A 57,224-nucleotide genomic window follows, 5' to 3' on the forward strand; every position below is an offset into this window, starting at 1 on the left:
ACTTTGACCACTTTGAGGAGTGGAAACGAACCCCAGCAATGGATCATGAAGTCCAGATGATTTTAAAAGAGAACCATATTGGTTAAATCAATTGGCTAATCTTTTTGTGAATTAAATCATTAATATTTGTTATCACCAACCACCAAATATGGCATAATGAGTATGAATAATATTTGGAGGTGTTGATGATGACTGAAAAATTTTTAATTGGAACTTATACCCAAAAAACTAGTAAGGGCGTTTATCAAATTGAATTAAACAAAGACAAAAAACAGCTGGAAAATGCTCAGCTAATTGCGCAAATTAGCTGTCCAACTTACGTTGTGGAATCTAGTGATCATAAAATCTATGCGATTGATCGTAATCAAGATGAAGCGGAAACACGTGGTGGGATTGCTGTTTTCGATAGCAGCACCATGCCAGCTAAATTAATGCAAGAAGACATTGAAGTGGGTCCTTCACCAGCCTACATTACTGTAGACGAAGAACGCCAGATGGTCTATACAGCAAATTATCATACTGGTAATGTCATTGCGTATCACATTGAAAGTGACGGGACTGTCAAAGAATCACAGCGAATCCATGACGATGGAATGACCGGTCCACTACCAGAACAACAAAGTGGTCCTCATCCACACTATGCCGATCTAACTCCTGATGATCGCTTAGTGATTTGTGACCTGGGATTGGATCGAGTTTATTTGTATGATGTTTCTGACGCGGGTGAGATTACTCCTGTTAGTGAGATTCAGTTGTCACCTGGATTTGGTCCAAGACACATTGCTTTTGCTGAATCGACGGGAAAGGCTTACTTAATTGGTGAACTAAGTAGTAAGATTGCAGTTCTTGATTATAATGAAGAAGCTGGCATCTTTACCGTCCAACAGGTTGTTAAAACTATTCCCAATGACTACAAAGATGCCAATGGTGGAGCTGCAATTCGAATAACTAACGATGAGAAGTTTGTGTATGTTTCTAATCGTGGCAATGATTCGATTGCTGTTTTTAAGGTCCTAGATGATGGTGACTTAGAGCGAATTCAAGTAATTTCAACTGAAGGGGAATTCCCGCGTGATTTTAACTTTAATTCAGATCAATCCTTCCTAATTGCTGTAAATCAAAACACTAATAACGCAACCTTGTACGAGCGAAATCATGAGAATGGTAAGTTGTCTGTCATTCAAAAGGATTTTGCGGTACCAGAGGGAACCTGTGTTGCTCCTCGAAAATAGTTAATTTAATTAAAAGTTAATGCTTTTATAGCGTTAACTTTTTTCATTCCCTTAACAAATTGATATAATTAATTTAGACAGGTGGGGTGGAGATTTTGATTAAATTAATTGTGACAGATATGAACAAAACCTTTTTAAATGAAGCTAATCGATATGATGAGATTAAGTTTTTAAAAACGTTTCAAAAAATGAAACACCAAAACGTTAATTTTGCCGTCGCTAGTGGCGGACCGAATGATAAATTACAAAGCCTGTTTATTGATTATCGGGACCAAATGGATTTTATTTCTCAAAATGGTTCAGTAATTTATCGTGGAAATGATTTAGTCCATGCCGAATCGCTGAATGATGATCAGATTAAACAGACTTTAAAGATGCTTTATGATGATTTTGGTCCTGACATTGTCGGGGTTAACGTATCTGGGCTTAAGCATACTTATGTAGATAAAAGGCTACCCGAAAAAATGTATCAGCTGATGAAACAATACTACAGTAATACGGTCCGTTTGAATGATTTGGCTAACATCACAAGTGAGAACACTGATGATCAGTTGGTAAAAGTTGGTGTGACGTTTAAGCAAGGTGCAAACGTGATGCGAAAAGTTCATGAAATGCGACAGATGCTTCCAGATAATCTTGAGAGTTTAAACTCTGGCTTTAATACCGACCTAATTGGTGTAAAGGGGGTCGACAAAGCAACTGGCGTGCGCTATTTGATGAAAAAATATGATGCCAATCCTGAAGAGGTTGTCACATTTGGGGATAATGAGAATGATTTAGGAATGTTAGATTTAACCCCGAATAGTTATGCTATGAAGAATGGCATTCGGGAGGCAAAGGACGCCGCTGGTCACGTTACCGAGTTTGATAATAACGATGATGGGGTTCTAAGGACAATTGATACCATTTTAGATAATCAGTAGTTTCATTTAGTAAGGTAATGACAGTACAAATATACGTGAGGCGATTAAAAATGAATAACGAAGAATTAAATAACATTGTTGAAGGACGTTTGGATAAGTACTTTGAAAAATATCCAAGTACTCCTGATGTTGAGATGTATAAGATTGAGTTGAAACGTTCAATCGTAAAAGATGCCTTAGCTAAGATTTCAGATGAAGTTACGATTAACGATGCAATTAACCAGGCTTTTTCTGACTTTGGTGACATTGATCACGCTATTAATCAGATTGTTTTTAAAAGTCATGGAATCAAGGATTAAAATGAATTAGCCGTTGTGGCTTTTTTTATTAGGATACACATGATAATATATTCATATGAAATAAATTACATATATATAAGGAGAAAATCATGGATTCTAAGATTAATCCCAAAAAATTAGAAGAAGCTCATGAGTTATTTAAAATCTTGAGTAATCCGGTTCGGATTCATATGTTAGTGTTGTTAGAAAATCACTTACTCAACGTTGGTGAGATTAGTGAGGAACTTGGACTTGAACAATCAGCTACCTCTCATCAATTGGCAATGCTTAAAAAGCATCAATTGGTAAGTAGCGAACGGAAGGGCAAGTCAAATTATTATCGCCTGGATGATCCTCATATTATGGACATTGTAAATGAAGGACTAGCTCATTCGGATCATGTGGTAAGGGGTGTCAAACATGGAAACTAAAAACGTGGTTGGATATGGAATCATAGTTGAGTTGGTTGCGATTGCTTGGATGATAGTAGAATTTTCGGTTGGCTTAAAGGCCGGGATCGATGCCCACTCAATTGTATTAATTGCGTTTGGTCTTGATAGTTTGATGGAGATTATTGCTGGATTTGTTTTACTATTTCGTTTGGAAATTGAGTTTAAAGGGAGTTCAAAAATTGACATTAATCGAGTGGATAAGGTTGCCACGAAGATCGTTAGCATCATTTTGCTCCTTCTGTGTGTCTATATTCTAGTTACTTCTGGATATAATTTGTTTCAGCATGAAGGTGCTGATGGCAGTCTGATGGGGATCATCATTTCTATTTTGTCTCTTATTATCATGCCAATGATCGCCTATGCTAAGTATTGGATTGGGAAAGTAATTGGTTCTAACGCTTTAATTCAGGATGCCATGTGTAGTGTTACTTGTGCTTATCTTGCTGGGACGGTGCTTATCGGAGTTTTGCTTAATTATTTTTTCCATATTTGGTGGATCGATTCAGCAGCAGCAATTCTAATTGTTTTCCTTATTGGTAAGGAGGCATTAGAATGTCTTGTGGAGAGCTAATCTTGACAAGTGCAATTATAGAACTATAATAATAATTGTATAAAGTTTAGTTGTACAAAACTAAAAGGTGAGGTGTTAAGTATGAGTGAAAACAATTATCAATTTGATGTATTGTATTTAGGAAGTGGACATGGTGCTTTTAACGGTGCTATTCCATTGGCCCTAAAGGGTAAAAAAGCTGGCATTATTGAAGTTGGCAAGATTGGTGGAACTTGTCCTAACCGTGGATGTAACGCTAAGATTGCTTTAGATTTCCCAGTTAAGATGAAAAAAGACGTTGATAACTTCCAAGGACACGGATTAGATGGAACTACTAAGATCAATTGGGCCGATAACGTTAAGCATGAAAAAGAAGTTATCAGTCAATTACCTGGTGGAATCGAACAAGGTCTAAAGAGTGTTGGCATCGATGTGATCCATGGGTATGGAAAGATCGTTGATGCGCACACCATCGACGTTGACGGTACCAGGTACACCGCTGATAAACTTGTTGTAGCAACTGGGGCTCATTATCACAAGATTGATATTCCCGGTGCTGAGTTGGCATACGATGGAACTGATTTCTTGAACTTAGAAAAACAACCAGAACACATGACCGTTATCGGTGGTGGATACATTGCCATTGAATTTGCTACAATCGCAGCAAATGCTGGAACTAAGGTTACCATCCTATTGCACCATGACAAGGCTTTAAGAAAGTTTTATCAACCATTTGTTGAGTCATTACTTAAAGATCTTGAATCTCAAGGAGTTCAAATCATTCGAAACGTTGATCCTGAATCAATCGAAAAATCAGGTGATGGTTTTGTAGTTAAGACTAACAAAGACGACATTGACTCTGATTGGGTTCTTGACGCAACTGGCCGTGATCCGAACGTTGAAGGATTCGGTCTTAAAGAAGTTGGCGTTGATTACGATAAGAACGGAATCAAAGTTGATGATCATCTTCAAACTTCAGTTGACAGCATTTACGCTGCTGGCGATGTTCTTGACAAACAAGTTGGTAAGTTAACTCCAACCGCTATTTTTGAGTCAATGTACCTTACCAAGTTATTTACTGGTGCTACTACTGATCCAATTAAGTATCCAGCTGTTCCAAGTGCAGTTTTCTCATCACCACGAATTGCTGAGATCGGTGTTAGTGTTGACGAAGCTAAGGCCAACCCTGATAAGTATGATGTTAAAGAATCAGACCTTGCCACTGATTGGTTCAGATTTGCAATGCAAGAGAACAAAGGTAAGACCATTTCAATCACCGACAAACAAGGTTACCTAGTAGGTGCTACTGAAATCAGTTCTGAAGCTGATAACGTTATTAGTACTTTGGCACCATTTGTTGAGTATCACATCTCACCAGAAAAGATGAGCGAATTGATCCCATTGTTCCCAACACTTGGTTCTGAGACTTTGAATCATCTATAAAATTAAAAATCTATAAAATAAAAAGTTCGCCATTTGGCGAACTTTTTTTGTATCTAATTCTATTTAAGAAATTCCGGTTTTCTGAAATCAGGATCTGGATAAGTGTAAAAACCCTTACCAGATTCAAGACCAATGTTACCTTGGTCAATCATATCCTTGAATTTTTCGGAAGCTTTTTTAACTTCTGGGTTAGTTGACATCTTAGTGATATCATACATGGTTTTCATCCCAATAATGTCCATAATAGCGAAAGGACCAAGTGGTGCACCAGTTCCAATCATCCATGCCTTATCGATCGTTTCAGGATCAGAAACGCCATTGTTCCAGAGGACTAAAGCATCTGATAGAAATGGTACTAACAGTGAGTTCAATAGGTAACCCGGTTGTTCCTTGTTAACTAGGATTGGAACCATTCCGATTTCGCGTGAAAACTGTTCCATCTCTTTTGGAAGATCCTTATTAGTTTTAGATTGTGACATGATTTCAGCGGTATTGTTTTTCCAAATTGAGTTAGCGAAGTGGTAACCCAAATACTTGTCAGGGCGACCAGTAGTATCAGCAAACTGTGATGGTAGTAAAGTCGAAGTGTTAGTGACGATAACAGTATCTGGATCAGCTAAATCGTTGAACTTTTTGTAAAAGTCATTTTTAACATCTGGATCCTCAGAAAGAGCCTCGATAACTAAGTCAGCACCCTTAAGAGCGGCCTTTAAATCAGTGGTGTAATGGAGATGTTCCTCTGCGTTCTTGACCTGTTCATCGGTAGCTCCAATGTCTTTTTTTACTGCTTTTTCCCAACGAGCTACTCGCGCCTTAGCACGATCGAGTGAGCCGTCTGAACGGCCCCAAATAGTAGTGTTTTTTCCGTGAAAAGCCGACATGAAAGCAATTTGTGAGCCTAAGGTGCCTCCACCGACAATGACAACGTTATTGAATGTCATGGTGATTTCCTCCTATATATTTACTTATTATCCACTTCTATTTTATGCTAGTGAAAGCGCTTAAGCAACCTTCTTTATCTGTTATAAATGACAATGGTTGCAAGCCAGAGTAAATTAGTTAAAATATTAACTAAATTGTTAATGGAGGTTCAAAATGATGAGTGAGATTAGAAGGGTAACGATTGATGATATTAGTGCTTTACGAGCCATTAGTCTGGAAACGTTTGCCGAGACGTTTGGAACCGAAAATAAACCTGAAAATTTAAATCAATACTTGGATAATGCTTACGATCCGGAAAAATTAAAGAATGAAATTTCTGATCCTAATTCTCAATTTTATTTTGCCTACGTTGATGGAAAGTTAGCTGGTTATCTAAAGTTAAACGTTGATGATGCTCAATCTGAAGAAATGGGTCCGCATCTCTTAGAAGTAGAACGAATTTATTTGAAAAAAGAATTTAAACGTCACGGTCTAGGAACCGAATTGATTGATTTGGCTGTTAATGAGGCGCAGAAAAAAGGGAAAGGAAAGGTTTGGCTTGGTGTGTGGGAACATAATAATGCTGGACTGAAGTTTTATCAAAAAATGGGATTTAAGCCAGTAGGGGATCATGTATTTCAACTTGGCGAGAGTGCTCAGCGTGATTTGATAATGGAGAAGCCAATTAGTGGTAACATTAAGTAAGTAGTTAATAATCTTAATTGGGAAAGTTGGTTCTTTTGTTGTTATTTAATGGCATTTTTCTTTTAATTGCTAGCATCATTGCCGGAACGTTGAGTAGTGTCGTTGGCATGGCAAGTGTGATTCTTTATCCGGCACTTTTGTTTGTTGGATTACCACCAATTATGGCAAACGTCACGATTACGGTGGGAATTATTTTTAGCGGAACAAGTGCCGTCTTGTCATCAAGACGAGAGCTCAAAGGACAGGGTTCGGTCACTCTTCACGTTATGCTATTTGCGGTCATTGGTGCGGTTATTGGATCAATTATCCTGTTACATAGTTCCAATAAGAGCTTTCAAGATGTTGCTCCCTTTGTCATCCTACTGTCCGGAGTTTTAATGTTAATTCCAAAACGACAGTCAACGTTTGCTTCTGAAAGCATTTCAAAAACAGCGAGTGCAATTGCCGCGATTGCCATTGTGATTGTTGGGATTTACGTTGGCTACTTCGGTGCAGGCGGCGGAGTGCTAATGGCTGCCATCCTGATTCGAATTATCGATGCACCATACGCTATTTGTAATGCGGTCCGAAACGTGACGACTTTAACCATGAACGCAGTATCGGCTGCCATCTTTATTTTTACGACACCGATTAGTTGGAGTGCTTTAGTGGTGCTTGCCATTGGGCTGTTTATTGGTGGGTACATTGGTCCCATTATTGTCAGAGTGATTCCATCAGCTGTAATGAAATACACGGTTGCGATCGGTGCGATTATCCTGGCTGCTTTCTTAGCATATCAGGCATATTTTTAAAAAAGATGAATGTAGGGAAAATATTATGTGGAATTTAATTTTTTTAGTAGTGGCAGGAGTTGTTAGCGGGGTGCTTGAAAGTACGGTTGGACTGGCCAGTTTGGTTGCTTATCCAGCGATGCTTCTGGCAGGATTTGCACCGATCGTTGCAAACGTCACCAACACGGTTGGCTTTGCCTTTAGTGATTCAAGTGCCATTTTAGCGTCCCAAAAAGAACTTAAGGGACAAAGCAAAGTCATCTTTAAGGTTACCATCTGTGCTGGAATTGGGACCATTATTGGTTCTTTAATTTTACTTAACAGTTCGAATAAAAGTTTTGAAAACGTTGCCCCAATCATCATTATGATTTCGGGAGTTTTGATGTTGCTGCCAAAGAGTCAAAAACAATTATCTGAGACGCATATGACCGTGTGGGGGAAAATAATTACCGCCATTGCACTTCTTTTTGTTGGGATGTATTTAGGTTACTTTGGTGCTGGCGGAGGAGTCATGTTGATTGCGATTTTACTTCGAGCCGTTAATCAACCCTATGCTGTTTGTAATGCAATCCGAAATTTTGTTTCTTTAATTTTGAACTGGATTTCGGCCATCATATTTATGTTTACAATGCCAATCAATTGGGTGGCTTTGATTGCCATCACAGTTGGGTTACTAGTAGGTGGATACATTGGGCCGTCAGTCGTACGTCATATTCCATCCAATGTTATGAAGTATGGAGTTGGGATCGGTGCCATTGTATTAGCGATTTGTTTGGGAATTAAGACTTATTAATAAAACAAGGAGAAAGTGGAAGTTTGATTTTAAAGTATTTCTTATTGATTTTTGCTGGGATTTTAAGCGGAATTATGGGAACCGCTGTGGGACTTGCTAGCGTTATTTCATATCCAGCAATGTTGGCTTCCGGACTATCACCAATCGTTTCCAGTGTGACTAACATCGTTGGTTTTGCGTTTAGTAACATGAGCGCAGTGGCTTCATCTCAAAGAGAATTAAAGGGTCAAGGTAAGACCATTTTAAAAGTGGTTATTTTTGCTGGAATTGGGTCTGCACTCGGTTCCCTGATTCTTCTTCGTAGTTCCAACAAAAGTTTTGCAGATATTGCACCAGTTGTCATCATGTTGTCTGGGATTTTGATCATGCTACCGAAGAGTCAAAAGCAGTTAATGAAAACCCATTTGGGATTATGGGGTAAGACCATTACCGCCATTGCACTGACGTTGGTTGGAATGTACTTAGGTTATTTTGGTGCTGGTGGTGGAATTTTGATCATGGCGATTTTAATGCGAGCCTTAAATGAGTCATATGCCGTGGATAATGCCATTCGAAATGTGATGTCACTAGTGATGAATTGGATCTCGGCTTTGATCTTTATTTTTACAATTCAGATTAACTGGCCAGTTCTGATTACGCTAACGATTGGATTGGTTATTGGCGGATACATTGGACCAGCCATCGTACGTCTCATCCCATCCAATATCATGAAGTACGGGGTCGGAATCTTGGCAATTTTATTGGCCATTTATTTAGGAATTAAAACTTACTAATCCTGTTGCAACCAGCCTATGATTATGGTATTTTTAAATCAAATAAGATATGACAATAAAGAGGACGAGTACCATTAATTTCTTTTATAGCGAGTCGAAGTTGGTGAGAGTTCGATAAAGAGTTAATGGGAAAAACACCTTGAGTTTTAAAGCTTGAACGAAGTAGGGCTTAACGGTGGCAATCCCTTATCATTGTGTGAGTTGGTTTATGTTACATAAACAATATGGGTGGTACCGCGATGACCTCGTCCCTTTTTGAGATGAGGTCTTTTTTATTGTCTAAAAAGGAGTTGTTAAGTATGAAAGAACAAAACGTTTTAGCAAAAGATTTGTACACTAAGAAACACGATTTTGGTAATGAATCAGTAGTTCTAGAAGGATGGATTCGAACCATTCGTAATTCTAAAAAAATTGCCTTTATCGAAATCAACGACGGTTCATACATTAAGAATGTTCAGGTAATTGTCAAGAGTGATCTAGATAACTTTGATGACATCATCAAACTGCCGATTAGTTCAACTCTGAAGGTGATTGGCAAACTCGTGGACACTCCGGATGCCCCGCAGCCATTTGAAATTCATGCGGAGCAAGTTAAGATTGAGGGTGTTTCTGATCTAGACTATCCACTGCAAAAGAAGAAGCAATCACTCGAGTACCTTCGTTCTATTGCACATTTACGTCCTCGAACCAATACTTTTTACGCTGTTTTCAAGATTCGTTCGATGGCAGCCTTTGCGATTCATGAATACATGCAAAAACACGGCTTTGTCTATGTAAACACTCCGATTGTTACTAGTAGTGACACTGAGGGTGCTGGTGAGATGTTTCAGATCACTAGTTTAGATCAAAATGACCTGCCAAAGGATGAGAATGGTAAAGTCGATTACTCAAAGGATTTCTTTGGTCAAGAGACGAACTTAACCGTTAGTGGACAATTACCAGTCGAGGCCTTTGCTTTGGCATTTAGAAACGTATATACCTTTGGCCCAACTTTTAGAGCCGAAAATTCGCATACTAAACGCCACGCTGCCGAATTTTGGATGATTGAACCAGAGATGGCCTTTGCTGATTTGGATGATATTATTAAAACTTCTGAGGACATGTTAAAGTATGTTATTAATTATTTACTTGAAAATGCTGCAGAGGACCTCCAGTTCTTAAATGATAACGTCGACGGCAACTTACTTAAGTTGCTTCAAACTACTGTGAACGAGAAGTTTGCGCGGATCACGTATACTGAAGCCATTGACTTGCTTGAAAAAGCCGACGTTGAGTTTAAATATCCGGTTAAGTGGGGGATTGATTTAAAGGCGGAACACGAACGTTATCTATCCGAAAAAGTGTTTAGCAAACCCGTGTTTGTCACCGATTATCCACGCAATATCAAAGCCTTCTATATGCGTGATAACGATGATGGCAAGACCGTTGCTGCTTCCGACCTTCTGGTTCCAAGAATTGGTGAACTAGTTGGAGGAAGCCAACGAGAAGAGCGTGAGCAAGAACTGGCTGACAAAATGGATGAATTTCATTTATCAAAGGATGAGTACGAGTGGTACCTCGAATTACGTAAATACGGTGGCACTAAGCACTCTGGCTTTGGAATTGGCTTCGAACGATTACTGATGTATGTCACTGGGATGGATAATATTCGTGATGTTATCCCTTATCCAAGAACCCAAGGTAGTATTAAATTTTAGACTAAAATGAGCCCATGAGAAATCATGAGCTTTTTGTTATCTTTTGTAACAATTCAAATGAAAAAATGATAGTCTATAAATAGCTATTAAATTAGTACAAATCGAAAAGGAGCGCTTTATATGGCAAAAAGTAATGGACTTAGTAGATTAGAAAGATTTTGGTTTATTACCATCATGTTAATCGGTACTTTCACCATGTCGATTAGTCAGTCATCACTATCGACGGCTTATCCCACATTGATGAAGTACTTTGATATTTCAGCATCAACCGTTCAATGGTTAACGACTGGTTTTATGATCATCATGTGTATCATGATGCCGATCAGTCCTTGGTTGTTGAACAACATGAGTTTTAAGAAACTCTTTATGGGAGTTTTACTGATGTTTGATCTAGGGACGTTAATCATTTTAATCAGCAATAGTTTTATGTGGGTGCTGATTGGGAGAGCCTTAGAGGCAATTGCCGTTGGAATTTTGTTTCCATCGTATCAAACGGTATTACTAAATATCACACCGGAAGATGATCGAGGAACGATCATGGGAGTTGCTGGACTAGTCATGGGTTCAGCTCTGGCGTGTGGACCAATCATTTCCGGAATCGTTTTGAAGTTTACCACTTGGCGTGGCTTGTTTGATGTCTTCATTGTGATTATCACTGCTGTATTCCTGATTTCATTCTTTGTGATGAAAGACGTTATGCCACGAATTAAATCAAAGTTAGATTGGCTTTCAATTATCTATTCATTTGGTTTGATTGGAATCTTGTACGTAATTAGTGAAATTGCTAAACCAAACAATAACTATGGAATGCTTTTACTCATCTTAGTTATTAGTATCGTTTTGATTGCGTTGTTTGTTTTCCGTCAGTTTAGGATCAGCAATCCACTATTGAACTTAAACGTGTTAAAGACCTTTAACTATGATTTAGCAGTGCTTTTGACCGGTTTCTCTTACATTTCATTGATTGTAGTTACGATCATTTTCCCACTGTACTATCAACAGGTACTGGGAGTATCACCATTCATTTCCGGGATGGCACTAGTTCCTGGAGCTGTTTTCTTAAGTATCTTGAACCCAATCACGGGTACGATTGTTGATAAAATTGGATTTAAGCCAGTTATGTTAACAGGAATGTTGATGATTGTGCTGGGCTGGGCCATTTTAGCCTTTTTCCCAATTTACAATATTTGGGGCATGATGGTTCTGGCAATGTTAATTGAGGGTGGAAATGCCTTTGTCATGATGCCTGCGGTTACGCTTGGGGCCGATTCACTGCCAGAAGATTTGATTTCTTATGGAACGGCTTTAATTACGACGGTCAGACAGGTACTTGGGTCAACCGGAGTTGCGGTTGCTACGATTGTATTAGTGAGAGCAACTGGATTCTTCAAACTCAGTATGCCGGCAATGCCAGCTCAGGTTAATGGATTCCACATGGTTTACTGGGTCTTCTTGGTAATTGCGGTTATCGGACTATTGTTTGCAGTTATGATTAGAACGCCGAAAAAAGATCAAAAATAAATTAAAAACGTATTTTAGGTGGAAATCGAATGATTTCCATCTTTTTTGTTCAAAAGTAAATTAATTTCACAAAGTATTGCTTTAATTACTGAAATTAATGGATTTGCAATCGTGATGTAATCATTTGGTATTAATCCTAACCTATCATAGAAAGTGTAGGATGATTGTAAAATAATACACAATAAATTAATAAAGGAGCTGGTAAGATGTTCAAAGGATTAATCAGAGGTGTAACAGTAGCGATTGCGTCGTTAGGTTTATTTGGTGTCGTAAACATCGCCACTAACCAAAATCAAGTATCCGCAAGTAAAGCCCATTTTTCAAACGTTAAGCGGGTTGCGACTAGTGAGCTTGGTAAATCATATTCGTACGGTGCAGTCGGACCTAACAGTTTTGATTGCTCTGGCTTTACTCAATATGTCATGAAAAATGGTGCTAATCGTAATATTGTAAGAACAGCACAGGCTCAATATGATACCTATAAGCATGTTAGAAAGAGTAAAATCAAAAAAGGTGACTTAGTCTTCTTTGGTTCAAGTAAAAGTGACATTTACCACGTTGGGATAGCTTTAAACAAACATCAAATGATTGATGCACAAAATCGCGGAGTGGTGGTTGAGCCAATTCACGCCCCGTGGTGGCATTTAGTGGGTGTTTCGCGTCCAGTTTCATTTACTAAGAAAACAGTTCAAAGTCCCGTTAGGTTTTAATGAGCCTGACGGCTTTTTTTGACTTCTCCAACTTTGCTGATTACTATGTAGGCAAATGTTGAAGGGAGTGCATTTCAAGTGCTAAGAAAAGACGAGCCATTTTTACCAATTACATCAAGAAAGGAACTTCGGGACTGGTTTGCTGAAAATTGCAAGAAAGAAGATTGTCTGTGGGTTCCAGTCAGCATGAGTAAAACCAGTGAAGAAAAGATGTTTTATTTGGATATCGTCGAAGAGGCACTGTGTTTTGGCTGGGTCGATGGTTTGCATAAAAGTTCGGATGAAACGGGACTAGCACAACGATTGACTCCTCGAAAGGAAGACAGTAACTGGACTGAGCTCAACAAGGAGCGGGCTCGAAGACTAATTAAACTAGGTTTAATGACTGAAGAAGGCAAACGAGTGTTACCAGATTTGTCGCCTAAATCGTTTAAGATTATTCAGCCCGTTAAACGTGCCTTAAAACGTGATCCGAAAGTATGGGATAACTTTAACCATTTTCCCGATTTGTACCAACGAGTTCGCGTTGATGGTGTTCAGTCCCGCTTGAAATTTAGTAAACCCCAATCATATAAACATCGGTTACGTAAGCTAGTAAAGAAGACGAGAGTCAATGAGATGTATGGTGGTTGGTGTGATGATGGAAGATTGTTGCATTATTAATTTCTTAATTATTAATAATAAATGAATCTTTCCATACTTTTGAATATTGCTGATTAATTTGTTTTGCTGTAAGAATATTGTTATCAAAGGTAGAAAATGAATTATCCGGAACAGTTATCTTAAATCCCAAATGAAATCCTACTTTGATGGTAGTATCAACACAATACTCAGTTTGTGCACCACATGTTTCAATGGTATCCACTGATTGACTGTTTAAAAATGATTCTAAACCAGTTTCATAAAATGAATCAGGAACATACTTATTAAAGTATCTGTCCTGAGGTAGGTTATTAATATTGTGATTAAGCTGCCATTCTTCACTGTTAATGTGCATTGATTCACTGATATGTTGCATAAAAATGATTGGTGAATTATGTTTTCGGTAGTAGTTTATTCTTTTGTTTATATTGTTTATAATTGAGTCCACATTATATATATTTTTTAGACCTTCTTGCATATCAATTATTAATAGTGCTTTCATAATTTCATCTCTCAAACAAATAATTTACATCATTGTACAACGATTATTTGAAATAGGTATATTGTAGAATTCTTTTTGTTTGTGTAATATATAAATATGTAAGTAGATATTAAAACAAGATGATAAAGGAATTCAAATGCCTAAAAAATATTTCACCAGTGGGACACGTACCAGTCATACGTATCAGTTTTATAAGGAACGCAGAAATGATCCAAGTTGGCGGGAAGATTACTTAGAGGTTAAATCAAAACGAAGACGTAATTTTCTGATGAAATTAGTTTCAGGGGTTGTGATTGTATTGATTGGGTTCTTTCTGTTTAACCATTATGCTGGTGCTTTAATAAGTAGAATACAAAATGAGTTTAGACGGAATCCTTCATCAATAATTTCAAATCGAACTTCCAATCAACATAATTCAGCACAAATAACTCCTAATTCTTCTCAAGCAGAAACAGGAGCAACTCCAGCAAATAGTAACAATAATAAGGCTGAAAATGATGTTAAGCAAACAAGCACTTTGACAGAACCAATTGCTAAACAAATATTAGAGAAAGAAACACCTTATTTCCAAAATACGACTACTAATAAAATTAGTTATTGGAATTATGGTGGTAAACTATCTGGAGATCAGACGGGATATTGGTTTATAACTCAAAACGCTACTAGTGATATTGGATTAGAGGGGACCGTTAAAGATAATGGGGACGGAACTGCTCACATATCAGAAAACGTTGTTTCAAAAGCAACCGGTCCACATTCTTCAAATTTAGAAAAAGATGTGACAATTCCACGTTAAGCTTATAAAACACAAAAAAGCGAACTAATCAATTTAATGACTGGTTCGCTTTTAATTATGGAGGCGGCGGGATTTGAACCCGCGTCCGAGCATATTGCCTCCTGAACGTCTACATTCGTAGGCTAATCATTTGAAGTTCACTGTACAATCCGCAATTAGTCAATGCTAGCATGCACAGCTAATCTGATTAATCTCTTCATACTACTTCAGATGGGAGCAGTAAGCGTATCCTATTAAAGGTAGGACCTAGGACTGATCCATAGGAAAAATCAGCTAGATCTACGTCAAGCGCTTATTAGGCAGCTACGGCGTAAGAATTGTTATTATTTTTTGCAGTTATAATTAAACTGAGCGATTTGACGCATCGTCGTACGGAATGCAATTCAGGCTCAAACTATACCCGTCGAATCCATAACGCCCCCGACAGACACAATACTACTATACCATGATATCTGCCTAATTTACAGTAATTTAGATCAGGTTAAAGTGCTTCAGTCCGTTAACAATACCGTGGTCGGTATTTTTGGTGGTAATGAATTCACCATGTGGTTTGACGTTTGGAAGTCCATTACCCATTACGACCGGATGATCAACGTAGTCTAACATTGGGATGTCGTTATTACCGTCTCCAAACGCGTATGTTGGGATTCCAGTTAGTCCAGCAGTGTTTATTAATTGCTTGATTCCAGTAGCCTTAGAAACGTCATGAACGACCACATCAATTGAATAGGGCGAATTACGGTAAAAGGTTAGGACATCTCCAAAGTTTTCTACGTAGTCAGTATCCAGATCAGTGTTGGTAACCACCATCATGTTAATGGGATTTTCGTGCCAATACTTTTTTGTGACAATGGTTGGAAGTGGAGCGTGGACATGTTCAAAGGCTTTAACTGCCAATTCATCGTGATTGGTAATGGCACCACGTTTTTGGTTCAGTAAAACTAATGTATTATCGTGTTTTTTAACAAAGCTATACAAACGATCAATGATTTTGGGGTTGATTGTATTAGAAAAGACTTCTTGGTTTCTTAACATTCCAAAATCACCGTTTGCGGCTACCACGGAATCAATCTTGGTTTTCTCTAACGTATCTCTGATTTCAAAAAGATTCCTTCCGGTTGAGATTACCGGAAGGCCACCGTGTTTTCTGATTTCATCCATTGCGTTTGCAACTTCATCGTTCACCTTTGAATGTTCATCAAACAAGGTCCTATCTAAGTCAAAAAATACTAAATATTTATACATAATCGAATCTCCTTTGCTTATCATTTTAACATATGACCTACTTTGCAATCCTACTAATTAATCGTGATTACATGTACAATGAGATAGGAAGCGATTTTTAGAGGAGAATAAAATAATATGAAAAAAGTTGAAATAACCGGTAAAGCCGTCAAAAAGTTTGAGGGCGGTTATCCACAAATTAGTGAAAAAGATTTAGTTAGCGAAGCGGATTTTAGCAACGGCGAGGTCGTGGCTTTAATTAAGGGAGATCATTTCGTTGCCAGTGCTTACTTTGGCAAACAAGCTGGGGGAATCGGTTGGATTTTGGATCGCAGGGAAAATCAATCTATTGACGATCGTTTCTTTGGTCATTTGTTTAGTCAGGCCTTCAGTAAAAGGATCTTACTTCAAGATGAAGGCATTGATATTCATCGCCTGTTTAACGGACAGGGAGACGGTTTGGCCGGAATTACGATTGACAGCTACGATGGTCAAGACGTGATTACCTGGGAAAATGCTGGAATTTACCAATTGCGAAATCAGTTGATTCCAATCATTGTTAATCAATTGGGGAGTTACCAGAATTTATACGAGTATCAGCAGTTTGAACATGGTTCTGAAGTCAAGTCAGTTGAAAACGCTAGTCCCGATCCAGTAGGCTCGGCCAATGTCTTGGAGGGTGAAGTAACGTATCCAATTAGTTTACAGAACGCCAAAACGACAGGATTAGACATCATTTATCGCGATGTAAGACAGGACGTTTTTGATCAATCACAAGATAAAGTTGGTCTAAATTTATTTTATGAGGGAACCGGAGTTGCTAGTGCCATGATTGGTGGTGGTAGCGTTAAGACCGTTAATGTTGACGATAGTAATCGTGCTAAATCTCAATTGATTAATGAAATTGATGCTAATGGATACGTGATCGGTGCCCAAGAGGTCAGAAAAATGAGTGTCTTTGGGTATTTAGACTATGCGCAAAAGCATGATTTGAAGTTCAACATAATCACCGTTAACGTGCCTGTCTTTGTTAGAGATAAAAAGAATCGGTTTGAGATTAAGCGTGACTTACAAGATCTCGTTAGTGCGGTAAGTCAAGTTGCTAGTAAGGATGCGTCTGTCTTCTTTACCACAGATACCAATAAAATGAATTCGAAAAAGTTTCGGTCTGAAATCTCGGATGCATTTGCCGCAAACGGTGTTAACGTTAATTTTGGAAAAACCTACTCTAACCCAAATGATTTTCCGATTGACCCTGATTATGAACGTGAGGGATCATTTAAGGGGATCAATGTGCGGATTAAATAAGAACTAATATAATAAAATTAACAGAGCAAAAACATCATTATGTAATTAATTTTTGTTGTATAATGTAAGCGATATTATAGAAAGTGGGGATAGTGTAATGGCTTATTTGAAATTTGATGATTCTAAGTTAAGCAAGTTTGTACATCCGGATGAGTTGCCTGAGATTCAAGCGATGGTGACTGCAGCGGATAAAGAGTTAAGGGATGGCACTGGTGCTGGAAATGATTTCCGGGATTGGTTAGATCTTCCAGAAAATTATGACAAAGATGAGTTCGCAAGAATTCAAAAAGCGGCTGACAAAATCAAGTCTGATTCAAAGGTTTTAGTTGTAATTGGAATTGGTGGTTCATATTTAGGTGCCAAGATGGCCGTTGATTTTCTAAATGGTACGTTTTACAACTCTGAACCTGACGACAAGCGTCGTGGTGTAAAGGTTGTCTTTGCGGGTAATTCACTTAGTGCTCCATACATTCATGATTTGTTGAACTACATTGGTGACGATGACTTTTCAATTAACATCATTTCTAAGTCTGGAACAACCACTGAGCCAGCAATTGCTTTCCGAATTTTCAAGGAAAAGTTAGTTAAAAAGTATGGTGAAGATGAAGCTAACAAACGAATCTATGCTACTACTGATGCTCATCGAGGTGCTTTGAAACAAGAAGCTGACGCTAACGGCTACGAAACCTTCGTAATTCCAGATGGTGTTGGTGGACGTTACTCAGTTCTTACCCCAGTTGGTTTATTACCAATTGCTGCTACCGGTGCTGACATTAGTCAATTAATGAAGGGTGCACTTGATTCTTCTAAGGAATACACCAATCCAGATGTTAATAAAAACGATGCCTATCGTTACGCTGCGTTGAGAAATATCCTTTACAGAAAGGGTTATACCACTGAATTACTCGAAAACTACGAACCAAACATGAGAATGTTCTCAGAATGGTGGAAGCAGTTAATGGGTGAGTCAGAAGGAAAAGACCAAAAGGGAATTTATCCATCATCAGCTAACTTTACAACTGATCTTCATTCATTAGGTCAATACATTCAAGAGGGACTCCGTGATCTGATTGAAACGGTTGTTAAATTAGATAAGCCTGATGACGATATTGCGATTCCCAAGGAAGAGTCAAACCTTGATGGTCTTAAATACCTTCAAGATGACACGGTTAACGAAGTTAATACCAAAGCCTATGAAGGGGTTGTTTTAGCTCATACCGATGGTGGGGTTCCAGTTATGACCGTTCATATTCCTGATCAATCAGAATATTCACTAGGTTACTTGATTTACTTCTTTGAAGTTGCGGTTGCTATTTCTGGTTACCTAAATGGCATTAATCCATTCAATCAACCAGGCGTTGAAGCATACAAGAATAATATGTACGCACTATTAGGTAAACCTGGTTACGAAGAATTAACCAAGAAACTGGATGCAGAATTAAAAAAGGAAAACAATAACTAAATAGACAAAAAGAACGGATTCAACTGAATCCGTTCTTTTTATATGGTCAATGATTTGATTGTAATAAGAGGGTTATTCCCATTTTCCTTCAAGAATACGTAGCTTCTTAATTAAGCGTTGTTGTGCTCTTTCAAGATCATTCATTTGATCATCAACGTGACGGTTTTTGTCCATTCCACGTTTGTCATCTTGAGTCGGCTTAGCAACCTTAGTATCACGTAAGTTATTGGTCTGATTTTCGTTTTCAATCAACTCTTTCACAACGTCCATTCGTTCGTTGTAATTAGATAATAAATCAGCGTTGAATTTATCTGAGTTTTCTTTTTGGAACTTTTCTTGATCCTTGATTAATTTTTTAAGTTCTTTTTCTTTTGAGTGTGCGTCCATATTGTCATACCTCCAATATAAAAAGAATAGCACTAATGCTGTTTCAATAGCAATCTAATTTTATAAATAAAAATGGTCTTCCGATTAATCGGAAGACCATTTATTAGTTTAGATATTATTTGTCAGTATCTTTACGTCTGAAACCAAGTACTGCGGCAAGAGCAACCATGATAGAACCAATGGCACTCATAAGTAGTGTACTTGCTTGACCAGTTTGTGGCAAGATGTGACCATTCTTTTGGTCATTGTTTTTAACTGCAGAAGCTTGACCGTTATCCTTAGTAGCAATGTGTGAAGTTGTCTTATCATCATTGTTTACCTTAGCAGCAGTTTCTTTGTTTGAAGCATTCTTGTCAGAAACTTCTTTGTTTGAAACAACTTTAGCGGAAGTCTTCTTGTTAAGAGTTGCCCTTTGGTCAGTTGACTTCTTTGAAGCGTTCAAATCAACTGTGTTCTTCTTAGCAGTAGTGTCATTTGACAAGTTACTTACTTGTTCTTTAGGTGCTGCTGGAGTTTGTTGAACATTTTGTTGAACGTTAGGAGTCGTCTTTGAAGTTTTAACAGTCTCGTTAGTGTTGGCATTAGTGTTTGATACAGATGCCTTTGCTGGTTGAACACTCAATTTAACCTTATTAACGTTGTTTTGTGGTGCACCAGTAGTGTTAGTTTGTTGTTGGTTAGTTGAAGCAGCTGGAGTAGGTGTAACACTAGCTGCTTTATTAACAGTGTTCAATTGAGTAGTAGGGACACTAGCTCTTAAGTTGTAAGTGTATGCTCTGTTATTAGCAGGTCTTGCAGCTGGAGTGCTTACGTTTTGTTGAACGTAGTTTGAACTAGCTTGGTTGTTAGCTCTTGGAGTATATGAATTGTTGTTAGTGTTTTGGCTTGGTGTGTAAGTACTTGCGCTTCCACCGTTAAATCCGTTAACACGTCCGAATAATACGGTACCAGGGAAGTAATTAAGTGAATCATTGTAAATAACACCACGGTTTTGAGCATCAAGCATTAAACCGTTACCTAAGTAAATTCCAACGTGGTAAAGATCTCCACCGTTAGAGAAGAATACTAAGTCACCTTTTTGAGCCTGGCTACGTGAAATGTGTTGTGTAGCAGGGTATTGACTGTAAGTAGTTCTTGGAAGACTGTATCCAGCCTTGCCAAATACGTATTGAACGAATCCAGAGCAATCAAATCCAGCTGGTGTACTACCACCCCAAACGTATGGAGTTCCAACATATTGTCTACCAATGTTAACTACTTGGTCGGCATTAGTGTTTTGAGCTCTAAAACTAACATTTTGAACTCTAAAGTTAGTTGCGGCTGCACGAGCGGCACTTAATTGAACGGTTGAGTAAGAATGAGCTGCTGGAGTAACATTGTTGCTTTGAGTGTTAGTCTTAACAGTTTCAGTCTTAGCTGATTGTGCAGGGGTAGTAGTGTTAGCATCAGCTTGTTTTGCATCGTTGTTTGAAACGGGTGCTTGCTTAGCAGGTGATTGTTGAGTAGTTTCAGATTTAGTAGCTGGGGTTACATTATTTTCAGCTTTTTCAGTATTTACTGATTGTGCTTGTGTAGTAGCTTCGGCTTTAACTGAATCGTTGTTAGTAGTCTTTTGGTCAGCGTTGTTGTTTTGGTTGTTATCAGCTTTAGCAGAAACAGCGTTGTCTAAATTATTAACGTTAACATCAGTTTTAGCTGATTGTGCAGGAGTAACAGCTTCTGCAACCTTGTTTTCAATCTTGTTTGGTGTAACAGTTGATGTTTGGTTATCGTTTTTAACGGCATCATTGTTAGCATCATTTTGATTGTTTTGGTTGTTTTCAGCTACTTGATTATTATCAGTAGTTGCTGATCGATCGTTAGTAATCGTAGCTTTTGTTGCATCATTAGTGGTGTTGTTTACATCATTGTTTGAAGCAACATTAGTTTGAGTAGTGGCATCTTTAGTAGCATTAGCATCGTTTGTTTGATTATCAACGTTAGTGTTAACTTTTGCTGCGCTCTTAGATGAGTCATTTTTAATAGTGCCGTTATCTTTCTTGGCACTTTGAGTAGCTTGTGCGTTATTTCCTAAGGCGTCAGCGTTAACAACGCTGCTGGTAGTTAGAAGGCCACCGGCAACCATCGTAGTTGCAAGGGCAGCAAACATCCATCTCTTACCAGCTTTGTACATTTTATAGTGTAATTTATCATTATTCATATATTTAATTTCCTCCTTTGGAATATATAAACAATAACATCAAAACTATGTGAAAAAAAGAGTTAAACTCAAGCGTAACTATAATGATATAGTGCGAAACATTCAGGAAATAGTTTGTTAAACTAGTAATGCTTCAGTAACATTGGTGTAATATAACTGTGTTACTTACAAAATATGACTAAACGGCTTGACCACGACGTTACGTAACGGTTAACAATGATTTATAAAGAGGCATCATTCATGCTTAAAATAAAAGAATGAGCCGACATGGCGGGCATTACAGTTCGTGCCCATCAATACTATGATTGAATATATTAATTGGTTCCTGAACGAGATTTAGAATCTAGTTATTGAAAATATAATTTTGCTGATGTTTTAAGACTACAGCCGGTTTTGTTTTACAAAAGTTTTGGTTTTGACTTAAAAGAAATTAAAAAAATTATGAACAATCCAGATTTTAGTTTTCACAATACAGTACTGATTCAAGAAAGATTTTATCTGAACAAGGCCGGCACCTTACCCGATTAATCAAAAGTATTTAAACTTATTTGCCGTTGATTTTCAAAATATACAAGAAATGGAAAATCGAATGATTGGTTTATTAAAACAATCATTAAGGAATAAAAGTACTGATTATAATGGAAGAAAAATTTACAAATTACACAAAAAGTGTTTGCAATATACATGGCCAAATTATTCTATAGAAGCTCATCAAGGACTGTCTAAAATTTATTTAAATGATGGCCGGTTTCAAAAATATTACGATAATAAAGCGGGAACTGGTGCCACAGAAATTTTGGCTCAATCAATTCAAAAATATGCAAAGTAATGACCCTAACCCCAAAGACGTTTTATTAAGCACTGATTAACCGAATTGTTCAATGTTTGGTAGAATTAGTGTAATACATTTAAGAGGGGGATTATGATGGCATATGGAAACTTAGACTATTATTATGCAATATTAGGATTACCCACAACAGCAGACAAACAAGAAGTTGATCGAGCTTATCGCAAATTGGCTAAGAAGTATCATCCTGATGTTAATCATTCTCCTGATGCTGCCTCCAAGTTCAAAGAAATTACCAGTGCGTATGAAATTATTAAAGAAAATAATTATAGTTCTGGATCATATGCAGGATCAAGTCAGTCTAGTTATGAATCACATTCTAATGAGTCTAACGCTAACAATGATTCTTATCAGCAAAACACTAATTATAATTATTCTAATTACCAGCAACAAAATCAAAATCATGAACCTCATCATTTCACTGAAGCTGACATTGGTAAGGTAATTTTCTGGATTGCAATCGCAATTTCGATTGCGACGGTAGTGATTGTCATTAAGGTTTTACCTCTTAGTATTACTTATGCGGTTTTGATTGTGTGTGGAATTTTGTATTACTTCTATCAGAAAAAGTGATTAATTATAAAGATCGAGCATTAAAATGCTTGGTCCTTATTTTTATTAATTAAGTTTTTATTGTAATAAAAACTTACATGAAAAAATTCTTTATGGTAGATTAATCATTGCTGAAAAATTAGGAGGTTAAGTATGCCAAAGGATTTTAATGAAGAATTATTGTTTACTGGATTAATGGCAGGTATGATGGTGATCGTGATGGAAGCCTATAACATTGCACTCGGGAGTGGGGTTGATTCCACTTTTGTTAAAAGTGTGTTAGTGGGTTATCCATTTGCGTTAGTTATTGCGGCTGTTTGTGATTTACTTTTTGTGGGACCACTTGCAAAAGGAATCTTTTTCAAATTTATTTTTACTGAAAAAATGGAAGAGAAGCCACTTTTGATTTCTTTAGGAATTTCAATTTTGATGGTTTTAGGGATGGTAACTTGCATGTCAATTTTCGGAATTGTAGTTGAAGGCGGATTTTCAAGTCTTAATCTAGCAACGTTTGGGATGACATGGATTAGAAACTTGATTTTGGCGCTACCATTACAACTTCTGATCGTTGGACCAATTGCTAGAATGGTTTTGGGTAAAGTTCAAGAAATCAGGAATTAAAATCAATTCAATAAAAAAGAACCATTTCAATAATTATTGAAATGGTTCTTTTAGTATTATAGTTGAGTATACTGGGCTCGAACCAGTAAATTGCGGATTCAGAGTCCGCTGCCTTACCAATTTGGCGAATACTCAATATTTGAACAACTAATATACTACAATTCTTTATGGACAGTTGTCAACAGAAAATTTTGCATTACTTTGTTGACAGACCGGTTTAAATTGGGTAAACTATGTAATTGTTCAGTTTATTGCCCGTTGGTCAAACTGGTTTAAGACGTCGCCCTCTCAAGGCGGAGCTATGAGTTCAAGTCTCATACGGGTAATTCAAATATGATAATGTCCTCAAACATAATTATGTTTGAGGGCATTTTTTATAAATAAAATTTTTTATAAATAAATATGAGGAGGATTTGGATATGTGTACTTCAATTATTATTAAATCTACGGATGGTCATCCGTTTTGGGGCCGTACGATGGACTTTATGGTTCCACTTTTTGATTCTCATAACGAAAAAGCGGCTGTCTCAACTAAAATCGTAAATATTCCCGCAAATCAGATAATTCAGTCAGAATTAAAAAACTGACGTAGCAAGTATGCAGTTATGGGGATTGGCCCTGACGAAGGAAGTCTTCTGTTTGATGGTATCAACGAAAAGGGAATCACTGGAGATCTTCAGGTTCTTCTGGAAACCACTCATGGAAGTGAAGCAGATTTAAAAGCTCGTAATCTAACACCAGTTTTTGGTGAGGAATTTGTGACATATGTTTTAACTCAATGTGCAACGCTTGATGACATCAGAAAACTCGCTAAGGCCACTGGATTGATTGATAAAGCTTATGTTTTTCATGGAAAAGCTGGTAAGCTTCATCTTCATTACACCTTTTCTGATGAAAACGGGAATTCCATTGTGCTTGAAGCAACGGACAATGGTGGATTTAAAATATACGATAGTATTGGAGTGATGACCAATAGTCCACAATATTCATTTCATACTACTAACCTCAGAAATTACGTTTCGTTAAATGCTTATAATCAGAAGCCGACTAAGATTGGTGGAAAATTACCGGTTAATCCAATCGAAGGTGGTACTGGATATGGAATGTTTGGGCTTCCAGGAGATTATTCTTCACCATCGCGGTTTATTCGGGCAACTTTTATCTCTAAAAACATTGATGAGTTTTCAGATGATGAAGGAATAAGCACTTTATACAATTGCTTTAAGCCATTCATCGTTCCAAAGGGTATCAGTCGAAATCCTGATTTTCCGCAACAGTGTGATTTTACTCAGTATTGGGTTGGTTATGATGTTAAGAACAGGACCTTGTATTTACAAACACCAAGCTGTCCGACGATGACCCGTGCTACTCTTGATCCTAACCGCACTGAAATTGAGAAATTTGACGTTGATCAGACGTGGAAAGTTAATGAGCCTCAGTAAATTCAATCTGGAGGCAATTTGCTCTCTTAATTTTTAGAGAAATTGGTATAATTGAGGTTATTAGGAGAATAAAAATGAATTTTTCAAAGACAAAAGCTAAAATAAAAAAAATGATTGAAAGCCAGAGTATTCCAGGAGCGGCATTTTCGTTTATCACTGGGATGAACGTTGAAAGTGATGAGATGGGATTAAAGCAAGTGGAGCCAACGAAAGAAGTCGTTGGACCAAACGACGTTTACGACATTGCTTCTTTGACCAAAGTAGTCGGGACCCTCCCGGTTATCATGAGGTTACTTCAAGATGGACGGATTCACCTAGATGATTCTGTTTCTGACTATTTACCAGAATGGAAGTATCCGGAGGTTACAATTCGTCATTTGTTGACCCATACTTCTGGAATTGAAGGGTACATTTCCAATCGAAATCAGATGAACATCAATCAGCTTCGTGAGGCTCTTTTAGGTCTTCATGTGGGCGATAATTTTAACAAGCAAATGAAATACGAAGACGTGAACTATATTTTCTTAGGATGGATTGCTGGGTTGGTAATGGGAATTCCCATTCAACCACTGATCACACAAATGGTTCTAAAACCACTTGGTTTAAATGACACGACCTTTCATCCTGAAGCGCAACGTTCTGTTCCTACCACATACAATGAAGAAACCCGTACTAATTTGCAGGGTAAAGTTCATGACCCGAAGGCGCAAATTTTGGGCGATGATTGTGGTTCAGCTGGGATGTTTAGTACTTTAAATGACTTGTCTCGTTTTGCTCAATGGATGCTTCAGGTTAATAATCGTAGTAGTATCTTTAATAATGAGACGTTTGATGAATTGTATGCCGATCAGACGCCGATGGAGGATGGCAGCCGGTCATTTGGATGGGCTTTAGCTGATTACGAAGGCCATCCGTACATTTGGCAGTCTGGTTATACAGGGGTGGTAATTGTACTCAATCGGGACCAGAAGAGTGGCTTTGTCTTTTTGTCTAATCGGGTTCACCCCCACTTAAGTGATCATTTCATGGAAGACCGAAATGACTTAATTAACACCTATCTTTACGAATTATTTAATTAGATAAAAAACACGTTTACCTTATTTTTAAGGCAAACGTGTTTTTCTTATTTATAAGGAACTTTAAGATAACTGTTTTCTAGATCAATTGTGTACTCAATCTCTTGATTCCCGCGCTGAGTCATCTGAAAGTCGGTTCCGTACAGTACTAGTCCAAGCTTTCTTTCCGCTGGAAGGTGATAGAAAGTTGGTTGTAACGTTAAATCAATATCATAAAATTGGTTTGGGACCAATTGATCGTTTTGATAAGCGGAATGGCGATTCTGAAGGTTCATATGTCCAAACGAAATCATTTTATTTGGTGTTGAATGCTTATTTAAGGTGAATTCCCGTAGATCATCCGTGTACCATCTGTGTCCTAGTAGAATTCCCTTGGGCTCAAGAATGGTAGGGGTAACATTCAATCTTTTAGCGTCCCCGTAATCGACCAATTGAGCTGACAGGATTCCGACGTTCTTAGACGTAGCAATGCGCAGGTGAAGGGTACTAAATCCCGAAATGATTTGATCTTCACTAAAAGATATTGTCTTAAAGATCAAACGATGTCCTTTTAATGAACTGTTTGGATCAAGTAAATCTTTTTCCCACCGTGTTGGATGAGAACAGTATGCCTTAAATTGCGACGAATCCAACTGATCTTGGTATTTAAGCTGGCCTTTGTTTGAAGTTTTGCTTAGTTTCTCATCATTTAAATAGTATTTTTTACTATGATTATCAAGCCAGTTATTCTTTTTGTTCCACGTTTCCGGCTTGACGTTGTCTTGCACAATCATATTTGGAATTTGGTTCATTACGTTATTCTCAATCCCATATAACTCATGTGAAATCCACATGTTGACGATGTCGTTGAAATCAAACGAACGAAAGGCGTTGATGTAAATGTGTTGACCTTGGTGAAGGATAATTTTTTGATTAATTGGAAGAGACTTGATTCCCTGCCATAGTTTGGCTGCGTTGACTGGTTTAACGTTCCAATCGTTCAGGCCTTGCACGATTAAGACATCGGCTTTAATGTTTTTAACGTTGTTTCGGTAGTTTCTTTTGTCCCAAAATTCGTTGTAATTCCCGGTAGTACAGTCCATCTGTTTTTGCATAATTGATAAGTAGCGATCAAAGAAAGGACGGATCTGGAAATTATCACCAGGATTGAGACTTCTACTGAATGTCTCGGCCGCTAAAACGTCAGCATCTTCTCCCTGAAACCCACCCGGAGCCATTACAAGGCCATTTTCACGATAATAGTCGTACCAAGAAGAGATGGCGGCTTCTGAAATAATGGTTTTAAGGCCGTTCACTCCAGTAGTTGCTGCAGCATTGGCAAGGGTTCCTAGGTATGATCGTCCGGTCATTGCTACGTTACCATTGGACCAGTCAGCTTTGATCTCGATGCTGTCCGTTCGGTTGGTGAATGCTCGCCGTTTATGATTAAGCCATTCAATTACTGCAACTGTTGAATCTGTTTGTTCGGGGGAACCACACGTCTGAATTCCGTCAGAATCTTTGGTTCCAATACCAGCTGAATAAACCACTGCATATCCCCGCATTAAGAAGTAGTCATTTAAGGTATAACCCGGCTTTGCAACGTGTCCCTCAATGGCTTCATCGGAAAAACCCTTTGGTGTTCTAGTACTAAATTTTTGGGGTTGTTCTTCATACATAATGTCAGAATAAATGGTATCATCTGGTTCTTTTCGAATAATTGGTTTGTTTACATCATGAGTGATTTGGTCTCCAAACGCATCGTTTGTCCCTTGGTCGTACGGACTAGCCGTATAAAGAGTTCCTAGCTTGAAGCTAGTTTTGGGACGGGTGATCTCAGCTTTGATTAGATCAGCTTTTCCGTCCTTATCAGAATCAGTGTCGGTTTCAACGTAGACTGTCTCATAAATGAGGTCTTCTGGTTCAAAAATAGCCTGCGCTTTGCCATTAAAGAAGAGGGGCTTATCTTTTGGAAATCCCTTAAAGAATCCCTGGTTTGCTAAGTGATCAAGGTAGGTTTGACCAGTCTTGTTATGGGTGGTTAGTAGAAGGTACCAAGCTTGAAGTAAGTCGTCTATGTCCCACTGACCAGGTTTATTAAAGTACTTCAAATGAATTTCTTTCATCGCTTTTAGTGGTTCATCAACCTGAAAGTCGACGTCTGCTTGAAATTCAAGCAGTTGGAGGGCCACTAGGTAGAAAACCTGTTGGTTAACTTCACCATTATTTTGCAAATAATCGCCAAGTCGTTTATCTGGAGTCGCTAGTCGATTATTCAATTGCTCCATTTGACCACTTTCATTATTTACGTTAATAAGCGTTTTACTGAGTAATTTCAAAAATGCTTCTGAAACGGTTTTAGAATTTTCGATTTCGGTTGGATTAAAGCCAACTTGGGCTAACTCTTGCTTAGCGGTGTTAAGGTCAACTAGTACTTGTGCGAACTGATTATTTTTCATGTCATCCACCACTCCTTCTTTTCAGTAATTATGCCATAACCAGAGAAGGGTGTTAACGAATTATGACTAAAAGTCCCTATGGATTGTGTATAATGGAGTTAATCTAAATGGGGAAGTGTTATTATGCTAATTTGGATTCATTTATTAACGTGGTTGGTTCTTTTTATTGTGGTTTGTATCGCTCTTTTTTCGAACTGGCATTTTAAAGTCATGACGATGATTGCCAGACTCTGTTATGTGATTTTAATTATTTCGGGAATTTTTCTGATCCCATTTGCATGGGGACGTGATCCAGTCTTGACGATTATCAAGGTTGTTTGCGCGTTACTATTGATTGGTCTGATTGAGATGGCGTTTGCCTTTAAATCACAACAGAAACTTTCAGGATGGTTTTTGTGGATGACCGTGATTGCAATTATAGTGGTGGCAATTCTTGGATTGCTTCTAGCAGGTGGTCGACCGTTTATTCATTTTATGTAAAAAAGAAGCACTACCAATTTAATTGGTAGTGCTTTAATTTTAGAATGATTCAACTTTTACTTTTTTCTTATCACCCGAAAAATCAGTATCGGGATACTTCTTTTCAAGGGCATCAAACATCATACGCTTAGCCAAGTTACCGTTTCGAGCTAGGATGGGACCATGAAAGTAGGTACAGACGGTATTTTTGTAAATGGCACCTTCTGTACCATCCTTGCCATTGTTGCCATGTCCCTTAATGACTTTTCCCAGTGCTCGTTCACTTGGTCCTAAGTAGGTCACTCCAGCGTGGTTTTCAAAGCCATGGTATTTTTCCTTGGTTTGTTCGTTTTGAATTTCAATGTTTCCAATGAAACGATTGTCTTTCATTGCATCCGTATAGTGATCAAGGGCACCAATACCAGGAAGCTTTTCGCCATTAGCTGCAACGTAGTAATTTCCAAGTAACTGGAAGCCACCACAGATTGCGATGACTGGTTTACCTTGTTCAATGAAACGTTTAATTTCATCCTTTTTGGTTTGAATGTCTTTTGAAACAATGGTTTGTTCAAAGTCTTGTCCACCACCGAAAACCATGAAATCATAATCATCGGCGTTGAACCCTTCTTCTAAACTAACAACGTTTGAGGTGACCTCAACGCCAATCTGTTTAGCGTAATATCGTAACGACAAAATGTTACCGATATCACCGTAAGTATTCATTAAGTCACCATATAAGTGAGCCACTCGAATGGTTTTTGTCATTAGTCCATTCCTCCTTTAATGAATCCTTTTTGTGCTAGTAAATGTCTGAATTGAAGCATAGCCGTGTAAGTGGCCAGAACGTAAACCTTTTTAGTGGGCAGCTGTTTAATTTGTTCCAAGACTTTCTCAATGTTTGGTTCAATGATGTGATTGTCGTCATGAACCCCGGCAACCTTAAGGCGGAAGGTAATGTCTTTGTATCGTTCACCACCGGAAATGAATTTTTTAATGTTCATTTTTGGCAGACGTTCGAAGTCGCCATCCCAGATCCAACTCGTGTCAATGCCGTCAGCATAGTTAGCATTTTCAAGAAAGACAAACGAAAATGGTTCCTTTTCATGAGAAATCATGTCAATGACTTGATTAAGTCCCACTGGATTTTTAACTAACACAATGGTTACTTCTTTATTACCAACTTTGATTTCTTCCTGTCTTCCAAAGAGTCGCTTGTTGGTTTCAAAAGCGTGTTTAATTTGATCAGGACGAACTCCCATTTGTCGACCCGCCGCATAAGCTGCGAGAGCATTGTAAATATTGTATGTTCCACCAACATCAATTGAATACTGGTTTCCATCAATGTCAAAGGTTGAACTAGTTGGGGTTTCGTCCACCACTTTAGTGACTTTGTAATCTAGTTTTGGACGATGGAAACCACAGTTAGGACAGAAGTAGTCACCTAAATTTCCGTAAGTGATGTAATGGTAGTGCATAATGTGCGAACAAACGGGACAAAGGACCCCATCCGTGTTGGGAGCTGCCTTGATATCTTTATCAGCTGGTTGATCTTGAAAGCCATAGAACACTTGTTGATTTGGCATTTTTTTAGAGTTAAAAATGGCGGAATCACCGTTTGCAACTACTAGGGCATCTGGAGCTAGTAAGATCCCATTTAAGATTTTTTGGTAGGTAGTGTAAATCTCACCATAACGATCCAGTTGGTCACGGAAGATATTAGTTAAAACAAACATCTTTGGTTTGATAGCCTGAACAACCGGTTTTACGTTGGCTTCGTCAACTTCTAAGACTGCAATTGGATTTTCACCATATTTGGGATGCTTTGCTTGTAAAAAGGTTGAGACAATTCCCTGAGTCATGTTAGATCCAGTTGGATTAGTCAGAATTTGATCATATTCTTCCTTTAGGACTTGAACGATCAGTGCGGTAGTCAAAGTTTTACCGTTCGTTCCTGACACAATAATCACATCATAATTTTTACCCAGCGTCTTTAAAATATTGGGATCAATTGCAGTGGTTATTTTTCCTGGTAATGAGCTACCACGGTGCAAAAAATTATGCAGGAACCAGTAAGATGACTTACCAGCCATGGTGGCAATTCTACTCTGAAATGACATAATGAGTTCTCCCTTAGAAATGATTAGTTTTGCACAATTAAAATAATTCTATCATAAAATTACGCTTATAAGTAAGAATAGTAACTAATTTAAGAAAAAGCAATTATTCAAATGGTAGAACAAATTTTGAATTTGGATGCGAAAAAGTGGTAAATTCGATATAATGAAAAAGTTAGTGAAAATAGAGAAAAGGTGATAACTTGGCACAACTATTCTTTCGTTACGGAGCAATGAATAGCGGAAAATCAATCGAAATTATCAAAGTCGCTCATAACTATGAGGAACAGGGTAAATCAGTTATTTTGATGACAAGTGGCGTTGATACCAGGGAAAAGAAGGGAACCATCGCTTCTCGGATTGGGTTGACTCGTAAGGCCCTTTCAATTAATTCCGATTCAAACGCATTTAAAATGGTAAAAGATGAAATTGAAAAACGCGATGAACCCATTAGTTGTGTGTTAGTTGATGAAGCCCAGTTTTTAAATAAGCATCACATCTTCAAATTAACCGAAGTGGTTGATCAATTACATATTCCGGTCATGGCATTTGGACTTAAAAATGATTTTCAAAATAAATTGTTTGAGGGATCGAAGTATTTACTATTGTATGCGGATAAGATTGAAGAAATGAAAACGATTTGTTGGTTTTGTGAAAAGAAAGCCATTATGAACTTAAGAGTCCATGATGGAAAGCCCGTTTACGAGGGCGAGCAGATCTTTATGGGTGGTAACGAGTCATATTATCCTGTTTGTCGTTATCATTATTTCAATCCTCCGATTGAAGCACAAAAGAATAAGGAGTAATAAGAATGGCTGAAGCCGATATGGATAAAATTTTTGATAAATTACAATCCGTTTCTGACAGATATGATGAATTAAACGAACTAATCAGTGATCCAGAAGTGATTGCTGACACCCAAAAATTCATGAAACTCTCAAAAGAAGAGGGCAGTCTCAGAGAAACGGTTGAAACTTACAATAAGTATAAAAAGATTAGTAAACAATTAGATGATGATGAGACCATGTTAAGAGAAAAACTTGATAGCGAAATGGAAGACATGGTCAAATCCGAGATTAGTGATTTAAAGGATCAGAAAACGCAACTTGAAGATCAAATGAAGTTGTTGTTGATTCCAAAGGATCCTAATGACGAGAAAAATATTATCATGGAAATTCGTGGAGCAGCTGGTGGAGATGAAGCCAGTTTGTTTGCGGCTGACTTATATAACATGTACACCAAGTATGCCGAACGTCAGGGATGGAAGATTGAAGTGATCGACGAAACTGATACTGAAGTTGGTGGTTTTAAAGAAATTGTTTTAATGATCACTGGTGATAAAGTCTATTCCAAGTTAAAGTACGAAAATGGTGCTCACCGAGTACAACGAATTCCTTCCACAGAATCGGCTGGACGAGTTCACACTTCCACAGCTACCGTTGGTGTAATGCCTGAGGAAGAAGATGTGGACATTGACATTGATCCAGGCGATATTCGAACGGATGTCTATCGCTCCTCTGGTGCTGGTGGTCAACATATTAACAAAACTTCATCAGCCGTCCGAATGACCCACCTCCCAACTGGGATTGTGGTTGCAATGCAAGATGAACGTTCTCAACAACAAAACCGTGCTAAGGCAATGCGGGTTTTAAAAGCGCGTGTCTATGACTACTACAAACAAAAAGAACAGAATGAGTACGATGAGAAACGGAAAGATGCCATTGGAACGGGTGACCGTTCTGAACGAATCCGGACTTATAACTATCCTCAAAATCGAGTTACTGACCATCGAATTGGATTGACCTTGAACAAGCTAGACAAAATCATGGATGGTGACTTAGATGACATCATTGATGCATTAATTGTTTCTGATCAAGCTAAAAAATTGGAGAAATTGAATGACTCAGAAGCTTAGAAATAATGCAACTGTTTTTGAAGCCCTTAAATGGGCTTCTTTGCGTCTGGAGCAAGAAAGTTTGGATCCTGATCAAGGACGCCAGGTGATGAGGTCTTTGATGGGATGGAATTTGACGGATTTGCTGATGAATTATCGGTTTAATTTGTCTGATGATCAGGAAGCTAAATTTATTGAAATGATAGAACGGGTTCTAAATCATGAGCCACTGCAATATGTAATTGGAACTGCTAATTTTTATGGATACACGTTTCAAGTTAATCCCAGTGTTTTGATTCCAAGGCCTGAAACGGAAGAATTAGTGGAATGGATCTTAAATGATTACGATGATCATCCTATTAACGTATTGGATGTTGGAACTGGTAGTGGTGCCATTGCGGTTTCATTAAAAAAGCAACGCCCAAGTTGGAAAGTAACTGGTTCTGATATTTCACTTAATGCATTAAAAATTGCTCAAAAAAATGCAACGTCAAATCACACCGAAATTAATTTTGTTCAGAGTGACCTATTTGGCGCTTTTAGTGAACAAAAATTTGACCTGATTGTCTCTAATCCACCATATGTGGGTCAAAATGAGATTAAGTATATGGATGAAAGTGTCTTAAAATATGAACCACGTCAGGCTTTATTTGCTGATAATGATGGGCTTTCAATCTATCAGAGAATTTCGCGTGATGTTGATGCTCATTTAGAGAGGGATGGCTCTCTTTATTTAGAAATTGGCTTTAGACAGGGAGATCCGGTTCAAAAGATTTTGATGAATGATAATAAAAGGCGGTCGGTTCGTCTCCGAAAGGACATGGCAATGCGTGATCGAATGATTAAAATGAAATAAAGGAGAATTTTTAAAATGGATACAAAGATATTTACGCCGGATCAGATTGATGCGGCCGCAGAAGAACTTAAGAAGGGGAACCTCGTTTCTTTTCCCACCGAAACAGTTTACGGACTAGGGGCCGATGCTACTAATGTCTCAGCGGTTAAAAAGGTTTATAAAGCTAAGGGACGTCCAAGTGATAACCCATTAATCGTTCACGTTGCTGATGTTGAGACGGTTGAGAAGTATGCTCAACCGTTAGACGAAGAAGTAAAAAGATTAATGAAAACGTTTTGGCCAGGTCCATTGACAATCATCTTAAAGTTAAAAAGGGGTGCACTTGCTAAAGAAGTTACTGGTGGACTTGATACCGCTGCTTTTCGAAATCCTGATAAACAGTCAACTCTAAATTTGATTAAAGCCGCTGGTGTTCCATTAGTAGGTCCATCAGCAAATACGTCTGGCAAACCCAGTCCGACCCTTGCAAAGCACGTTTATCATGATTTAAATGGTAAAATTGCGGGGATTTTAGACGACGGTGCCACTGACTTTGGGGTTGAATCGACGGTTATTGATATGTCAACGGGGAAGCCAGCAATCTTGCGTCCAGGTGCAGTTACCGTTGACCAGATTGAAAAGGTCGTAGGCCCAGTTGACGATGCCGTTCACCATGTTAGTGCGGATCAGGTTCCAAAGGCTCCTGGAATGAAGTATCGTCATTATGCCCCAGATGCTCAGGTTCAAATTGTTGACCATAAAGATGACTGGAAGCGAGCGGCTGATTGGATTAAAAAACAAGATGGGACTGTGGGAGTTATGGCAACTGACGATGTAATTGATGCAGTTGACTGGCCAAACAATGCAGAAACTTACAGTCTTGGAAGTGATATTAATACGGCCAGTCATTTACTATTTGCCGGACTTCGTCAATTTGATTCAGAAGATGGTGTTGATAATATCTTGACACAGGGATTTACCCCAACTGAATTAGGGGAGGCTTACATGAACCGCTTAAACAAATCCGCAGGACAAAAGCACTTTGAATAGTATACTTAATTCAAATAGTGAAATGAGGTAGATATCATGTCAGACAAAGAGTATGAAAAGATGGATCCTGAACTTTGGGATGCCATTCACGGTGAAAAAAAGCGTCAAGAGGACACAATTGAATTGATTGCATCCGAGAACATTGCTTCAAAGGGTGTTCGAGCCGCACAGGGCTCAGTTTTAACCAATAAATATGCGGAAGGCTATCCTGGTCATCGTTATTACGGTGGCTGTGAGTATGTTGATAAAGTGGAGACGCTGGCCATTGAACGAGCAAAAAAGTTATTTGGTGCTGAGTATGTAAACGTGCAACCTCATTCTGGTTCTCAAGCTAATCAAGCTGCATATGCTGCTTTCTTAAAGCCAGGAGATAAGATCCTTGGAATGGACCTAAATGCCGGTGGACACTTGTCACATGGTGCTAAGGTCAACTTTTCTGGTAAGATTTATCAGTCGTTCACTTATGGAGTTAATCCAGAGACTGAGCAACTTGATTACGATCATATTCAAACAATTGCAGAAGAAGTAAAACCGCAAATTATCGTAGCTGGTGCATCTGCCTATAGTCGAATCATTGATTGGCAGAAATTTAGAGAGATTGCTGATAGTGTGGGCGCCTACTTAATGGTAGATATGGCTCACATTGCCGGGTTGGTCGCAACCGGGTTACATCCTAGTCCGGTAGGAATTGCCGATGTAGTGACAACTACAACGCATAAAACCTTGCGTGGCCCTCGTGGTGGAATGATTTTAAGCCAAGATAAGTACGCCAAAAAGATTAAATCGGCTGTTTTTCCTGGGACCCAAGGTGGTCCTTTAGAACAAGTAATTGCTGCTAAGGCGGTTGTCTTTCATGAAGATTTACAACCCGATTTTGTTACTTATTCCAAGCAAATTCTTAAAAATGCGAATGCCATGGCTGACGAGTTCAATAATTCCGAACATTTACGAGTAGTTTCTGGTGGAACTGATAATCATTTAATGACCGTTGATCTGACTGATACCGGTTTAAATGGTAAACAAATTCAAGACATGTTGGATTCATTAATGATTACCACTAACAAGGAAGCAATTCCAAATGAAAAGTTGAAACCAACTTTAACTAGTGGACTACGAATTGGGACTCCCGCGATCACTTCAAGAGGGTTTGATGAGAATGATTCAAAGAAAGTTGCTGATTTAATTATTAAAGCCATTGACAATTACGATCAACCCGATGTTTTGGCTCAAATCAAGAGTGACGTATCCAAATTGTGTAAAGAAAACCCAATTACACGATAAGGAGCTAGAAATTTTTTGGTATTCCTTGTGTTATAATAGGTATAAATATAATACGAAGAGGAGAGTGCGTTATGGGCGAGTTTCACGTAATGGATCATCCGTTGATCCAACATAAATTAAGCATTATTAGAGATAAGAATTGTGGGACACGTGAGTTTAGAGAAGTCGTTAATGAAATTGCTAGTTTGATGGTTTTTGAAGTTGCTCGTGATATGCCACTTAAAGACGTTGAAGTTGAGACACCTGAAGGAACTGCGCACGCTAAGAAATTAGCTGGTAAAAAAGTTGCTGTTGTTCCAATTCTGAGGGCTGGAATTGGAATGGTAGATGGGGTACTTGATCTAATTCCTACAGCCAAAGTTGGTCATATCGGGATGTATCGTGATGAAAAAACCTTTCAGCCTCACGAATACTTTTTAAAGTTGCCAAGTGATATTGGTGAGAGGCAGATCTTCGTTGTTGATCCAATGCTTGCTACGGGTGGATCTGCAATCATGGCGCTCGATGCATTAAAGAAACACGGCGCTAATCCCAAAAACATTAAGTTTGTTTGTCTAGTTGCCGCTCCTGAGGGAGTTAAAGCGGTGCAAAAAGCTGAACCAGAAGTTGACATTTATGCCGCTGCACTTGACGATCATCTTGATCATGGTTACATCGTTCCTGGGTTGGGAGATGCTGGTGACCGTTTGTTTGGAACAAAATAAAAATAATAATTTTAAGTGAGAGTTAATGAACTCCCACTTTTTTGTTAGATTGCTTTACGTAAAGGCCGGGTTTAAGTTTTGCCAATTTCGATTGTGAAGTAATTGTTATAAAGACTATAAAATTAGAATTTTTGGTGCTTTATAGCTTTGAAATTTGCCTGAAATGGTGGTATTATTTCATCAGATTTGAATAAGTGAGCTTTTGACTTGTTTGAATATAGAATCGCAATTATTCAACTACTTTTTATGGCACGTTTTTTATTGCGAGTGATAATAGTTGCGAAAAGAGGTGATATCTGTGGAGCCAACTCGTACTTTTCAATTTTTAGGTCTTACTTTCAACGTCAGCAATATGATTTCTGGTGTGATTGTGGCTGTTGTTTTGTTCGCTTTTATATTCGTCTGCTCGAGAAACCTGCAGTTGAAACCAAAGGGGAAACAGAATTTATTGGAGTACATGATTGATTTTACAAATGGAATTATAAAGTCAACGATTGGTAATGATGCGCCTAAGAATTATGGACTATGGGCATTTACGCTATTCTATTTCATCTTAATAGCTAACTTACTTGGTTTGTTCTTGCATATTCAGGTAGGTAATATTGTCTACGTCAAGAGTCCTACGGCCGATCCAATCGTCGCTTTGACGTTCTCATTAATGTCTCTGACATTTGCTATGTATTGTGGTGTTGAGAAACTAGGTTATAAGGGACACTTTAAGGGATTCTTACAACCTGTCTTCTTGTTCCTACCGATCAACCTGCTTGAGGAGCTTACGAACTTCTTAACACTTGGAATTCGTGTTTATGGGAATATCTTTGCTGGTGAATTGTTGGCCGGGATAATTGCTAATTTAGCATTTTCAAATGGATTGTGGCTGATTCCAGTCGCTGCCCCACTTGAGTTAGCATGGCAAGGATTCTCAGTGTTTATTGGCTGTATTCAAGCCTATGTATTTGTAACATTATCATCTGTATATGTTTCTCAAAAATTATCAATTGAGGAATAAGAAAATAGGAGGATTATATTATGGGAGCTATTGCTGCTGGAATCGCAATGTGTGGTGCCGCTATTGGTGCCGGAATTGGTGACGGTTTAATTATTTCCAAGATGCTTGAAGGTATGGCACGCCAACCAGAATTATCAGGAACACTTAGAACTAATATGTTCATTGGTGTTGCCTTAGTTGAAGTTATGCCCATCTTGGCCTTTGTTGTTGCCTTCTTGGTTATGAACAAATAGAGAAAACATTTTCTTAGTTTAGAAAAAGGAGGTGTCAATAGATGTATACACATTTAGTTATTGCGGCTGGATTCAATGTTGGTGATATGCTGTTTTATGCCATCTTGTTCCTAATCTTGATGTGGATTGTTAAGATTTTCGCATGGAAACCCGTCACAAAGATGATGCAAGATCGTGCAACTAAAATTGCCAACGATATTGATTCTGCTGAACAATCACGTAACGATGCTGCTAAGTTAGCCAAAGAACGTGCCGATGCATTACAAAACTCGCATGACGAAGCAACTAAAATCGTTAGTGATGCTGAACAAGCTGGTCAAAAACGTCGCGACACAATTATTTCCGATGCTCAAGATGATGCTAAAACCTTAAAGGATAAAGCTCATAAAGATATCGAACAAGAACGTGAAGACGCTTTAGCAAGTACTAAAGATGATGTGGCAGATTTATCTATTGAGATTGCTTCCAAAATCATTAAAAAGAACTTAAATGCTGATGATCAAAAAGCATTAATCGATTCTTATATTGAAGGGCTAGGTAATCCAAATGAGTCTAGATAAGGTTACGCTTGCCAAAAGATATTCTAATGCGCTCTTTCAAGTACTAGAAGAACATGATGAGTTAGAAACTGGGAATGCTGATTTAATGGCGATTAAAGACATTTTTCAAAGTGACCCTGGTTTATCTATCGCATTAGCAGGGCCTGTACTTGATCTTAAGCAAAAAGATTCGATCATTAATTCTTTGATTGATGGCGCAACTTCTCAGTACGTCAAGAATTTTGTAAAGATGGTCTATGACTATGGGCGTATTAATGATATGGTCGCGATTATTGATGAATTTGGCAAATTATATGATAAGAAGCAAGGAATCGTGCGTGCTAGCGTAGTTACAGCAGTTCCAATGAATGACGAAGAGAAAGACAAGTTAACCAAGACATTTGCCAAAAGGGTTGGTGCTAAAACAGTTGACTTATCTGCGAAAGTAGACAGTAGTATTATTGGCGGTGCGATTTTGTCGTCAGATAACGTTGTTTACGACGGAAGTGTTCGTACTAAAATTAAAGAAGTACGGAATTTGCTCTCTTAGTCGATAAGATATCTATATTGAAGAGGTGAAACTTTTATGAGCATTAAGGCTGAAGAAATTAGTGCCCTAATTAAAAAACAATTAGATGGCTACAAAGACGAACTTAACGTCGACGAGACTGGTGTCGTTACCTATGTTGGTGACGGTGTTGCTCGTGCATATGGTCTAGATAATGCTTTATCCGGTGAATTACTGGAGTTCCAAAATGGTGTTTATGGAATGGTACAAAACCTCGAAAGCAACGAAGTTGGTATCGTTGTTTTAGGTGACTTTACAGGTATTCGTGAAGGTGACAGTGTTAAAAGAACCGGAAGAATCATGGAAGTTCCTGTTGGAGACAATATGGTTGGACGAGTTGTGAATTCATTAGGCCAACCAATTGATGGTAAAGGTGAGATCAAGACCGATCAAACTGCTCCAATTGAGAAAAAAGCACCTGGAATCATGCAACGTCAAAGTGTTAAACAACCACTACAAACTGGGATCAAATCAATTGATGCTTTGGTTCCGATTGGTAGAGGTCAACGTGAGTTGATCATTGGTGATCGAAAGACTGGTAAGACTTCAATTGCGATTGATACAATCTTGAACCAAAAAGATCAAGATATGATTTGTATCTACGTTTCAATTGGACAAAAAGATTCAACTGTTAGACAACAAGTAAACACCCTCCAAAAGTACGGTGCGATGGATTACACAATCGTCATGTCAGCTGGTCCATCTGAACCTGCTCCCTTGCTTTACATTGCACCATATGCTGGTGCAACCATGGGTGAGTATTTCATGGATAAGGGTAAAGATGTTTTGATTGTTTTCGATGACTTAACGAAACAAGCTAATGCTTATCGTGAACTTTCCTTAATTTTGAGACGTCCACCTGGCCGTGAAGCTTATCCTGGTGATATTTTCTACACCCACTCACGTTTACTTGAACGTGCTGCTAAGTTGAGTGACAAGATGGGTGGCGGTTCGATGACCGCTCTTCCAATTGTTGAGACGCAAGCAGGGGATGTCTCCGCTTATATTCCAACCAACGTAATTTCAATTACTGATGGTCAGATCTTCTTAAACTCTGACATGTTCTATTCTGGAGACCGTCCAGCCGTGGATGCTGGTACTTCAGTTTCTCGTGTTGGTGGAGATGCCCAAATTAAGGCAATGAAAAAGGTTGCTGGTACATTACGTTTGGATCTTGCTTCATATCATGAACTTGAATCGTTTGCTCAATTCGGTTCTGATCTTGATGAAGCTACTAAAGCTAAGCTGGATCGTGGATCTAGAACGGTGGAAGTCTTAAAGCAACCACTTCATTCGCCACTACCAGTTGAAAAACAAGTTTTGATCTTGTATTGCTTAACTCATGGCTACCTAGATAAAATTGCCGTTGATGATGTTTTAAGATTCCAGGATGAGATCTTCAAATTCTTTGATACAAATTATCCTGACCTACTTGAAAGCATTAAGAAAACTGGTGATCTTCCAGATGAAAAGAAGCTAAACAGTGCAATCCAAGAATTTGCAAGCACCTTTAAGCCTTCAGCTAAAGGTGACAGTATAGTTAATAGTAATTAACTTGAAGGGAGATAACAACTAATGGCTGAATCGATGAATGATGTAAAGCACAGAATCGCATCGACCAAGAGTACACGTCAGATTACCGAGGCGATGCAGATGGTTTCAACGGTTAAGTTGAACAGAATTCAGGCACATACAGAGAACTATAATCAGTATGTATCTAAGGTTAAGTCTGTAATCGCTCATCTGGCTCAGTCCGATTTGTTAGAGGATAATAAACCTTCAAGTCAAGATTCAAAAAATGCTAAGAAAAAGACCGCCTATATTGTAATTTCATCTGATCGTGGAATGGTTGGAAGCTACAATAGTAATGTAATCAGAGGTGCCAATGAGTTTATTGAAAAGCACACTCCAAATACTGATGATTATATGATTTTAGCAATTGGTGGTAATGGTGCAGACTTCTATAAGAAGCGTGGAGCAAACGTTGCATACGAAAATCGTACCGTGTCAGATGTTCCCACTTATACCGAAGTCCAAGGAATCGTTAAGACCATTACATCAATGTATAACGATGGGATTTATACCGATTTATACATTTGCTATAATCACTTTGTTAACCGAATTTCCTCTGATTTTAGGGCTGAAAAGCTTCTTCCCATGGATAAGGAGTCAATTCAATCATCTATGGATGATAAGAATAGTGGTCAAGCTGGATCTGATGTCAAAGTTAAAAACTTGATTGAAGATTATGATATTGAGCCATCCGCTAAGGCTGTGCTTGGTGTTGTAATTCCTCAATATGCTGAAAGTTTAATGTATGGAGCGATCTTGGATGCCAAGACAGCCGAACATGCTTCCAGTTCAACTGCAATGAAATCAGCCACTGATAATGCCGATGATTTGATTTCATCACTTGAACTCAAGTATAACCGGGCACGACAGGCAGCTATCACTACTGAAATTACAGAAATTACTGGTGGTCAAGAAGCATTGAACCATTAATAGATGGGAGGAATTAAAGCATAATGAATACTACTGGTAAAGTACAACAAGTTATCGGGCCAGTTGTTGATGTTAAATTTCCCCTAGACGGTGATTTACCAGAAATTAATACTGCTTTGAACGTTAAAAAGGGTGACAACAAGCAATTAGTTGTTGAAGTTGCTCTTGAGTTAGGTGACGGAGTGGTACGTACCATCGCTATGGACGGAACCGATGGTTTACGTCGTGGGATGGATGTTGAAAATACTGGTGCTCCAATTGAAGTGCCAGTAGGTAATGATACTCTAGGTCGAGTATTTAATGTTTTAGGTCAGCCAATTGATGGTGGACCAGAATTTGGTCCTGATCAAACGAGATGGGCCATTCACAGACAACCACCTAAGTACGATGAGTTAAACCCATCGACTGAAGTTCTTGAAACTGGAATTAAAGTTATTGATTTATTAGCTCCATATATTCGTGGAGGTAAAGTTGGATTATTCGGTGGTGCCGGTGTTGGTAAGACCGTTTTGATTCAAGAATTAATTCATAACATTGCTCAGGGTCATAACGGTATTTCCGTTTTCACTGGTGTTGGTGAAAGAACCCGTGAAGGTAATGATATGTACTTTGAAATGAAAGGATCGGGTGTGTTAAAGCATACTGCCATGGTGTATGGTCAGATGAATGAGCCACCTGGTGCTCGTATGCGTGTGGCATTGACGGGTCTTACACTTGCTGAGTACTTTAGAGATGCTGAAGGTGATGATGTTCTTTTATTCATTGATAACATCTTTAGATTTACCCAAGCTGGTACGGAAGTTTCAGCTCTGTTAGGACGTATTCCATCAGCCGTAGGTTATCAGCCTACTCTAGCTACTGAAATGGGACAACTTCAAGAACGAATCACATCAACTAAAAAGGGTGCGATCACTTCAATTCAAGCTGTTTACGTTCCAGCCGATGATTATACCGATCCTGCTCCTGCAACAACGTTTGCCCATTTGGATGCTACCACTAACCTTGAGCGTTCATTAACGCAACAAGGTATTTATCCTGCCGTTGATCCATTGGCATCAACATCATCTGCCCTTTCTCCAGAAATCGTTGGACAAGAACACTTTGACGTTGCAAGTCAAGTTCAACACGTTCTTCAGCGATATCGTGAATTACAAGATATCATTTCAATTTTAGGAATGGATGAATTATCCGACGAAGAAAAGACGATTGTTGGTCGTGCTCGTCGTATTCAATTCTTCTTATCACAAAGTTTCACCGTTGCCGAACAGTTTACGGGTCTTCCCGGTAAGTATGTATCCGTTAAGGATACTATCGCCGGCTTCAAGGGAATTCTTGAAGGTAAGTACGATGATATTCCTGAAGACTGTTTCAGAAACTGTGGTGGAATTGATGATGTCGTTGCAAACTACAACAAACTGAAAGAACAAAAAGCAAGTCAAAGCAAATAGGAGGCTGATCTAATTGGCTGATAATAAATCGTCAGTATTAACCGTTAGTATCGTTACTCCTGATGGCGAAGTTTATTCCAATGATCAAGTCACCATGGCTATCATTGAAACCATGATGGGTGACCTTGGAATTTTAGCTAACCATGTTCCAGTGATTGCTTCTTTAAAAATTGGTGAAACGAGGTTTAAGTTTAACGGAAATGACATGGATACCGTTGCGGTCAATGGTGGATTTGCCGAATTTTCCAATAATACTTTAACCATCGTTGCTGATAGTGCTGAACGTAAAGGTGACATTGATGTATCGAGAGCTACTCATGCCCGAGAGCGTGCAGAACAGAAGATTAAAGATGCTCAATCTAAGAACGATACGGATGCATTGAAACGTGCACAAGTTGCTTTACAAAGAGCTGTTAATAGAATTAATGTTGCACAACATTAATTAAAAAAGAGGAACTTTTTAGTTCCTCTTTTTTGTTACAATTTTTTACATGGACCTCCGATTTACGACAATTGAATGATTTTATGATAGTATATAGTAAGAATGAATATTAGGAGTATCGCGTAATGAATCCATTTGGAGTTGAATCTTTAATAACAATAATTAGCCAGCTATTCTTTATTGCATTAGCTTTTTGGTCTATACAAGGAATTCACTTTGAACGGTTTTTACCAATTCAAGAACGACAAGGGAAGGTCTTGATTGTCCTCCTTTCGATCGTAATTGGTTTTATATGCAGTTCGTTCTTTATGTCATTCATTGATAACTTAAAAAATTTAACAGTACTATTTAAATAATACGTAATAGGAGAGAGTACCATGGAAAAAATTGTTGTGCATGGCGGAAACAAACTTAATGGTCGAGTTCACATTGAGGGTGCAAAAAATGCCGTTTTACCGATTCTAGCTGCTACTATTCTTGCAAGTGATGGCGAGACTGTTTTAACCAACTGTCCCATGTTGTCCGATGTGTTTACTATGAATGAAGTTTTAAAACATTTGGGCATTCGAGTTGATTTTGATAAAAGTAAAAATAAAATTACAGTGGATGCTTCTGGGCAAATTTCACCAGAAGCTCCGTACGAATATGTTTCAAAAATGAGAGCCTCAATTGTTGTGATGGGTCCACTTTTAGCTCGCTTAGGTCAAGCAAAAGTTGCTTTACCAGGGGGATGTGCAATTGGAAGTCGTCCCATTGACTTACATTTGCGTGGCTTTGAAGCCTTAGGTGCTCACATTGAACAACATGATGGTTACGTAGAAGCATCTGCTCCTAACGGACTTACTGGAACCGATATTTATTTCGATTTTCCAAGTGTTGGTGCTACTCAAAATGTAATGATGGCCGCTACCCTTGCAAAGGGCACTACCAAGATTCAAAACGTTGCCCGTGAACCTGAGATTGTTGACTTACAAAAAGTATTGAACAAAATGGGAGCAAAAGTTTCTGGAGCAGGCACTGATACGATTACAATTACCGGAGTATCAAGTGTTCATGGTGCTAGTCATGAAGTGGTTCAAGATCGAATTGAAGCTGGGACTTTTATGGTTGCCGCAGCGCTTACTGAAGGAAATCTTTTAATTGAAAATGGGATTACCGAACATAACTTACCATTAATTTCCAAAATGAAACAGATGGGGGTTAAAGTTGAACAAGAACGAGATGGTGTTCGTGTCATTGGACCCGCAAAATTAAAACCAGTTAACGTTAAGACTGCCCCATATCCAGGCTTTCCTACTGACATGCAGCCTCAAATGACAGTATTGCAGTTAAGGGCCGATGGTGTCAGCAAGCTAACGGAAACTGTTTTTGAAAATCGGTTTATGCACATGGAAGAATTACGCAGAATGGGTGCTAAGTTCGACATTAATGGCGAAACGGTCACCATGTATGGACCAACCCATTTTGAGGGCGCTAAAGTTGCTGCGACTGATCTTAGAGCCGCAGCTGCATTGATTTTAGCTGGTCTAGTTGCTGATGGTTATACGGAAGTTACTAATCTGAAGTATCTTGATCGTGGCTACTACGAATTTCACAAGAAACTGCAAAAACTTGGCGCAGAAGTTGAACGAATCCCAATTAAAGAAAGCGACGCAATTGCTAATGACTAACTTGATCGTTAGAAAAATTTAGATAATTTCGTATGTGATAATTCTCTTTTGCTATTCTGGATATGCTATAATTTAGTTAAACGATGTTACGGAAGGAAGTATTTTTATGGCACAAGATATTGGGATTGACTTAGGAACTGCTAACGTTCTTATATACGTTACGGGGAAGGGTATTGTTCTTAATGAACCATCTGTAGTTGCCGTTGATACTAAAACAAATAAGGTATTGGCGGTCGGTTCTGAAGCTTACCAAATGGTAGGTAGAACTCCTGGAAACATTAAAGCCATTAGACCTTTAAAAGACGGAGTTATTTCTGATTTTGACATTACTCAAGAAATGCTTTCGTATTTTATCAGTAAATTAAGCGTTAAAGGCGTTGTTTCTAAACCACAGACGATGATCTGTGCTCCTACAAACATCACTAACATTGAACGAAAAGCAATTATCCAAGCAGCGGAACGCGCAGCTGGTGGCGAAGTTTTCATTGAAGAAGAGCCTAAAGTAGCTGCCGTAGGTGCTGGTATGGATATCTACCAGCCTCATGGTAGCATGGTAATCGATATGGGTGGTGGAACCTCAGACATTGCGGTTCTTTCACTCGGTGATATCGTAGCCAGTAAATCACTTAAAATTGCTGGAGATGTGATGAACGTTGATATCGTTAACTTCTTGAAACAAGAACATAACCTTATTATCGGTGAACACACCGCTGAACGAATTAAAATGCAGATTGGAACGGCAGACGTTTCCACCCAAGATGTTAAAGAGATGGAGGTTAGAGGTCGTGACTCAGTTAGTGGGATGCCTAAATCGGTAACCATTACTAGTCAGGAAGTTGCGAGAGCTATTAGTGGTTCAATTAACTCCATTGTGTCAGGTGCAAAGGCAGTCTTAGAGACAATTCCACCAGAAATTTCAGCTGATATTATTGATCGAGGAGTAATGTTAACCGGTGGTGGTGCACTTCTTAAAGACATTGATACTGTAATTTCAAATGCATTAACGGTTCCGGTTTATATTTCTGAAGATCCTTTAGATAACGTTGCAAAGGGTGCTGGTGAAATGCTTGAGCACATGAGTAGCAATAAAAAGAGTCGTGGATTTTTCAGTAGAAAATAATTGAGAGAAAAAATTGAAACGAGTATTTATATCTTTAATTAAGTTTTACCAGCGCTTTATTTCACCATTGTTTCCGCCTAGTTGTCGGTACTCACCAACCTGTTCGCATTATACGCTCGAAGCGATCAATCGCTTTGGAGCATTGAAAGGGACACTGATGGGGTTTACACGAATTTTGAGGTGTAATCCACTGGTTAAGGGTGGATACGATCCAGTTCCCAAGAAGTTTTCATTGGGAAGAAATAAAAAAGCTGAGGAAGATTATCGTCGCTCAATGAAGCTAAAATAGTTGATTTTATCAACTATTTTTTATTCTAGGAGGTTTTTAAGCGTGGCTCGAAAAGAAAAACGAATTGGTGTTAATATTATTGATGATCCAGAAGAAAACGCGCTGAAATTGGTGCAAATTGGCGGTCATACCGTGGGCACCATTGAAGAAAAGAATGGGAAGTCAATTTGTGTGGTTGGTGACAAAACTTTCCATGAAAACAGCGAAGAAGATGCTGTTGCTGAGGTAATAAGAGAGTATAATTTGCACCAAAGATAAGTATGATTTATGAAAAAAAGGAGTTCTAATCGTGTTTAATAGGTCGGAAAGTACAGACGAGAATCGAATCGATTGGGGAATCATTTTTTGTGTACTGATGCTTGCTTTGGTGGGCATAGGGTCGATCTTTGTAGCTGCCAGTCATGATACAAGTCAAACAAGTGTCGTAAAGGCGGTTGTTTCGCAATTAGTGTGGTACGCAATTGGTGCAATTGCCATCGTTGTGATTATGCAATTTGATTCCGAACAGTTATGGAAATTAGCACCTTATGCGTATTGGTTTGGGATCTTTCTTTTAGTTGCTGTTTTGTTCTTGTATAGTCGTTCCTATGCGGCACAAACTGGTGCTAAAAGTTGGTTTCAGTTAGGGCCACTGACATTTCAACCATCTGAAATCATGAAACCTGCATATATTTTGATGTTGGCTAAAGTCATTGCTTCTCACAATAATGAACATCCAATTCATGAAACTCGAAGTGATTGGGCGTTACTTGGTAAAATGATTCTATGGACGATTCCAATTGTGATTTTACTAAAGTTGCAAAATGACTTTGGAACTACCATTGTGTTCATTGCCATCCTGGCGGGGATGATGATTGTATCCGGTGTTACGTGGAAAATACTGGCGCCAATCTTTGGTGTTACAGGTGGTCTTGGTGCCATTGCACTGACACTTGCCATTACTAAAGAGGGTCGAATGTTACTTGGTCATTTTGGCTTTAAGTCTTATCAATTCGCTCGAATTGATACTTGGTTGCATCCTGAGTCAGATACGAGTAACCAAGGATTTCAACTATGGCAAAGTATGAAAGCAGTTGGATCAGGAGGTCTTACTGGAACGGGATTCAATGTTTCCAAAGTTTACGTTCCTGTTCGTGAGTCTGATATGATCTTTTCCGTGATGGGAGAGAACTTTGGATTCATTGGTGGGGTATTATTGATTCTTCTTTATTTCTTATTGATTTATGAAATGATCAAGGTTACTTTTGAGACTAAAAATGTTTTCTATGCCTATATTTCTAGTGGAGTTATTATGATGATTTTATTCCATGTTTTTGAAAATATTGGAATGAGCATTGGGTTGCTGCCAATGACTGGAATTCCGCTTCCATTTGTGAGCCAGGGAGGTTCTGCCTTAATTGGTAACATGATAGGGATTGGGTTGATAATGTCAATGCAATACCATAACAAGAGTTCAATGTTTAGTACAGATAAGAATTTCTCATAAAGCATGAAAGCATGTTCATTCATGCTTTTTTATTTGGGATTATTTACCGGTTAATTTTTGTGTTATAATTAAGGTTCTATTATGAACGACAGAGGTGCGAATATGACTAAAAATAAGAAGCACGTCGCGTTATTATTTGGTGGTAATTCATCAGAACACGACGTCTCAAAAAGATCCGCGCATAATATTTATGATGCGATGGACAAGGATAAGTATGAAGTCAGCTTATTCCTAATTACTAAGGATGGAATCGTCTTGAGCGATGATGCTTCACATCGTGTATTTGATGGTGAAGATGAAACGGATGTGGAAAAAGATGAGATTTTAAATCTCGACATGAATAATCCGCTAGCTCCCATTATTAATTTCGATAGCGCTAAAGATATTGACGTTTTCTTTCCCATTATTCACGGAAACTTAGGGGAAGATGGAACCATTCAGGGGCTATTACGTCTAATGAATAAGCCCTACGTTGGAAGTGGAATCTTAGCTTCTGCAATGTCTTATGATAAGGATATTACTAAGAAAATCCTAGATGAAGCGGGCATTAACAATACCAAATACGTCTTATTGACTCCAGATAATCGTAAAGATTGGAATTATGCTAAATTATCTAAAAAGCTCGGTTCATTAATGTTTATCAAACCAGCCAATCAAGGTTCTTCCATCGGTATTCATCAGGTGCATAATCAAGAGGAATTGGATAGCGGACTAGAAGATGCTTTTCGTTATGACAACAAAATTTTGATTGAGGAAGCAATTGAGGGACCAGAAGAAGTCGAAATTTCTATTTTAGGAAATGAAAATCCCAAGGCATCAAAACTAGGGGCAATTAAAGTTCCAGCAGATGACAAATTCTATACCTATGACAACAAGTTCGTGGATGCCAGTCAGGTCCAATTTACCATTCCAGTTGAATTGCCAGATGGTGTCGATGATCAAATCACGAACATGGCATTAGACGCTTATAAGGCCCTTGGATTAAAGGGAATGGCACGAATTGATTTTCTTGTTTCAAAGGATTTTAAGCCGTATTTGAGTGAAGTTAACACATTACCGGGCTTTACCAATATTTCTTTGTATCCGCAACTTTGGGAAGCTTCTGGAATTAGTTATACCGAATTAATCGATAAATTGATTGAACTAGCTTATGCTGAATTTGACCGTCAATCTAAAATTTTGCATGACTTTAAGCCGCTTCAAAAGGGCGATCAGAAAAAAGTATATAAGGATAAATAATAAAAAAAGATTATGACATAGTCATAATCTTTTTTTATTTGAAGATTGTTCTTCGTATATACTTATAAGAGGTGATAATAATGGAAAGATGTAACTGGGCAACTAAGAGTCCACGATTAATGAATTACCATGATACGGTGTGGGGTGTTCCAGATTATGACGAAAAAGCATTATTTAGAGAACTGTCACTAGAAATAATGCAAGCAGGACTTCAGTGGAATTTAATTTTGAAGAAGTTAGATGGACTGGATAGCATTTATCATAATTTTGATTTTAACTATTTGTCTACTCACGCAGAAACCATCAAAGACACTGCAATGAGTGACAAACGTGGAATTAGAAATCGATCGAAACTTGATGCCATTTTAACCAATGCCAAGATTGTTTTTGAGTTAGAGGGAAAGGGGATTCATTTTTTTGACCAATTATGGCAGCAGGTGAATTATACCCCCGTTGATCATTTAATTATTGATGATCAAATCGATATTTCGGAAATGAAACCAATGATTAAAAAATTTAATCAGGTTTTTCAAATGTATCATTTTAAAAGAGTTGGGCCCACAACACTCTATTCGTTTTTACAAGCTTCGGGGATCATTAATGATCATAACGTTAATTGTTTTAGACACGATGAAATTTTGAATCGTCAAGGGAGATGACGTGCAATTGGAAGTCATAATGCCCTCAAAAGCGCTATTGAAAAAGATTGGAGCGAGAATTAAAAAACGCCGAATTGATATTCATATGACGCAGTCGGAGCTTGCCAAAGGACTATGTACTCAGTCAACCATCAGTGCGCTTGAAAATGATGGGTGTTTTAATCAATGGGTGATTATTCCAGAAATTGTGTCCCGATTGGGATTGAACTTAGACGAAGTTTGTTCTGATGAAAAGTATTGCTATGCTAAAAAAATACTGAAGAAAGTTGAATGCATTCTACTTCATTATCATTTCAAGAAAGCTAATACGATTATTGAAACAATTAAAGTTGAGAATATTGATTCAAGAGAAATCAAAGGAAGATATTATTGTGAACGTGGTTTTGCGGAACTATTTTGTGGTTTTTCTTTAGATGAAGTAATCCTATGCTTTCATACTATGATTGACTCGTGTTCCGTCAAAACAAATTTTATTTGTACTGCATGGAGTTATTTGGGCATTGCAATCTCATATCGGAGATTGGGATGTCAAAAATTGGCTCGTAAGTATTTGGATGATGCTTTGGTGAGGATGGGGCAATTGCTACATCGAAGAGAAATGAATACAATTGATCGATATGTTGTCATTAAGTTAGGACTTGCCATTGTCACTTTCGCATTTGTAGCTAACGATAATCAACTAGTGATTTCTGAATCCAATGTTATGATATCTTACCTAAAACGCAAGTATTCCTTCTATTGTTTGAAATCATTTTATAATTTGAAATATTTGAGTTATAAACGAGAAAAACTGTTTGAAAAGGCAGAAAGCACCCAAATTAAAATCAATCTTTTGAAAGGAGTAAGAGATAGCGGGCGGATTGATAAATTATTAAAAATTGCTAAAACAAAAAATCATTCGAAATAATCATCGAATGATTTTTTGTTTTATTTAGAAACTTTTTGTTTTCCTTTTTTAGGATCAACTTTTTGATTATTTAGATTTGTTCTTACAACTAATACATCACAGACCGCCATCCTAGTGACATATTCAGTTACTGAACCAATTAGTAACCGTTCAACACCATTTAACCCGGTTGCACCGATCATGATTAAATCAATATCGAGTTTGTCGGGAATTTCCTTTGAGATGATTGTTTTCGGTGCGCCATATTCGATTGAATAATCGACTTTGTTAACGCCATCATCCTTAGCCTCTCTGGCGTACTGTTCGAGTGTTTTTTTAGCGTTTTGAGTTACTTCTTCAACTACTGATGTATCAAAACTAGAGATATTTTGAAATGCTCGTGTGTCTACAACGTGGACAATGTGTAAATGAGCATCATTACGTTTGGCAACGGCAACGGCCTTTTTAAAAGCCAACTCGGATTCGTATGAACCATCAACGGGAACTAAAATATTATTGTATTCTTGTAGCATAAAAACCACCTCGATGTTTTATTTAACTTAATTCTAGTATTTTTTAATTGAAAAGTCAGATATAAAGGCTATTTATCCATGTATTGAATGATGAATAGTTCTGGAATCACAGCACACAAACACCCCGCACATAAGACTAGCAGAGTAAAAACAGTGTTATTGAAGAATATTGAAATAATTCCAAAAATTGCTACCACAATTAGAATGACACCACTAATGAGTAAGATGATGCTTAATGATGTAAACTTTTCGGGATGAAACAGTAGGAAACTTTTATGAGCATGGGTTAAAAAATAAATTCCGTTAATAATTAAAATTACGGAGAAAAATAACATTAAAACTTTGATGAGCATCGACAATTATTCCTTTCCGACATGCTTTTCAGCCTCGTTGATTTTTTCATATTGATCAGCTAGAGCTCTTTCGTATTTACCGTTCAGCTTTGGTTGGTAGTACTTGGCATTCTTAATTTTGTCAGGAAGATACTGCTGTTTAACCCAATCATTGGGATAATTATGTGGGTATTTATAACCGACGTGTCCTAGTTTTTTGGCACCCTTGAAGTGGGCATCTTTTAAGTGATCAGGAATGTCTCCATAATTGCCAGTTTTTACGTCAGATAAAGCCTTATCAATCGCTGTAATTCCTGAATTTGATTTTGGTGAAAGACAAAGATCAATGATGGCATCAGATAGCGGAATCCGTCCTTCAGGGAGACCGAGTTTATCAGCAGCTTGCACTGCCGATACTGTTCTGGAAGCAGCAGCCGGATTAGCTAACCCAATGTCTTCATACGCAATTACCATTAATCTTCTGGTTAGGGAGTTTAAATCCCCTGATTCAATTAACCTCGAGGCATAGTGTAGGGCTGCGTTAACATCGGAGCCACGAATTGATTTTTGAAGTGCTGACATCACGTTGTAGTGAGCGTCGCCATTTTTATCTTGACTCAATGCTTTCTTTTGTAAACAAGCTTCAATATCAGCCAGAGTAATGTGAATGACGCCATCTTGGTCAGGTGTGGTGGACTTGGCAGATAATTCTAGAGCGTTTAAAGCGCTTCTTAAATCGCCATTGGTGCTGTGAACTAAAAAGCTCATGGCGTTATGGTCAAGTTTGATCTTTAGATTACCTAAGCCATTTTGCTTGTCCGCTAGTGCCCGCTTAACGGCTTTGGTTATGTCAGCACTGGTTAATGGATGAACTTGAAAAATTTCTGTTCTAGAACGAATGGCCGGACTGATATTGATGTAAGGATTTTCTGTCGTTGCCCCAATTAAGATAATTTGCCCACTTTCTAGTAGTGGTAACAAAAAATCTTGCTTGGTCTTATCTAACCGATGGATTTCATCTAGTAATAACACTACCGTTCCACTCATTTTAGCTTCTTCAGCTACCGCCTGGAGGTCCTTTTTGGTATCAGTTGCTGCATTTAACATCCGAAAAGCATATTTAGTCGAACCCGCAATTGCACTTGCAATGCTGGTTTTTCCGGTGCCGGGCGGTCCATATAAAATCATTGACGAAAGCATTTTAGCTTTTACCATGCGATCAATAATCTTGCCCTTGCCAACCAAATCCTGTTGGCCAACAATATCTTCAATTTTAGTGGGCCTCATTCTGTAGGCGAGGGGCTTTTGCATTATATAGCTTCTTTCTACTTAAATAACCGTGAAAACCATGATTGATGTTTTTTAGGTTGATCGTCGTCATGTTTGGCGTTAACCTTACTAGGATCAAAATCAATATGGTCTTTATTAATTGCATCAGGGGCAACTAAGACTACCGCATATTGATCGGGCCTCGTACCGTAAGCACTGTTATTTTTTAAAGTGAACTTGGTGTTGTTTTGGCTAGCTAACTTCATGTACGGTTGTTGCTGTTCTTCAGCTATATTGCCATTAATGAAAAGTTGGTAATTAGGGTGTTGTTTCATCTCGGCACTCAACTGATCGATTGCATCTTGATTTTTATCTTCAGAAACCGTAATGGCGAAGTCGACCCGTTCTCGAAAAGTTCCCAAGTATTTTCGTTGCTCATCTGGGTTAATTTGAGGGGAGTTTCCGCTCATTGCTTGATCAAGTCGATTTTGAACTGATCCTTTGTCATCTGTCATAATATTTGCTCCTTATTGAGTATTTACTACATTTTAACATTAAAGAAATTGGAGATACAAAAAGGCGGTCTCAATCGAGATCGCCCTTTCTCTAACAGACACAATATTTTAACGGTTGTAGTATTCAACAACTAATGAAGTATCGATGTCTGCATTTAATTCATCTGGTTGTGGATATCTAGTCAATGAACCCTCAAGCTTATCAGCATCAAATGATACATAAGCAGGGCGGCTCACAACTGATTCGACAGCTTCTTTGATGATGCCCATGTCCTTATCCTTTTCACGAACGCCAATCACTTGACCAGGCTTTACTTCGTAAGAAGGGATGTCAACCCGCTTGCCATCAACGGTAATATGACCGTGGTTAACTAATTGTCTAGCTTGTCGTCTAGTGGTAGCTAAGCCTAAACGGTAAACCATATTATCTAAACGGCTTTCAAGCATAATTTCAAAGTTATCACCATGCTTACCCTCACGGATTTTACCAGAGCGGTTAAACAATGAGTAAAATTGACGTTCAGTTAAACCATACATGTAACGTAATTTTTGCTTTTCACGTAATTGAACACCATATTCTGAAAGCTTTTGACGACGGCCTTGGCCGTGAACACCAGGAGCATATGGACGACGTTGTAATTCTTTACCAGTACCTGATAAAGAAACTCCAAGACGACGAGAAATTCTCCAACTTGGACCTGTATATCTTGACATAAATGAATCCTCCAATAAAATATTTGGAGTAAAATAACGATGTACGCTTAGTATTCGTGCATATCCCTCTGAACTTTCGCCTCAGCAGCCAGTGGGTTACTAATTAAACTACAAGTAGCAAGGACATGTTGACGAGCTTACCGCATACTGCTGCATTATTTTACACAAGCTCAATTATATGAAATTAGCACTTAAAAGTCAATGCAACGTTGCAGTCGATGATCTTAAAAACTCAGAATGCTATCATAAATTTTTCTCATTTATGATATAATTACTTTAATAACGAGGAAAAGTTTATACATAATTAATTTGTTGAAGGACGGGTATTTAATGGTTAACGTCATTATTGGAATTTTAGTTGTAGTAGCTGTAATTTATTGTGCCGTGGTCATGTATCAGCACCATTTATTAAAAATTGCTGAAACAATTGAAAAACGCGTTAAGCGCCTAAATGATTTGAATCTGCAAGATGAGATTAATAAGGTGAAAGATATCGGCCTCACCGGTGATTCATTAAGTAGCGTTAATAGTGCTCAAGCTGATTTTGATAACGTTACTAATAACTTACTTCCTTCCGTCAAAAATAACGTTGAAGCGGTAAAAAGTGACGCAAAGGGAATTAACTTTGTTAAGACACGGGAAGTTTGCTCAGATGCGGAACAACAAATTAAAACTTCAGAAGATGATGTAAAGGTAATTCGTCAGTTTTTAGCTAAAATGAATCAGCTGAATTCTGAACATAAGAAGGCCATTACTGATTTAGAAGGTCGTTATAAAGAACTTCGAAAAGAATTGCTTACTAAGAATGCTTCCTTTGGGCCCGCAATTGATGCGCTTGAAAATCAGTTGTCGACGATTGAAGGGACCTTTGATGATTTTTCTAATCTATCAAAAAATGGTGATCACGAAAAGGCTGATAAAATTCTTGGTGATTTAAATAAGTCAACTAATCAGTTAGAAGCTGATGTGCAACAAATTCCTCATTTATATGCTACTAATAATGTAGAATTTAAAAATCAAATTGATGAGATTAGCTCAACTCATTCTAAAATGAATGCAAGTGGGTATGAATTTGATGATGATGAATTTGACGTCTCTTTAGAGGAATTAAGAACAGCCGTTTCCGATAACCTTGAAAATATTGCTCACCTTGATTTAAAATTGGCCAAGGATTCTGATAGTGAGATTGAGACCAAGATTGATCGTCTTTACGATTTAATGGAAAAGCAATTAATTGCTAAGAAAAAAGTTGATAAAGGATTTAAGATCACCGGAGAATATATCCAACACGCCAAAAAACAAAATCAGGTTTTAATCGATGAATTAGATCGACTCAGTCATAATTACTCACTAGAACATGGTGAGATTGATAAGGCCAATGCTTTAGGAAAACAAATTGATGAGATTGAAGCTACCTATAAAAAAGATCGTGAGGCAATTGACAACAAGAAAGCCATTTATACTCACATCCTTGACAACGTTACTAGTAGCGATAGTCAATTAACGGAGATTGAAAAGAAACAACGGGCCATTAATGATTCGGTTGCTGACTTTAAGGATGAAGAGCAGAAGGCCCATCAGGTCTTAGATGATCTTGATTTGGAACTTCATGGAATTCAGCGTAAGATTGATGAGTTGAATTTACCGGGCATATCACAGGATTACATTGACTACTTTGGCATTGTGGCTGACGAGATTAAGGATCTTAATCGGACGATGGATAAGGTCAAGATTAGTATGGATGATGTTCAAAAACAGTTAAGCGTGATTAAATCAGATCGGGATACTCTTGAAGAGAAGACTGATGATTTAATTGATAGCTCATCGCTTGCTGAGCAAGTGATGCAATATGCCAATCGTTATCGAAATTCTGATCCAGAGATTAGTAGAGCACTGGTAAAAGCTAAGCATCTGTTTGACGATGAATATAAGTATCCTGAAAGCTTAGAAACCATTGCAACTGCGATTGATAAAGCCAATCCTGGATCCTACAAGCGAATTGAAAATACTTATTACAAAAATAAGCAAGATTCACAAAATCAAAAGTAAGCACGAACAAGCTGAATTAGAGTTGGAACAATTCAGCTTGTTTTTATTATGTTTCAATGCTGGTATAATAAATCTTGTTGTAATTCGGACGAATTAGAAAGAGAGGGTACCAAATGATTTACTTTGATAATAGTGCGACGACTAAAGTAGATAGTCAGGTTTTGGATACCTATAATCAGGTAAGTGAAAAGATCTGGGGAAATCCTTCCAGTCTTCATAACTTTGGTCAACAATCGTTTAATCTATTGAATCAATCAAGAAATCAAATTGCGAGAATCCTAGGAGTAGAACCTAACGAAATCTACTTTACTAGTGGAGGAACTGAAGGTGACAATTGGGTTATAAAGGGAACCGCCAAAGAGAAACATCAATTTGGTAAGCATATCATCACTTCTTCTGTTGAACATGCAGCGGTGAAAAATTCAATGCACGCTTTAGAAGATTTGGGATTTGACGTTACTTATTTACCAGTTGATAAAGAGGGACGAGTTTCAGCAAAAGATTTAGAATCCGCTATTAGACCGGATACTATCTTGGTGTCAATCATGGCGGTTAATAATGAGATGGGCGCCATTGAACCCATCAATGAAATTAGTGATGTCTTAAAACAATATCCCAAAATTCATTTTCATGTTGACGCCGTCCAGGCTGTTGGTAAAGGCCTACACGATTTGGTTTTCAATGATCGAGTTGATTTTGTCACATTTTCTGGGCATAAATTTCATGCTCCCAGAGGAATTGGTTTGATCTATGGGAAAAACGGTCGTAAGATTGCCCCATTAATGGATGGTGGTGGACAAGAACGAGGACAACGGAGCGGGACTGAGAATTTGCCTGCGATAGCAGGGATGGCTAAGGCACTCAGAATCATTTCGGATCATGAATCTGAAAGCATTGCACGTGAACAAAAGATCAGAGAACGAATTTATGCTCATATTGCTAAGTTCAACAAGGTTCATCCTTTCTCCGGTTTATCAGACCACTTTGCTCCGCACATTCTTTGCTTTGCAATTGAGGGAGTGAAGGGTGAAACGATCGTGCATGCCTTTGAAGAACATGGAATTTACATTTCTACTACGAGTGCTTGTTCATCCAAAAAAGAGGAAACGGCAGGAACTTT

61 protein-coding genes, 2 tRNA genes, 1 other RNA gene, 1 pseudogene and 1 other annotated feature (2 of these 66 running past the window's edge) are annotated in these 57,224 nt (G+C 38.1%); of the genes and pseudogenes, 51 read left to right on the forward strand and 14 right to left on the reverse strand.

Features of this window, described 5'->3' with window-relative positions:
- From AC6UDE_RS05400 to AC6UDE_RS05430, 7 genes are all read left to right on the forward strand, one after another.
- Window positions 1-86, forward strand: the 3' portion of a protein-coding gene (locus AC6UDE_RS05400) for a hypothetical protein (RefSeq protein WP_500696028.1). It extends 229 nt beyond the left edge of the window; 86 of the gene's 315 nt are visible here — the last part of the coding sequence; its start codon lies beyond the left edge, outside the window; the stop codon is at window positions 84-86.
- 102 nt (window positions 87-188) lie between these two features.
- Complete coding sequence (locus AC6UDE_RS05405; RefSeq protein WP_500696842.1) at window positions 189-1,232, forward strand: lactonase family protein; 1,044 nt, start codon at window positions 189-191, stop codon at window positions 1,230-1,232.
- Window positions 1,233-1,327: 95 nt separating this feature from the next.
- A complete protein-coding gene (locus AC6UDE_RS05410) occupies window positions 1,328-2,155 on the forward strand; it encodes an HAD-IIB family hydrolase (RefSeq protein ID WP_500696843.1) in 828 nt (275 codons plus the stop codon).
- Window positions 2,156-2,205: 50 nt separating this feature from the next.
- Window positions 2,206-2,454 carry a hypothetical protein gene (locus AC6UDE_RS05415; RefSeq protein WP_500694319.1) on the forward strand — a complete coding sequence of 83 codons (249 nt, stop codon included), beginning with the start codon at window positions 2,206-2,208 and terminating at the stop codon, window positions 2,452-2,454.
- Between the two features lie 89 nt (window positions 2,455-2,543).
- Window positions 2,544-2,864: an ArsR/SmtB family transcription factor gene (locus AC6UDE_RS05420; protein ID WP_500696031.1), complete on the forward strand. Its 321-nt coding sequence runs from the start codon at window positions 2,544-2,546 to the stop codon at window positions 2,862-2,864.
- Window positions 2,854-3,456: a cation efflux transmembrane domain-containing protein gene (locus AC6UDE_RS05425; protein ID WP_500696844.1), complete on the forward strand. Its 603-nt coding sequence runs from the start codon at window positions 2,854-2,856 to the stop codon at window positions 3,454-3,456. Before AC6UDE_RS05420 ends, AC6UDE_RS05425 begins: the two co-directional genes overlap by 11 nt.
- Window positions 3,457-3,537: 81 nt before the next feature.
- Window positions 3,538-4,878, forward strand: coding sequence for a dihydrolipoyl dehydrogenase family protein (locus AC6UDE_RS05430; protein ID WP_500696845.1), 1,341 nt, complete (start codon window positions 3,538-3,540; stop codon window positions 4,876-4,878).
- Window positions 4,879-4,937: 59 nt separating this feature from the next.
- Here the strand turns inward: AC6UDE_RS05430 and AC6UDE_RS05435 are convergent, their stop codons facing one another.
- Window positions 4,938-5,819, reverse strand: coding sequence for a 3-hydroxyacyl-CoA dehydrogenase (locus AC6UDE_RS05435; RefSeq protein WP_500696034.1), 882 nt, complete (start codon window positions 5,817-5,819; stop codon window positions 4,938-4,940).
- 157 nt (window positions 5,820-5,976) lie between these two features.
- Between AC6UDE_RS05435 and AC6UDE_RS05440 the strand changes: the two genes are divergently transcribed.
- The 8 genes from AC6UDE_RS05440 (at window position 5,977) to AC6UDE_RS05475 (ending at window position 13,431) form a co-directional block, all read left to right on the forward strand.
- On the forward strand, window positions 5,977-6,504 hold the full coding sequence (locus AC6UDE_RS05440) for a GNAT family N-acetyltransferase (protein ID WP_500696903.1): 528 nt from the start codon (window positions 5,977-5,979) through the stop codon (window positions 6,502-6,504).
- Between the two features lie 17 nt (window positions 6,505-6,521).
- A complete protein-coding gene (locus tag AC6UDE_RS05445; RefSeq protein ID WP_500696846.1) occupies window positions 6,522-7,295 on the forward strand; it encodes a sulfite exporter TauE/SafE family protein in 774 nt (257 codons plus the stop codon).
- A 25-nt stretch (window positions 7,296-7,320) separates the two neighbouring features.
- The gene (locus AC6UDE_RS05450; protein WP_500696847.1) at window positions 7,321-8,067 is read left to right on the forward strand and encodes a sulfite exporter TauE/SafE family protein; all 747 of its coding nucleotides are present in this window, start codon (window positions 7,321-7,323) and stop codon (window positions 8,065-8,067) included.
- A 23-nt stretch (window positions 8,068-8,090) separates the two neighbouring features.
- Window positions 8,091-8,840 carry a sulfite exporter TauE/SafE family protein gene (locus AC6UDE_RS05455; RefSeq protein ID WP_500696848.1) on the forward strand — a complete coding sequence of 250 codons (750 nt, stop codon included), beginning with the start codon at window positions 8,091-8,093 and terminating at the stop codon, window positions 8,838-8,840.
- 46 nt (window positions 8,841-8,886) lie between these two features.
- Window positions 8,887-9,096: a binding site (T-box leader), on the forward strand.
- 43 nt (window positions 9,097-9,139) lie between these two features.
- Window positions 9,140-10,537, forward strand: coding sequence for an asparagine--tRNA ligase (asnS, locus tag AC6UDE_RS05460; protein ID WP_500696849.1), 1,398 nt, complete (start codon window positions 9,140-9,142; stop codon window positions 10,535-10,537).
- 120 nt (window positions 10,538-10,657) lie between these two features.
- The gene (locus AC6UDE_RS05465) at window positions 10,658-12,058 is read left to right on the forward strand and encodes a DHA2 family efflux MFS transporter permease subunit (RefSeq protein WP_500696850.1); all 1,401 of its coding nucleotides are present in this window, start codon (window positions 10,658-10,660) and stop codon (window positions 12,056-12,058) included.
- A gap of 206 nt (window positions 12,059-12,264) precedes the next feature.
- Entirely contained in the window at window positions 12,265-12,768 is a 504-nt protein-coding gene (locus AC6UDE_RS05470) for a C40 family peptidase (RefSeq protein ID WP_500696851.1), read from the forward strand.
- A gap of 78 nt (window positions 12,769-12,846) precedes the next feature.
- Window positions 12,847-13,431, forward strand: a complete 585-nt coding sequence (locus tag AC6UDE_RS05475; protein ID WP_500696852.1) for a YdeI/OmpD-associated family protein — start codon at window positions 12,847-12,849, stop codon at window positions 13,429-13,431.
- A 4-nt stretch (window positions 13,432-13,435) separates the two neighbouring features.
- Here the strand turns inward: AC6UDE_RS05475 and AC6UDE_RS05480 are convergent, their stop codons facing one another.
- Complete coding sequence (locus tag AC6UDE_RS05480; RefSeq protein ID WP_500696853.1) at window positions 13,436-13,912, reverse strand: isochorismatase family protein; 477 nt, start codon at window positions 13,910-13,912, stop codon at window positions 13,436-13,438.
- A 136-nt stretch (window positions 13,913-14,048) separates the two neighbouring features.
- Here AC6UDE_RS05480 and AC6UDE_RS05485 point away from each other — a divergent pair, with 136 nt between their 5' ends.
- Window positions 14,049-14,708: a hypothetical protein gene (locus AC6UDE_RS05485; protein WP_500696854.1), complete on the forward strand. Its 660-nt coding sequence runs from the start codon at window positions 14,049-14,051 to the stop codon at window positions 14,706-14,708.
- 55 nt (window positions 14,709-14,763) lie between these two features.
- Here AC6UDE_RS05485 and ssrA read toward each other — a convergent pair.
- Window positions 14,764-15,130: a transfer-messenger RNA gene (gene ssrA, locus AC6UDE_RS05490) on the reverse strand.
- A gap of 49 nt (window positions 15,131-15,179) precedes the next feature.
- The gene (locus AC6UDE_RS05495; RefSeq protein WP_500696855.1) at window positions 15,180-15,953 is read right to left on the reverse strand and encodes a Cof-type HAD-IIB family hydrolase; all 774 of its coding nucleotides are present in this window, start codon (window positions 15,951-15,953) and stop codon (window positions 15,180-15,182) included.
- A 117-nt stretch (window positions 15,954-16,070) separates the two neighbouring features.
- On the opposite strand from AC6UDE_RS05495, the gene AC6UDE_RS05500 reads away from it, so the two are divergent.
- Window positions 16,071-17,240: a class I SAM-dependent rRNA methyltransferase gene (locus AC6UDE_RS05500; protein ID WP_500696856.1), complete on the forward strand. Its 1,170-nt coding sequence runs from the start codon at window positions 16,071-16,073 to the stop codon at window positions 17,238-17,240.
- Window positions 17,241-17,337: 97 nt separating this feature from the next.
- On the forward strand, window positions 17,338-18,702 hold the full coding sequence (locus tag AC6UDE_RS05505; RefSeq protein ID WP_500694335.1) for a glucose-6-phosphate isomerase: 1,365 nt from the start codon (window positions 17,338-17,340) through the stop codon (window positions 18,700-18,702).
- A 72-nt stretch (window positions 18,703-18,774) separates the two neighbouring features.
- Here AC6UDE_RS05505 and AC6UDE_RS05510 read toward each other — a convergent pair whose 3' ends face one another.
- Together AC6UDE_RS05510 and AC6UDE_RS05515 are read right to left on the reverse strand one after the other, a co-directional pair.
- A complete protein-coding gene (locus tag AC6UDE_RS05510) occupies window positions 18,775-19,089 on the reverse strand; it encodes a hypothetical protein (protein ID WP_500696857.1) in 315 nt (104 codons plus the stop codon).
- Window positions 19,090-19,204: 115 nt separating this feature from the next.
- Window positions 19,205-21,289 carry an NlpC/P60 family protein gene (locus AC6UDE_RS05515; protein ID WP_500696858.1) on the reverse strand — a complete coding sequence of 695 codons (2,085 nt, stop codon included), beginning with the start codon at window positions 21,287-21,289 and terminating at the stop codon, window positions 19,205-19,207.
- Window positions 21,290-21,812: 523 nt separating this feature from the next.
- On the opposite strand from AC6UDE_RS05515, the gene AC6UDE_RS05520 reads away from it, so the two are divergent.
- The 3 genes from AC6UDE_RS05520 to AC6UDE_RS05530 all read left to right on the forward strand — a co-directional run bounded on the left by AC6UDE_RS05520 (window position 21,813) and on the right by AC6UDE_RS05530 (window position 23,309).
- Window positions 21,813-22,118, forward strand: a complete 306-nt coding sequence (locus tag AC6UDE_RS05520) for a TipAS antibiotic-recognition domain-containing protein (RefSeq protein WP_500696904.1) — start codon at window positions 21,813-21,815, stop codon at window positions 22,116-22,118.
- A gap of 96 nt (window positions 22,119-22,214) precedes the next feature.
- Window positions 22,215-22,709: a DnaJ domain-containing protein gene (locus tag AC6UDE_RS05525; RefSeq protein WP_500696048.1), complete on the forward strand. Its 495-nt coding sequence runs from the start codon at window positions 22,215-22,217 to the stop codon at window positions 22,707-22,709.
- A 132-nt stretch (window positions 22,710-22,841) separates the two neighbouring features.
- The gene (locus tag AC6UDE_RS05530) at window positions 22,842-23,309 is read left to right on the forward strand and encodes a DUF2798 domain-containing protein (protein WP_500696859.1); all 468 of its coding nucleotides are present in this window, start codon (window positions 22,842-22,844) and stop codon (window positions 23,307-23,309) included.
- 62 nt (window positions 23,310-23,371) lie between these two features.
- Here the strand turns inward: AC6UDE_RS05530 and AC6UDE_RS05535 are convergent.
- Window positions 23,372-23,444 (reverse strand) — tRNA-Gln (locus tag AC6UDE_RS05535).
- A gap of 117 nt (window positions 23,445-23,561) precedes the next feature.
- On the opposite strand from AC6UDE_RS05535, the gene AC6UDE_RS05540 reads away from it, so the two are divergent.
- The 4 genes and pseudogenes from AC6UDE_RS05540 to AC6UDE_RS05555 all read left to right on the forward strand — a co-directional run bounded on the left by AC6UDE_RS05540 (window position 23,562) and on the right by AC6UDE_RS05555 (window position 25,830).
- Window positions 23,562-23,635: transfer RNA gene (locus tag AC6UDE_RS05540), tRNA-Glu, on the forward strand.
- Between the two features lie 93 nt (window positions 23,636-23,728).
- On the forward strand, window positions 23,729-23,896 hold the full coding sequence (locus AC6UDE_RS05545; protein ID WP_500696860.1) for a hypothetical protein: 168 nt from the start codon (window positions 23,729-23,731) through the stop codon (window positions 23,894-23,896).
- A 15-nt stretch (window positions 23,897-23,911) separates the two neighbouring features.
- Window positions 23,912-24,751 (forward strand): annotated as a pseudogene (locus AC6UDE_RS05550) (linear amide C-N hydrolase); the annotation flags it as partial.
- A 74-nt stretch (window positions 24,752-24,825) separates the two neighbouring features.
- A complete protein-coding gene (locus AC6UDE_RS05555; RefSeq protein WP_500696861.1) occupies window positions 24,826-25,830 on the forward strand; it encodes a serine hydrolase domain-containing protein in 1,005 nt (334 codons plus the stop codon).
- A 44-nt stretch (window positions 25,831-25,874) separates the two neighbouring features.
- Here the strand turns inward: AC6UDE_RS05555 and AC6UDE_RS05560 are convergent, their stop codons facing one another.
- A complete protein-coding gene (locus AC6UDE_RS05560) occupies window positions 25,875-28,265 on the reverse strand; it encodes a Xaa-Pro dipeptidyl-peptidase (RefSeq protein WP_500696862.1) in 2,391 nt (796 codons plus the stop codon).
- 123 nt (window positions 28,266-28,388) lie between these two features.
- On the opposite strand from AC6UDE_RS05560, the gene AC6UDE_RS05565 reads away from it, so the two are divergent.
- Entirely contained in the window at window positions 28,389-28,745 is a 357-nt protein-coding gene (locus AC6UDE_RS05565) for a DUF1516 family protein (protein ID WP_500694343.1), read from the forward strand.
- A 39-nt stretch (window positions 28,746-28,784) separates the two neighbouring features.
- On the opposite strand, the gene AC6UDE_RS05570 is transcribed toward AC6UDE_RS05565, so the two are convergent.
- Together AC6UDE_RS05570 and AC6UDE_RS05575 are read right to left on the reverse strand one after the other, a co-directional pair.
- The gene (locus AC6UDE_RS05570; RefSeq protein WP_500696863.1) at window positions 28,785-29,489 is read right to left on the reverse strand and encodes a type 1 glutamine amidotransferase; all 705 of its coding nucleotides are present in this window, start codon (window positions 29,487-29,489) and stop codon (window positions 28,785-28,787) included.
- Window positions 29,489-30,841 (reverse strand): MurT ligase domain-containing protein, encoded by a 1,353-nt coding sequence (locus AC6UDE_RS05575; protein ID WP_500696864.1) that lies wholly within the window; start codon window positions 30,839-30,841, stop codon window positions 29,489-29,491. Before AC6UDE_RS05575 ends, AC6UDE_RS05570 begins: the two co-directional genes overlap by 1 nt.
- A 230-nt stretch (window positions 30,842-31,071) precedes the next feature.
- On the opposite strand from AC6UDE_RS05575, the gene AC6UDE_RS05580 reads away from it, so the two are divergent.
- The 23 genes from AC6UDE_RS05580 to AC6UDE_RS05690 all read left to right on the forward strand — a co-directional run bounded on the left by AC6UDE_RS05580 (window position 31,072) and on the right by AC6UDE_RS05690 (window position 50,713).
- Entirely contained in the window at window positions 31,072-31,644 is a 573-nt protein-coding gene (locus AC6UDE_RS05580) for a thymidine kinase (RefSeq protein ID WP_500696865.1), read from the forward strand.
- Between the two features lie 20 nt (window positions 31,645-31,664).
- Window positions 31,665-32,753 (forward strand): peptide chain release factor 1, encoded by a 1,089-nt coding sequence (prfA, locus tag AC6UDE_RS05585; protein WP_500694425.1) that lies wholly within the window; start codon window positions 31,665-31,667, stop codon window positions 32,751-32,753.
- Window positions 32,737-33,588 (forward strand): peptide chain release factor N(5)-glutamine methyltransferase, encoded by an 852-nt coding sequence (gene prmC, locus AC6UDE_RS05590; RefSeq protein WP_500696866.1) that lies wholly within the window; start codon window positions 32,737-32,739, stop codon window positions 33,586-33,588. The genes prfA and prmC overlap by 17 nt, the downstream gene beginning before the upstream one ends.
- 15 nt (window positions 33,589-33,603) lie before the next feature.
- Window positions 33,604-34,617, forward strand: coding sequence for an L-threonylcarbamoyladenylate synthase (locus tag AC6UDE_RS05595; RefSeq protein WP_500694347.1), 1,014 nt, complete (start codon window positions 33,604-33,606; stop codon window positions 34,615-34,617).
- Window positions 34,618-34,653: 36 nt separating this feature from the next.
- Window positions 34,654-35,898 carry a serine hydroxymethyltransferase gene (glyA, locus tag AC6UDE_RS05600; RefSeq protein ID WP_500696867.1) on the forward strand — a complete coding sequence of 415 codons (1,245 nt, stop codon included), beginning with the start codon at window positions 34,654-34,656 and terminating at the stop codon, window positions 35,896-35,898.
- A 71-nt stretch (window positions 35,899-35,969) separates the two neighbouring features.
- Window positions 35,970-36,602: a uracil phosphoribosyltransferase gene (gene upp, locus AC6UDE_RS05605; protein WP_500694349.1), complete on the forward strand. Its 633-nt coding sequence runs from the start codon at window positions 35,970-35,972 to the stop codon at window positions 36,600-36,602.
- A 298-nt stretch (window positions 36,603-36,900) separates the two neighbouring features.
- Window positions 36,901-37,611, forward strand: coding sequence for a F0F1 ATP synthase subunit A (atpB, locus tag AC6UDE_RS05610; RefSeq protein WP_500694350.1), 711 nt, complete (start codon window positions 36,901-36,903; stop codon window positions 37,609-37,611).
- A 20-nt stretch (window positions 37,612-37,631) separates the two neighbouring features.
- Window positions 37,632-37,844, forward strand: a complete 213-nt coding sequence (atpE, locus tag AC6UDE_RS05615; RefSeq protein ID WP_010021947.1) for a F0F1 ATP synthase subunit C — start codon at window positions 37,632-37,634, stop codon at window positions 37,842-37,844.
- Between the two features lie 41 nt (window positions 37,845-37,885).
- Window positions 37,886-38,404, forward strand: a complete 519-nt coding sequence (gene atpF / locus AC6UDE_RS05620; RefSeq protein WP_500696868.1) for a F0F1 ATP synthase subunit B — start codon at window positions 37,886-37,888, stop codon at window positions 38,402-38,404.
- Entirely contained in the window at window positions 38,391-38,933 is a 543-nt protein-coding gene (gene atpH / locus AC6UDE_RS05625) for an ATP synthase F1 subunit delta (RefSeq protein WP_500694352.1), read from the forward strand. Before atpF ends, atpH begins: the two co-directional genes overlap by 14 nt.
- 36 nt (window positions 38,934-38,969) lie before the next feature.
- Window positions 38,970-40,505, forward strand: coding sequence for a F0F1 ATP synthase subunit alpha (gene atpA / locus AC6UDE_RS05630; protein WP_500694353.1), 1,536 nt, complete (start codon window positions 38,970-38,972; stop codon window positions 40,503-40,505).
- Between the two features lie 21 nt (window positions 40,506-40,526).
- Window positions 40,527-41,453: a F0F1 ATP synthase subunit gamma gene (locus AC6UDE_RS05635; RefSeq protein WP_500694354.1), complete on the forward strand. Its 927-nt coding sequence runs from the start codon at window positions 40,527-40,529 to the stop codon at window positions 41,451-41,453.
- Between the two features lie 23 nt (window positions 41,454-41,476).
- Window positions 41,477-42,901 carry a F0F1 ATP synthase subunit beta gene (gene atpD, locus AC6UDE_RS05640; protein ID WP_500694355.1) on the forward strand — a complete coding sequence of 475 codons (1,425 nt, stop codon included), beginning with the start codon at window positions 41,477-41,479 and terminating at the stop codon, window positions 42,899-42,901.
- Between the two features lie 13 nt (window positions 42,902-42,914).
- Entirely contained in the window at window positions 42,915-43,343 is a 429-nt protein-coding gene (locus AC6UDE_RS05645; RefSeq protein ID WP_500694356.1) for a F0F1 ATP synthase subunit epsilon, read from the forward strand.
- Window positions 43,344-43,468: 125 nt separating this feature from the next.
- A complete protein-coding gene (locus AC6UDE_RS05650; RefSeq protein ID WP_500694357.1) occupies window positions 43,469-43,699 on the forward strand; it encodes a DUF1146 family protein in 231 nt (76 codons plus the stop codon).
- 21 nt (window positions 43,700-43,720) lie between these two features.
- Window positions 43,721-45,013: a UDP-N-acetylglucosamine 1-carboxyvinyltransferase gene (gene murA / locus AC6UDE_RS05655; RefSeq protein ID WP_500696060.1), complete on the forward strand. Its 1,293-nt coding sequence runs from the start codon at window positions 43,721-43,723 to the stop codon at window positions 45,011-45,013.
- 106 nt (window positions 45,014-45,119) lie between these two features.
- Window positions 45,120-46,133, forward strand: coding sequence for a rod shape-determining protein (locus AC6UDE_RS05660; protein ID WP_500694359.1), 1,014 nt, complete (start codon window positions 45,120-45,122; stop codon window positions 46,131-46,133).
- Window positions 46,134-46,146: 13 nt separating this feature from the next.
- Entirely contained in the window at window positions 46,147-46,422 is a 276-nt protein-coding gene (yidD, locus tag AC6UDE_RS05665; RefSeq protein ID WP_500694360.1) for a membrane protein insertion efficiency factor YidD, read from the forward strand.
- A 42-nt stretch (window positions 46,423-46,464) separates the two neighbouring features.
- Window positions 46,465-46,680, forward strand: coding sequence for a DUF2969 family protein (locus AC6UDE_RS05670; protein WP_500696062.1), 216 nt, complete (start codon window positions 46,465-46,467; stop codon window positions 46,678-46,680).
- Window positions 46,681-46,711: 31 nt separating this feature from the next.
- A complete protein-coding gene (locus AC6UDE_RS05675) occupies window positions 46,712-47,908 on the forward strand; it encodes an FtsW/RodA/SpoVE family cell cycle protein (RefSeq protein ID WP_500694362.1) in 1,197 nt (398 codons plus the stop codon).
- Between the two features lie 102 nt (window positions 47,909-48,010).
- A complete protein-coding gene (locus AC6UDE_RS05680; RefSeq protein ID WP_500694363.1) occupies window positions 48,011-49,147 on the forward strand; it encodes a D-alanine--D-alanine ligase family protein in 1,137 nt (378 codons plus the stop codon).
- Window positions 49,148-49,227: 80 nt separating this feature from the next.
- Window positions 49,228-49,806 carry a DNA-3-methyladenine glycosylase I gene (locus AC6UDE_RS05685; protein WP_500696064.1) on the forward strand — a complete coding sequence of 193 codons (579 nt, stop codon included), beginning with the start codon at window positions 49,228-49,230 and terminating at the stop codon, window positions 49,804-49,806.
- 37 nt (window positions 49,807-49,843) lie between these two features.
- A complete protein-coding gene (locus tag AC6UDE_RS05690; RefSeq protein ID WP_500696065.1) occupies window positions 49,844-50,713 on the forward strand; it encodes a helix-turn-helix domain-containing protein in 870 nt (289 codons plus the stop codon).
- Window positions 50,714-50,733: 20 nt separating this feature from the next.
- Here the strand turns inward: AC6UDE_RS05690 and AC6UDE_RS05695 are convergent, their stop codons facing one another.
- From AC6UDE_RS05695 to rpsD, 4 genes are all read right to left on the reverse strand, one after another.
- Window positions 50,734-51,225 carry a universal stress protein gene (locus AC6UDE_RS05695; protein WP_500694366.1) on the reverse strand — a complete coding sequence of 164 codons (492 nt, stop codon included), beginning with the start codon at window positions 51,223-51,225 and terminating at the stop codon, window positions 50,734-50,736.
- A gap of 359 nt (window positions 51,226-51,584) precedes the next feature.
- Entirely contained in the window at window positions 51,585-52,868 is a 1,284-nt protein-coding gene (locus tag AC6UDE_RS05700; RefSeq protein ID WP_500696869.1) for a replication-associated recombination protein A, read from the reverse strand.
- A 14-nt stretch (window positions 52,869-52,882) separates the two neighbouring features.
- Window positions 52,883-53,341: a YueI family protein gene (locus AC6UDE_RS05705; RefSeq protein ID WP_500696870.1), complete on the reverse strand. Its 459-nt coding sequence runs from the start codon at window positions 53,339-53,341 to the stop codon at window positions 52,883-52,885.
- 108 nt (window positions 53,342-53,449) lie between these two features.
- A complete protein-coding gene (gene rpsD, locus AC6UDE_RS05710) occupies window positions 53,450-54,055 on the reverse strand; it encodes a 30S ribosomal protein S4 (RefSeq protein ID WP_039144319.1) in 606 nt (201 codons plus the stop codon).
- Between the two features lie 330 nt (window positions 54,056-54,385).
- Between rpsD and ezrA the strand changes: the two genes are divergently transcribed.
- Window positions 54,386-56,104, forward strand: a complete 1,719-nt coding sequence (gene ezrA / locus AC6UDE_RS05715) for a septation ring formation regulator EzrA (protein WP_500696871.1) — start codon at window positions 54,386-54,388, stop codon at window positions 56,102-56,104.
- 113 nt (window positions 56,105-56,217) lie between these two features.
- Window positions 56,218-57,224: the 5' portion of a cysteine desulfurase family protein gene (locus AC6UDE_RS05720; RefSeq protein ID WP_500696872.1), read on the forward strand. It continues 139 nt past the right edge of the window; only the first 1,007 of its 1,146 coding nucleotides appear in the window; it begins with the start codon at window positions 56,218-56,220; the stop codon falls past the right edge of the window.

The sequence above is a fragment of the Fructilactobacillus sp. X2R5C3 genome, assembly GCF_059901325.1.

What these genes read in the sequence shown, in the direction of transcription:
- asnS (WP_500696849.1), top strand. Translation starts at nt 9,140, where the DNA reads ATGAAAGAACAAAACGTTTTAGCAAAAGATTTGTACACTAAGAAACAC.
- atpA (WP_500694353.1), top strand. Translation starts at nt 38,970, where the DNA reads ATGAGCATTAAGGCTGAAGAAATTAGTGCCCTAATTAAAAAACAATTA.
- AC6UDE_RS05440 (WP_500696903.1), top strand. Translation starts at nt 5,977, where the DNA reads ATGAGTGAGATTAGAAGGGTAACGATTGATGATATTAGTGCTTTACGA.
- AC6UDE_RS05450 (WP_500696847.1), top strand. Translation starts at nt 7,321, where the DNA reads ATGTGGAATTTAATTTTTTTAGTAGTGGCAGGAGTTGTTAGCGGGGTG.
- murA (WP_500696060.1), top strand. Translation starts at nt 43,721, where the DNA reads ATGGAAAAAATTGTTGTGCATGGCGGAAACAAACTTAATGGTCGAGTT.
- AC6UDE_RS05405 (WP_500696842.1), top strand. Translation starts at nt 189, where the DNA reads ATGACTGAAAAATTTTTAATTGGAACTTATACCCAAAAAACTAGTAAG.
- AC6UDE_RS05415 (WP_500694319.1), top strand. Translation starts at nt 2,206, where the DNA reads ATGAATAACGAAGAATTAAATAACATTGTTGAAGGACGTTTGGATAAG.
- upp (WP_500694349.1), top strand. Translation starts at nt 35,970, where the DNA reads ATGGGCGAGTTTCACGTAATGGATCATCCGTTGATCCAACATAAATTA.
- AC6UDE_RS05505 (WP_500694335.1), top strand. Translation starts at nt 17,338, where the DNA reads ATGGCTTATTTGAAATTTGATGATTCTAAGTTAAGCAAGTTTGTACAT.
- atpE (WP_010021947.1), top strand. Translation starts at nt 37,632, where the DNA reads ATGGGAGCTATTGCTGCTGGAATCGCAATGTGTGGTGCCGCTATTGGT.
- AC6UDE_RS05500 (WP_500696856.1), top strand. Translation starts at nt 16,071, where the DNA reads ATGAAAAAAGTTGAAATAACCGGTAAAGCCGTCAAAAAGTTTGAGGGC.
- atpD (WP_500694355.1), top strand. Translation starts at nt 41,477, where the DNA reads ATGAATACTACTGGTAAAGTACAACAAGTTATCGGGCCAGTTGTTGAT.
- AC6UDE_RS05545 (WP_500696860.1), top strand. Translation starts at nt 23,729, where the DNA reads ATGTGTACTTCAATTATTATTAAATCTACGGATGGTCATCCGTTTTGG.
- AC6UDE_RS05705 (WP_500696870.1), bottom strand. Translation starts at nt 53,341, where the DNA reads ATGACAGATGACAAAGGATCAGTTCAAAATCGACTTGATCAAGCAATG.
- AC6UDE_RS05685 (WP_500696064.1), top strand. Translation starts at nt 49,228, where the DNA reads ATGGAAAGATGTAACTGGGCAACTAAGAGTCCACGATTAATGAATTAC.
- AC6UDE_RS05470 (WP_500696851.1), top strand. Translation starts at nt 12,265, where the DNA reads ATGTTCAAAGGATTAATCAGAGGTGTAACAGTAGCGATTGCGTCGTTA.
- atpF (WP_500696868.1), top strand. Translation starts at nt 37,886, where the DNA reads ATGTATACACATTTAGTTATTGCGGCTGGATTCAATGTTGGTGATATG.
- prfA (WP_500694425.1), top strand. Translation starts at nt 31,665, where the DNA reads ATGGATAAAATTTTTGATAAATTACAATCCGTTTCTGACAGATATGAT.
- AC6UDE_RS05575 (WP_500696864.1), bottom strand. Translation starts at nt 30,841, where the DNA reads ATGTCATTTCAGAGTAGAATTGCCACCATGGCTGGTAAGTCATCTTAC.
- AC6UDE_RS05560 (WP_500696862.1), bottom strand. Translation starts at nt 28,265, where the DNA reads ATGAAAAATAATCAGTTCGCACAAGTACTAGTTGACCTTAACACCGCT.
- AC6UDE_RS05565 (WP_500694343.1), top strand. Translation starts at nt 28,389, where the DNA reads ATGCTAATTTGGATTCATTTATTAACGTGGTTGGTTCTTTTTATTGTG.
- AC6UDE_RS05700 (WP_500696869.1), bottom strand. Translation starts at nt 52,868, where the DNA reads ATGCAAAAGCCCCTCGCCTACAGAATGAGGCCCACTAAAATTGAAGAT.
- AC6UDE_RS05555 (WP_500696861.1), top strand. Translation starts at nt 24,826, where the DNA reads ATGAATTTTTCAAAGACAAAAGCTAAAATAAAAAAAATGATTGAAAGC.
- AC6UDE_RS05465 (WP_500696850.1), top strand. Translation starts at nt 10,658, where the DNA reads ATGGCAAAAAGTAATGGACTTAGTAGATTAGAAAGATTTTGGTTTATT.
- AC6UDE_RS05650 (WP_500694357.1), top strand. Translation starts at nt 43,469, where the DNA reads ATGAATCCATTTGGAGTTGAATCTTTAATAACAATAATTAGCCAGCTA.
- rpsD (WP_039144319.1), bottom strand. Translation starts at nt 54,055, where the DNA reads ATGTCAAGATATACAGGTCCAAGTTGGAGAATTTCTCGTCGTCTTGGA.
- AC6UDE_RS05635 (WP_500694354.1), top strand. Translation starts at nt 40,527, where the DNA reads ATGGCTGAATCGATGAATGATGTAAAGCACAGAATCGCATCGACCAAG.
- AC6UDE_RS05660 (WP_500694359.1), top strand. Translation starts at nt 45,120, where the DNA reads ATGGCACAAGATATTGGGATTGACTTAGGAACTGCTAACGTTCTTATA.
- atpH (WP_500694352.1), top strand. Translation starts at nt 38,391, where the DNA reads ATGAGTCTAGATAAGGTTACGCTTGCCAAAAGATATTCTAATGCGCTC.
- AC6UDE_RS05480 (WP_500696853.1), bottom strand. Translation starts at nt 13,912, where the DNA reads ATGAAAGCACTATTAATAATTGATATGCAAGAAGGTCTAAAAAATATA.
- glyA (WP_500696867.1), top strand. Translation starts at nt 34,654, where the DNA reads ATGTCAGACAAAGAGTATGAAAAGATGGATCCTGAACTTTGGGATGCC.
- AC6UDE_RS05485 (WP_500696854.1), top strand. Translation starts at nt 14,049, where the DNA reads ATGCCTAAAAAATATTTCACCAGTGGGACACGTACCAGTCATACGTAT.
- AC6UDE_RS05595 (WP_500694347.1), top strand. Translation starts at nt 33,604, where the DNA reads ATGGATACAAAGATATTTACGCCGGATCAGATTGATGCGGCCGCAGAA.
- AC6UDE_RS05510 (WP_500696857.1), bottom strand. Translation starts at nt 19,089, where the DNA reads ATGGACGCACACTCAAAAGAAAAAGAACTTAAAAAATTAATCAAGGAT.
- AC6UDE_RS05570 (WP_500696863.1), bottom strand. Translation starts at nt 29,489, where the DNA reads ATGACAAAAACCATTCGAGTGGCTCACTTATATGGTGACTTAATGAAT.
- AC6UDE_RS05435 (WP_500696034.1), bottom strand. Translation starts at nt 5,819, where the DNA reads ATGACATTCAATAACGTTGTCATTGTCGGTGGAGGCACCTTAGGCTCA.
- AC6UDE_RS05425 (WP_500696844.1), top strand. Translation starts at nt 2,854, where the DNA reads ATGGAAACTAAAAACGTGGTTGGATATGGAATCATAGTTGAGTTGGTT.
- AC6UDE_RS05530 (WP_500696859.1), top strand. Translation starts at nt 22,842, where the DNA reads ATGCCAAAGGATTTTAATGAAGAATTATTGTTTACTGGATTAATGGCA.
- AC6UDE_RS05515 (WP_500696858.1), bottom strand. Translation starts at nt 21,289, where the DNA reads ATGAATAATGATAAATTACACTATAAAATGTACAAAGCTGGTAAGAGA.
- AC6UDE_RS05695 (WP_500694366.1), bottom strand. Translation starts at nt 51,225, where the DNA reads ATGCTACAAGAATACAATAATATTTTAGTTCCCGTTGATGGTTCATAC.
- AC6UDE_RS05430 (WP_500696845.1), top strand. Translation starts at nt 3,538, where the DNA reads ATGAGTGAAAACAATTATCAATTTGATGTATTGTATTTAGGAAGTGGA.
- ezrA (WP_500696871.1), top strand. Translation starts at nt 54,386, where the DNA reads ATGGTTAACGTCATTATTGGAATTTTAGTTGTAGTAGCTGTAATTTAT.
- AC6UDE_RS05420 (WP_500696031.1), top strand. Translation starts at nt 2,544, where the DNA reads ATGGATTCTAAGATTAATCCCAAAAAATTAGAAGAAGCTCATGAGTTA.
- AC6UDE_RS05580 (WP_500696865.1), top strand. Translation starts at nt 31,072, where the DNA reads ATGAATAGCGGAAAATCAATCGAAATTATCAAAGTCGCTCATAACTAT.
- prmC (WP_500696866.1), top strand. Translation starts at nt 32,737, where the DNA reads ATGACTCAGAAGCTTAGAAATAATGCAACTGTTTTTGAAGCCCTTAAA.
- AC6UDE_RS05495 (WP_500696855.1), bottom strand. Translation starts at nt 15,953, where the DNA reads ATGTATAAATATTTAGTATTTTTTGACTTAGATAGGACCTTGTTTGAT.
- AC6UDE_RS05680 (WP_500694363.1), top strand. Translation starts at nt 48,011, where the DNA reads ATGACTAAAAATAAGAAGCACGTCGCGTTATTATTTGGTGGTAATTCA.
- AC6UDE_RS05525 (WP_500696048.1), top strand. Translation starts at nt 22,215, where the DNA reads ATGGCATATGGAAACTTAGACTATTATTATGCAATATTAGGATTACCC.